The 56158-nt window shown below is 58.7% G+C and carries 56 protein-coding genes (1 of these 56 cut by a window edge); 32 read left to right on the top strand and 24 right to left on the bottom strand.

Going from position 1 to position 56158, the window contains the following annotated elements; genetic code table 11:
- Positions 1-1121, top strand: the 3' portion of a protein-coding gene (locus tag GOX45_RS12455; protein ID WP_171101363.1) for a TIGR03862 family flavoprotein. Its footprint begins 67 nt before the window's first position; the window shows 1121 of its 1188 coding nt (coding positions 68-1188); the start codon falls outside the window, past its left edge; the stop codon is at positions 1119-1121.
- Here GOX45_RS12455 and GOX45_RS12450 read toward each other — a convergent pair.
- The 5 genes from GOX45_RS12450 to GOX45_RS12430 all read right to left on the bottom strand — a co-directional run bounded on the left by GOX45_RS12450 (position 1118) and on the right by GOX45_RS12430 (position 6394).
- On the bottom strand, positions 1118-1714 hold the full coding sequence (locus tag GOX45_RS12450) for a glutathione S-transferase family protein (RefSeq protein WP_171101361.1): 597 nt from the start codon (positions 1712-1714) through the stop codon (positions 1118-1120). The two genes, GOX45_RS12455 and GOX45_RS12450, sit on opposite strands and share 4 nt — an antisense overlap.
- Positions 1715-1783: 69 nt before the next feature.
- The gene (gene holA / locus GOX45_RS12445) at positions 1784-2812 is read right to left on the bottom strand and encodes a DNA polymerase III subunit delta (protein ID WP_171101358.1); all 1029 of its coding nucleotides are present in this window, start codon (positions 2810-2812) and stop codon (positions 1784-1786) included.
- Positions 2809-3300, bottom strand: a complete 492-nt coding sequence (lptE, locus tag GOX45_RS12440; RefSeq protein ID WP_171101357.1) for an LPS assembly lipoprotein LptE — start codon at positions 3298-3300, stop codon at positions 2809-2811. Before lptE ends, holA begins: the two co-directional genes overlap by 4 nt.
- Positions 3287-5839: a leucine--tRNA ligase gene (gene leuS / locus GOX45_RS12435; protein WP_171101355.1), complete on the bottom strand. Its 2553-nt coding sequence runs from the start codon at positions 5837-5839 to the stop codon at positions 3287-3289. Before leuS ends, lptE begins: the two co-directional genes overlap by 14 nt.
- A 72-nt stretch (positions 5840-5911) precedes the next feature.
- A complete protein-coding gene (locus tag GOX45_RS12430; protein WP_171101699.1) occupies positions 5912-6394 on the bottom strand; it encodes a DUF3576 domain-containing protein in 483 nt (160 codons plus the stop codon).
- 172 nt (positions 6395-6566) lie between these two features.
- On the opposite strand from GOX45_RS12430, the gene GOX45_RS12425 reads away from it, so the two are divergent.
- The gene (locus GOX45_RS12425; protein WP_371808976.1) at positions 6567-7682 is read left to right on the top strand and encodes a porin; all 1116 of its coding nucleotides are present in this window, start codon (positions 6567-6569) and stop codon (positions 7680-7682) included.
- Between the two features lie 100 nt (positions 7683-7782).
- A complete protein-coding gene (locus GOX45_RS12420) occupies positions 7783-8445 on the top strand; it encodes a YggS family pyridoxal phosphate-dependent enzyme (protein ID WP_171101353.1) in 663 nt (220 codons plus the stop codon).
- Here GOX45_RS12420 and GOX45_RS12415 read toward each other — a convergent pair.
- Positions 8426-8926, bottom strand: coding sequence for a L,D-transpeptidase family protein (locus GOX45_RS12415; RefSeq protein WP_171101351.1), 501 nt, complete (start codon positions 8924-8926; stop codon positions 8426-8428). The two genes, GOX45_RS12420 and GOX45_RS12415, sit on opposite strands and share 20 nt — an antisense overlap.
- Complete coding sequence (gene ribA, locus GOX45_RS12410; protein ID WP_171101349.1) at positions 8923-10017, bottom strand: GTP cyclohydrolase II; 1095 nt, start codon at positions 10015-10017, stop codon at positions 8923-8925. The genes GOX45_RS12415 and ribA overlap by 4 nt, the downstream gene beginning before the upstream one ends.
- Before the next feature lie 161 nt (positions 10018-10178).
- On the opposite strand from ribA, the gene GOX45_RS12405 reads away from it, so the two are divergent.
- Together GOX45_RS12405 and GOX45_RS12400 are read left to right on the top strand one after the other, a co-directional pair.
- Complete coding sequence (locus GOX45_RS12405) at positions 10179-10865, top strand: response regulator transcription factor (RefSeq protein ID WP_171101346.1); 687 nt, start codon at positions 10179-10181, stop codon at positions 10863-10865.
- A 251-nt stretch (positions 10866-11116) separates the two neighbouring features.
- On the top strand, positions 11117-11428 hold the full coding sequence (locus GOX45_RS12400) for a hypothetical protein (RefSeq protein ID WP_171101344.1): 312 nt from the start codon (positions 11117-11119) through the stop codon (positions 11426-11428).
- Between the two features lie 49 nt (positions 11429-11477).
- Here the strand turns inward: GOX45_RS12400 and GOX45_RS12395 are convergent, their stop codons facing one another.
- Positions 11478-12290 carry a DUF2189 domain-containing protein gene (locus GOX45_RS12395; protein ID WP_171101343.1) on the bottom strand — a complete coding sequence of 271 codons (813 nt, stop codon included), beginning with the start codon at positions 12288-12290 and terminating at the stop codon, positions 11478-11480.
- A gap of 213 nt (positions 12291-12503) precedes the next feature.
- Between GOX45_RS12395 and GOX45_RS12390 the strand changes: the two genes are divergently transcribed.
- The 4 genes from GOX45_RS12390 (at position 12504) to GOX45_RS12375 (ending at position 15147) form a co-directional block, all read left to right on the top strand.
- Positions 12504-13292, top strand: a complete 789-nt coding sequence (locus GOX45_RS12390) for an exodeoxyribonuclease III (protein WP_171101340.1) — start codon at positions 12504-12506, stop codon at positions 13290-13292.
- A gap of 86 nt (positions 13293-13378) precedes the next feature.
- The gene (gene trxA / locus GOX45_RS12385; RefSeq protein ID WP_171101338.1) at positions 13379-14296 is read left to right on the top strand and encodes a thioredoxin; all 918 of its coding nucleotides are present in this window, start codon (positions 13379-13381) and stop codon (positions 14294-14296) included.
- Positions 14297-14323: 27 nt separating this feature from the next.
- Positions 14324-14965: an LON peptidase substrate-binding domain-containing protein gene (locus GOX45_RS12380; protein WP_171101336.1), complete on the top strand. Its 642-nt coding sequence runs from the start codon at positions 14324-14326 to the stop codon at positions 14963-14965.
- Positions 14962-15147: a Trm112 family protein gene (locus GOX45_RS12375; protein ID WP_171101333.1), complete on the top strand. Its 186-nt coding sequence runs from the start codon at positions 14962-14964 to the stop codon at positions 15145-15147. Before GOX45_RS12380 ends, GOX45_RS12375 begins: the two co-directional genes overlap by 4 nt.
- Here GOX45_RS12375 and GOX45_RS12370 read toward each other — a convergent pair.
- Positions 15144-16406, bottom strand: coding sequence for an FAD-dependent monooxygenase (locus GOX45_RS12370; protein WP_254446011.1), 1263 nt, complete (start codon positions 16404-16406; stop codon positions 15144-15146). The genes GOX45_RS12375 and GOX45_RS12370 overlap by 4 nt on opposite strands.
- Before the next feature lie 52 nt (positions 16407-16458).
- Here GOX45_RS12370 and GOX45_RS12365 point away from each other — a divergent pair, with 52 nt between their 5' ends.
- The 4 genes from GOX45_RS12365 to GOX45_RS12350 all read left to right on the top strand — a co-directional run bounded on the left by GOX45_RS12365 (position 16459) and on the right by GOX45_RS12350 (position 22623).
- Complete coding sequence (locus GOX45_RS12365) at positions 16459-17787, top strand: amidase (protein WP_171101332.1); 1329 nt, start codon at positions 16459-16461, stop codon at positions 17785-17787.
- Between the two features lie 108 nt (positions 17788-17895).
- Entirely contained in the window at positions 17896-19077 is a 1182-nt protein-coding gene (locus GOX45_RS12360; RefSeq protein WP_171101330.1) for an aminotransferase class I/II-fold pyridoxal phosphate-dependent enzyme, read from the top strand.
- A gap of 15 nt (positions 19078-19092) precedes the next feature.
- Positions 19093-21987 carry a DNA translocase FtsK gene (locus GOX45_RS12355; RefSeq protein WP_171101328.1) on the top strand — a complete coding sequence of 965 codons (2895 nt, stop codon included), beginning with the start codon at positions 19093-19095 and terminating at the stop codon, positions 21985-21987.
- Between the two features lie 39 nt (positions 21988-22026).
- Positions 22027-22623 carry an outer-membrane lipoprotein carrier protein LolA gene (locus GOX45_RS12350; RefSeq protein WP_171101326.1) on the top strand — a complete coding sequence of 199 codons (597 nt, stop codon included), beginning with the start codon at positions 22027-22029 and terminating at the stop codon, positions 22621-22623.
- A gap of 10 nt (positions 22624-22633) precedes the next feature.
- Here the strand turns inward: GOX45_RS12350 and GOX45_RS12345 are convergent, their stop codons facing one another.
- On the bottom strand, positions 22634-23215 hold the full coding sequence (locus tag GOX45_RS12345) for a lytic transglycosylase (RefSeq protein WP_171101319.1): 582 nt from the start codon (positions 23213-23215) through the stop codon (positions 22634-22636).
- A 60-nt stretch (positions 23216-23275) separates the two neighbouring features.
- Positions 23276-24157 (bottom strand): AEC family transporter, encoded by an 882-nt coding sequence (locus GOX45_RS12340; RefSeq protein WP_171101317.1) that lies wholly within the window; start codon positions 24155-24157, stop codon positions 23276-23278.
- Between the two features lie 80 nt (positions 24158-24237).
- On the opposite strand from GOX45_RS12340, the gene hspQ reads away from it, so the two are divergent.
- A complete protein-coding gene (gene hspQ, locus GOX45_RS12335; RefSeq protein WP_171101696.1) occupies positions 24238-24564 on the top strand; it encodes a heat shock protein HspQ in 327 nt (108 codons plus the stop codon).
- A 35-nt stretch (positions 24565-24599) separates the two neighbouring features.
- Here hspQ and ggt read toward each other — a convergent pair whose 3' ends face one another.
- The 3 genes from ggt to GOX45_RS12320 all read right to left on the bottom strand — a co-directional run bounded on the left by ggt (position 24600) and on the right by GOX45_RS12320 (position 27195).
- A complete protein-coding gene (ggt, locus tag GOX45_RS12330) occupies positions 24600-26177 on the bottom strand; it encodes a gamma-glutamyltransferase (RefSeq protein ID WP_171101315.1) in 1578 nt (525 codons plus the stop codon).
- Positions 26178-26389: 212 nt separating this feature from the next.
- The gene (locus GOX45_RS12325) at positions 26390-26812 is read right to left on the bottom strand and encodes an ATP-binding protein (RefSeq protein ID WP_171101313.1); all 423 of its coding nucleotides are present in this window, start codon (positions 26810-26812) and stop codon (positions 26390-26392) included.
- A 50-nt stretch (positions 26813-26862) separates the two neighbouring features.
- The gene (locus GOX45_RS12320) at positions 26863-27195 is read right to left on the bottom strand and encodes an STAS domain-containing protein (RefSeq protein WP_171101312.1); all 333 of its coding nucleotides are present in this window, start codon (positions 27193-27195) and stop codon (positions 26863-26865) included.
- Between the two features lie 100 nt (positions 27196-27295).
- Here GOX45_RS12320 and GOX45_RS12315 point away from each other — a divergent pair, with 100 nt between their 5' ends.
- Both GOX45_RS12315 and GOX45_RS12310 read left to right on the top strand, forming a co-directional pair.
- Positions 27296-28468, top strand: coding sequence for an acetyl-CoA C-acyltransferase (locus GOX45_RS12315; protein WP_171101310.1), 1173 nt, complete (start codon positions 27296-27298; stop codon positions 28466-28468).
- 71 nt (positions 28469-28539) lie between these two features.
- Entirely contained in the window at positions 28540-28992 is a 453-nt protein-coding gene (locus GOX45_RS12310; RefSeq protein WP_171101695.1) for a GAF domain-containing protein, read from the top strand.
- A 1-nt stretch (position 28993) separates the two neighbouring features.
- On the opposite strand, the gene GOX45_RS12305 is transcribed toward GOX45_RS12310, so the two are convergent.
- Positions 28994-29263, bottom strand: a complete 270-nt coding sequence (locus GOX45_RS12305) for a DUF1294 domain-containing protein (protein ID WP_217350415.1) — start codon at positions 29261-29263, stop codon at positions 28994-28996.
- 131 nt (positions 29264-29394) lie between these two features.
- Here GOX45_RS12305 and GOX45_RS12300 point away from each other — a divergent pair, with 131 nt between their 5' ends.
- The 8 genes from GOX45_RS12300 to rarD all read left to right on the top strand — a co-directional run bounded on the left by GOX45_RS12300 (position 29395) and on the right by rarD (position 39596).
- Positions 29395-29964, top strand: coding sequence for a helix-turn-helix domain-containing protein (locus tag GOX45_RS12300; protein WP_171101308.1), 570 nt, complete (start codon positions 29395-29397; stop codon positions 29962-29964).
- Positions 29965-30105: 141 nt separating this feature from the next.
- A complete protein-coding gene (locus GOX45_RS12295) occupies positions 30106-30486 on the top strand; it encodes a GFA family protein (protein ID WP_171101306.1) in 381 nt (126 codons plus the stop codon).
- A gap of 15 nt (positions 30487-30501) precedes the next feature.
- Positions 30502-32949 (top strand): FAD-dependent oxidoreductase, encoded by a 2448-nt coding sequence (locus GOX45_RS12290; protein WP_171101304.1) that lies wholly within the window; start codon positions 30502-30504, stop codon positions 32947-32949.
- A gap of 8 nt (positions 32950-32957) precedes the next feature.
- Positions 32958-34004, top strand: a complete 1047-nt coding sequence (locus GOX45_RS12285) for a zinc-binding dehydrogenase (RefSeq protein WP_171101693.1) — start codon at positions 32958-32960, stop codon at positions 34002-34004.
- Positions 34005-34016: 12 nt separating this feature from the next.
- Positions 34017-34910: a homocysteine S-methyltransferase family protein gene (locus GOX45_RS12280; RefSeq protein WP_171101302.1), complete on the top strand. Its 894-nt coding sequence runs from the start codon at positions 34017-34019 to the stop codon at positions 34908-34910.
- A gap of 15 nt (positions 34911-34925) precedes the next feature.
- Positions 34926-35888, top strand: a complete 963-nt coding sequence (locus GOX45_RS12275) for a helix-turn-helix domain-containing protein (protein ID WP_171101300.1) — start codon at positions 34926-34928, stop codon at positions 35886-35888.
- 89 nt (positions 35889-35977) lie between these two features.
- On the top strand, positions 35978-38431 hold the full coding sequence (locus GOX45_RS12270) for an FAD-dependent oxidoreductase (RefSeq protein ID WP_171101298.1): 2454 nt from the start codon (positions 35978-35980) through the stop codon (positions 38429-38431).
- Positions 38432-38690: 259 nt separating this feature from the next.
- Positions 38691-39596 carry an EamA family transporter RarD gene (gene rarD / locus GOX45_RS12265; protein ID WP_171101297.1) on the top strand — a complete coding sequence of 302 codons (906 nt, stop codon included), beginning with the start codon at positions 38691-38693 and terminating at the stop codon, positions 39594-39596.
- Here rarD and GOX45_RS12260 read toward each other — a convergent pair.
- Both GOX45_RS12260 and GOX45_RS12255 read right to left on the bottom strand, forming a co-directional pair.
- Positions 39587-40294, bottom strand: a complete 708-nt coding sequence (locus tag GOX45_RS12260; RefSeq protein WP_171101294.1) for an SGNH/GDSL hydrolase family protein — start codon at positions 40292-40294, stop codon at positions 39587-39589. The two genes, rarD and GOX45_RS12260, sit on opposite strands and share 10 nt — an antisense overlap.
- 2 nt (positions 40295-40296) lie before the next feature.
- Entirely contained in the window at positions 40297-40707 is a 411-nt protein-coding gene (locus tag GOX45_RS12255) for a nuclear transport factor 2 family protein (protein WP_171101292.1), read from the bottom strand.
- Positions 40708-40804: 97 nt separating this feature from the next.
- On the opposite strand from GOX45_RS12255, the gene GOX45_RS12250 reads away from it, so the two are divergent.
- Positions 40805-41452 carry an RluA family pseudouridine synthase gene (locus tag GOX45_RS12250; protein WP_171101290.1) on the top strand — a complete coding sequence of 216 codons (648 nt, stop codon included), beginning with the start codon at positions 40805-40807 and terminating at the stop codon, positions 41450-41452.
- Between the two features lie 2 nt (positions 41453-41454).
- Here GOX45_RS12250 and GOX45_RS12245 read toward each other — a convergent pair whose 3' ends face one another.
- The gene (locus GOX45_RS12245; RefSeq protein ID WP_171101288.1) at positions 41455-41640 is read right to left on the bottom strand and encodes a hypothetical protein; all 186 of its coding nucleotides are present in this window, start codon (positions 41638-41640) and stop codon (positions 41455-41457) included.
- A 104-nt stretch (positions 41641-41744) separates the two neighbouring features.
- Here GOX45_RS12245 and GOX45_RS12240 point away from each other — a divergent pair, with 104 nt between their 5' ends.
- The 4 genes from GOX45_RS12240 to GOX45_RS12225 all read left to right on the top strand — a co-directional run bounded on the left by GOX45_RS12240 (position 41745) and on the right by GOX45_RS12225 (position 44744).
- Positions 41745-42437 (top strand): YafY family protein, encoded by a 693-nt coding sequence (locus GOX45_RS12240; protein ID WP_171101286.1) that lies wholly within the window; start codon positions 41745-41747, stop codon positions 42435-42437.
- A gap of 118 nt (positions 42438-42555) precedes the next feature.
- Entirely contained in the window at positions 42556-43221 is a 666-nt protein-coding gene (locus tag GOX45_RS12235) for an OmpA family protein (protein WP_171101284.1), read from the top strand.
- Between the two features lie 137 nt (positions 43222-43358).
- On the top strand, positions 43359-43901 hold the full coding sequence (locus GOX45_RS12230; protein WP_171101282.1) for an NADPH-dependent FMN reductase: 543 nt from the start codon (positions 43359-43361) through the stop codon (positions 43899-43901).
- Between the two features lie 42 nt (positions 43902-43943).
- On the top strand, positions 43944-44744 hold the full coding sequence (locus tag GOX45_RS12225) for an acyl dehydratase (RefSeq protein ID WP_171101280.1): 801 nt from the start codon (positions 43944-43946) through the stop codon (positions 44742-44744).
- Here GOX45_RS12225 and GOX45_RS12220 read toward each other — a convergent pair.
- Positions 44736-45770, bottom strand: a complete 1035-nt coding sequence (locus tag GOX45_RS12220; protein ID WP_171101278.1) for an FAD-binding oxidoreductase — start codon at positions 45768-45770, stop codon at positions 44736-44738. The genes GOX45_RS12225 and GOX45_RS12220 overlap by 9 nt on opposite strands.
- Before the next feature lie 55 nt (positions 45771-45825).
- Here GOX45_RS12220 and mnmD point away from each other — a divergent pair, with 55 nt between their 5' ends.
- A complete protein-coding gene (gene mnmD / locus GOX45_RS12215) occupies positions 45826-46491 on the top strand; it encodes a tRNA (5-methylaminomethyl-2-thiouridine)(34)-methyltransferase MnmD (RefSeq protein WP_171101277.1) in 666 nt (221 codons plus the stop codon).
- Positions 46488-47357, top strand: coding sequence for a DMT family transporter (locus GOX45_RS12210; RefSeq protein ID WP_171101275.1), 870 nt, complete (start codon positions 46488-46490; stop codon positions 47355-47357). Before mnmD ends, GOX45_RS12210 begins: the two co-directional genes overlap by 4 nt.
- Here GOX45_RS12210 and GOX45_RS12205 read toward each other — a convergent pair.
- Entirely contained in the window at positions 47331-49304 is a 1974-nt protein-coding gene (locus GOX45_RS12205) for a lytic transglycosylase domain-containing protein (RefSeq protein WP_171101273.1), read from the bottom strand. The two genes, GOX45_RS12210 and GOX45_RS12205, sit on opposite strands and share 27 nt — an antisense overlap.
- Positions 49305-49438: 134 nt before the next feature.
- Here GOX45_RS12205 and dapA point away from each other — a divergent pair, with 134 nt between their 5' ends.
- Complete coding sequence (gene dapA / locus GOX45_RS12200) at positions 49439-50311, top strand: 4-hydroxy-tetrahydrodipicolinate synthase (RefSeq protein WP_171101271.1); 873 nt, start codon at positions 49439-49441, stop codon at positions 50309-50311.
- Positions 50312-50445: 134 nt separating this feature from the next.
- Here dapA and GOX45_RS12195 read toward each other — a convergent pair whose 3' ends face one another.
- From GOX45_RS12195 to pta, 4 genes are all read right to left on the bottom strand, one after another.
- Positions 50446-51333 (bottom strand): DmsC/YnfH family molybdoenzyme membrane anchor subunit, encoded by an 888-nt coding sequence (locus GOX45_RS12195; protein WP_171101269.1) that lies wholly within the window; start codon positions 51331-51333, stop codon positions 50446-50448.
- Positions 51333-52082, bottom strand: a complete 750-nt coding sequence (locus GOX45_RS12190; protein ID WP_171101267.1) for a 4Fe-4S dicluster domain-containing protein — start codon at positions 52080-52082, stop codon at positions 51333-51335. The genes GOX45_RS12195 and GOX45_RS12190 overlap by 1 nt, the downstream gene beginning before the upstream one ends.
- Positions 52083-52178: 96 nt before the next feature.
- Positions 52179-54992, bottom strand: coding sequence for a molybdopterin oxidoreductase family protein (locus GOX45_RS12185; protein ID WP_171101264.1), 2814 nt, complete (start codon positions 54990-54992; stop codon positions 52179-52181).
- 86 nt (positions 54993-55078) lie between these two features.
- The coding region (gene pta, locus GOX45_RS12180) for a phosphate acetyltransferase (RefSeq protein ID WP_371808975.1) at positions 55079-56158 on the bottom strand (1080 nt) is incomplete at its 5' end.

The raw sequence follows: 56158 nt of genomic DNA, 5'->3' as shown, positions 1-56158 counted from the left end.
CCGGGCACAGCGTTTTGGTGGCCGAAGCCAAGCCTTCGGTTGCTCGCAAATTCCTGATGGCGGGAAAATCGGGCCTGAACCTGACCAAAGACGAGCCCTTTGACAAACTGATCAACGCCTACGGGCCAGCCGCGGAATGGCTGCGACCGATTATAGGCGAAATGGATGCCAAAGGCGTTCAAGATTGGGCCCGTGATTTGGGGCAAGAGCTGTTCAGCGGATCAACAGGCCGGGTGTTTCCGACGGTGATGAAAGCCTCGCCGCTTTTGCGAGCGTGGCTGGCTGAATTGACCAACGCAGGCGTGCAGATCCAAACGCGTTGGCGCTGGGCTGGATGGGACGGCAAAGACCTTCTGTTTGAAACACCTGAGGGCGTGCAGCACATTCAGCCGAATGCCACTGTTCTTGCGATGGGCGGGGCCAGCTGGGCGCGGTTGGGTTCGGACGGTGCTTGGGCCGAGCTTTTGGCGCAGCGCGGGGTTTCCTTACAGCCGTTTGCCCCAGCAAACGCGGCCCTGTCGATGGATTGGAGCCCCCATATGCACCCCCATTTTGGGTCTGCGCTGAAATCAGTGCGCTGGAGCGCGGGGTATCAAACCAGTCGCGGAGAGGCCACGATTTCCGCCAAAGGGCTGGAGGGTGGGGGGCTCTACCCGCTGACGCCAGAGTTACGCAGTGGTGCGCCCTTAGTCGCCGATCTTCTTCCCGACGTGACGCTGGACGTCCTGCGTGATCGTTGGCGGGCAAAGAAACCCAAGGCGACGCTGACCCATTGGTTTAAGAACACGCTGCGGCTGACGCCTCAGAAAATCGCTTTGTTTCACGAGATGTCCAAAACCCAAGGAACGGCACAGGACGTGCCCGAGCTTCTGAAACACCTGCCAATCCACCACGCCGGTCTGCGCCCAATGGATGAGGCGATCTCGACCGCTGGGGGGGTGACGCGCGACGCGGTGGACGACACTTTGATGCTGAAAGCTTTGCCGGGCGTGTTCTGCGCCGGGGAGATGCTGGACTGGGAAGCGCCCACAGGGGGCTATCTGCTGACGGCCTGTTTGGCCACCGGGCGTTGGGCGGGGCGCGCCGCCGCAGATTGGCTTGATCAGCGCTTGCCGGGTTAGGCTTTTGCCGGCATCTCGGCCATTCTCATATGGGCCGGTCGCGCGCGCATTTCTTTGCCATAGGCGCTCAGAACATCCGAGTTCAGGGGGAAGCCAGAGTTTCGGGCCCAGCTCATGCAGTGGATCAGCAAGATATCGGCGATGGTCATCTTGTCGCCCATCAGGAACGGCCCCTTAAAGCGCTTTTCCAGCCGTTGGAAATTACGATCAAACTCCCATTCGACTGACGCGCGAATGGCCGGGACCCGCTTGTCTTCCGGCAGTATGAAACTGTGGCGCGCAGCCACCCACAAAACGGCGTCGATCTCATCCAGAATGGTGTGGAACAGCGCATCTTGCTCGGCCCGCTCAAGAGTGCCAGCCGGATAGGTCAAGGCCCCATGTTTGTCCGCCAGATACGTCATAATGGCTGAACTGTCGGAAATGGCGCGGTCACCGTCGATCAGTACCGGAACCTTTCCCGAGGGGTTCAGGGCCCAGATTTCGGGTGTCCGAGGCGCAGCGGGCTCTAACTCATATGGCGCGCCGATCTCTTCCAACATCCAGATCACCCGCGATGTGCGGGTCATGACGGGGCCGTAAAGCTTGTACATGAGTCTATCCTGCTGATTGCCTTTGCGCAATGTGCTGACGCTAGGGGCCGGGTCAAGCGAAACCCTTTCTCAGCGCGACCGCGCAAGCATCGCCAGGCGGATCATGGCACGCTCGACCAAGGCCATGGCCGGAGCGGTTTGCCCGGCCGAGCGCAGCGCCAGGTCGGTATCTGTCAGAACGCTAAGCGCGGTCTGCAGTTTTGGTGCCCCCCACCCCTGCGCCTGTCGCAAGATCCGGTCCCGCCGCTTGCCATAAACCGGCGGGCGCAGTTTGCCGATTCCCTGGGCCGCACCGCCCGGGTCCGACGCACAAGCGTAAAGCGTGCGAAAATGCCGGGTCGCCCCGATACACAACGTGACCCCATTGGTCCCTTGCGCCTGCAACCGGCGGATCAGCGGCCCGATCTGACCGGGTTGCCCTTCGGCCACCACGTTCAGAACATCGTCCAGGGCTGCCTCGTTGGATTGCGGTGCGCAGGCTTCGATGTCATCAATGCTCAACGCGCTGGGGTCATCCCGCTTGTAGAGCGAAAGCTTTTCGACAGTCTGCGCAAAATCACCGGGGCTGAGGCTCACGGCCAGCTCACTTAGAGCTGCCATCATGTCGCGCGGTACATTTTGCAACCCGGCGGTGCTGACAATACGCTCAACTTCGGCGCGCGACGGGGGATCATCATAGATACCAACGGCATAGGCGTTCGCGTGGCTCTCGAATGCCTTGCGAATCTTCGAGCTGGGTTTGAGTTGACCAGCTGTCACGATGATCTGCGCGTCGCCGGGGGCCCAATCCTCCAGCGCGGATATCAGTGCCGGGGCTACTGCGTCGGTCGTGTCTTCGACAAAGACCGCACGCGGGCCGGGAAAGAACCCTACCGCTTTGATCGCATCAAGCACCAAAGTTGGGTCGCCGCGCAGATCTGATCCGGGCATCCGTGTCAGACGCATCTCTTCTTCAGCCCCGGGGCCGAGCAACGCGGCCAGCACCTGTTGACGTTTCAGAGCCAGGCGCATGCCATCTGCGCCGTAGATCAGCAGACCTGTTTTGCCTGCGTCCGGCTTGGCGAAATACCCTTCGGCCTCACGCGGGCTCAACTTCATGAGGCAAGACCGGGCGTAGCATAGAGGCGATTCACGATTTGATCTGACAGAATCACCATCAGCCGCTCCCGCGCCGCGCGTTCATCGGCCAGTGCAGATACGGTCGAACCCGCTGCTGAATAAGACACAAAATCCGACACTTGGCCCGATGCCAGAACCTGACCGGTATCGGATGAGGTCAGGGTGAAATTGGCACGGCCATCGATATTGAGCCGATCTGTCTCGTTTGATGTTGTGATCGAAGCTGCCCGCGTGTTGGTCGTAACGTTCACTGCAAGGGCAAAGTCACTGGTCGATGTCGCGCTGCGACCCAGACGACGCTCAAGGCTCTGCACCAGCAGGAAGCTTTCGACAGAGTTTGGTGCAGATACTTTCACCCGTCCGTTCAGCGTATCACCCGCGCCGCCCGGCGCATAAACCGGCTCGAACCCGCAGGCGGCCAGCGCCAGCGGCATAAGCAACAGGGATCTGCGGTTAAACGACGACATTCACGATCCGGCCCGGAACAACGATCACTTTCTTGGGTGTGGCACCATCCAGCGCCCTTTGCACAGCTTCGGTGCTGAGCGCCAGTTTTTCAACCTCGTCCTTTGGCAAATCCTTGGCCACGCTGATTTCCGCGCGGCGCTTGCCGTTGACCTGAATTGGCAAGGTCACCGTGTCATCGACCAGCATCGCCTCATCTGCGACAGGCCAGGGGGCCGTGGCAACGAGCCCTTCGCTGCCCAGCATCTGCCAAAGCTCTTCGGACAGGTGAGGTGTCATCGGCGACATCAGTTGCGCCAGGGTTTTGGCGGCCTGGCGTTTCGCATCGGTCCCGGCCTTGGACTTCGCCAATGTGTTGGTGAAGGCATAGAGCTTGGCGATCGAGGCATTGAAGCCAAAGGATTCGACGCCGCCCGACACGTCGTGGATGGCCTTGTGCATCTCGCGCAGCAGGGTTTCGTCCTCTGCATTGGCGGGAATGTCTGAGTCGACGATCTCGGAGGCTATGCGGTGCACACGGCTGAGGTGCTTGAAAGCGGCTTCAGCGCCCGACGCGGTCCATTCCACGTCGCGCTCGGGTGGCGAATCGGACAGCACGAACCAGCGCGCTGTGTCGGCACCAAAGGCGGAGATGATGCTGACGGGGTCGACCACATTCTTTTTGGATTTCGACATTTTGGCCGAAGGGATGATCTCGACCTCGGTGCCATCTGCCAGCTTACCATCCGTTACCTCTTCGGGCAGGTGATAGACGGGGCGGTCGTTTTTGTCCCTAGTCTGGTAGATCTCATGCGTCACCATTCCCTGCGTAAACAGGGCATCAAAGGGCTCGATGGCTTTTTTCGGCAGATGTCCGGTTATGTTCATGGCCCGCGCAAAGAACCGCGAATAGAGCAGGTGCAAAATCGCGTGCTCAATACCGCCAATATACTGATCGACATTCATCCAGTATTCGGCCTCGGCCAAATCGGTCGGGGTTTCGGAGCGGGGCGCGGTGAAACGGGCGAAATACCAAGACGAATCCACAAACGTGTCCATCGTGTCTGTTTCGCGCTTGGCAGGCGCTCCGCAGGACGGGCAGGCACAATCGCGCCAGTTCGGGTGGCGGTCCAACGGGTTGCCTGGGATCGAAAAGTCGATCGGATTGCCATCGCCATTGTCGTAGGGCAGCTGGATCGGCAGGTTTTCTTTCTTCTCGGGCACCGTGCCGCACGTATCGCAATGAACCACGGGAATCGGGCAGCCCCAGTAACGCTGACGGCTGAGGCCCCAATCGCGCAGGCGGTATTTGGTTACACCTTCGCCCCAACCGGCCTTTTCGGCGAAATCCACTGTTGCGTTGATCGCTTCATCTCCGGTGGCTTCGGTCAAACCAGCGAAATGGTTCACCCAGCGGACCTTTTCGGTCTTGGGTGGCACAAAAGCGATTTTGTCGACGGGTGTGTCGTCCTCGAGCGCAAAGAATGTATCTATCACCGGCAGGTCGTATTTCCGGCAGAAATCCAGGTCGCGCTGATCATGGGCCGGGCAGGCAAAGATCGCGCCAGTGCCATAGTCCATCAGGATGAAATTGGCGATCCAGACCGGCAGTTCCCAATTCGGATCCAGCGGGTGCTTGACCTTGATGCCGGTATAGTAGCCCAGCTTCTCGGCCGTCTCAATTGCCTCTTCTGTCGTTCCGCCTTTGCGGCATTCGGCAACAAATTCAGCGACTTCGGGGTTTTCGGCCTCAAGCTGCTTGGCAATCGGGTGATCCGGTGAAATCCCGACGAAAGACGCGCCCATCAGAGTGTCGGGCCGAGTGGTGTAGACGGTGATCGGTTCCTCGCCATCGGTGCGTTCGAACCCAAATTGCAGACCACGCGATTTACCGATCCAGTTCTCCTGCATCAGCCGCACCTTGGCAGGCCAGTTCTCCAGCGTGTCGAGTGCGCTCAGCAATTCCTCGGAGTAGTCCGAGATCTTGAAGAACCATTGTGTCAGCTCGCGACGCTCCACCAAAGCGCCCGAGCGCCAGCCACGGCCGTTTTCCACCTGCTCATTGGCCAGAACGGTCATATCGACCGGGTCCCAGTTTACCACCGCGTTCTTGCGATAGACCAACCCGGCCTCGAGCATGTCCAGAAACAACGCCTGCTGCTGGCCGTAATATTCCGGGTCGCAGGTGGCAAATTCGCGCGACCAATCGATCGACAGACCCAGCGGCTTCATCTGCCCACGCATGTCGGCGATGTTGCTGTAGGTCCAGTCTTTCGGGTGGCCGCCGCTGGCCATTGCCGCGTTTTCGGCAGGCATGCCAAACGCGTCCCATCCCATTGGGTGCAGCACGTTGTGGCCGGTTGCCAGCTTGTGGCGGGCGATGACGTCGCCCATCGTATAGTTGCGCACATGCCCCATATGGATTCGGCCAGACGGGTAGGGGAACATCTCAAGCACATAGTATTTCGGCTTGTCCGCCTTGTGGTTGGCGACAAAGATTCCGGCCTTCTCCCAGGCCTCTTGCCATTTTGCTTCGATTTCGTTGGCCGAATAGCGCGACATTGTGCGGTCCTTGGTGAATGAAAACGCCGGGTGAGAACCCGGCGTGGTAATAGTGTGATTTTCGGCGGGTTGCTAGAACTTACTGTCTGCGATGCGTAGCTGGCGGGCACGTGACAGAATCGCGTCTTCAACCGCACGCGTGGTTGCGGCACTCACAGGTGCGCCACCGCTGGTTTGCAATGCAACCGAAAGCGAGCGCGCCGCAAGCGCAGGATCGCTGATATGTACCGTGGCCCGATATGAGCGCCCGCCACCGGGCGGTGTGCCGTAGCCGGTAACAATCACGCCGGTGAACGGATCAACCTCTTGAATCGGCAGGAAGTTGAGAATATCCAACGATGCCGTCCATAGATACCGGTTCACGTTGGTGATCTGCTCATTATTGTTCGGTCCAAAGACATCCCATATCGACGTACGATTCGGATCATTCAGCTCACGCTCTTCGGTAGAACTGCCGTCGGCTGTTAAAACACTGGCATCCCCGGGGGGCGGGGCTCCGCAGGCTGAGACCGTGACGCTTGCAATCACCAAACCCATAATCGTCATCAGGCGCATCGTCAGAAAGTCCTGTATCGCTTGTTTTAACTTGTTCGCCATACTCCTAGAGAAGGACCTGACCTGCAACAAGTGTATTCTTTAAATGCTTGCGCGCCCGAAGGCGTGAATGCGGTCAAAACCGACTGTGACATCCTTGCACCAATTTAGGCCGAAAGACGGCAGTCCTAATATGCCAAGCTTGCGTAAAGGGGGGGAAAAGAGCGAAACGGTTCCCGTGCTGAGACGTGTGCTGTGCGCTCGTCGAGTAGAAAAACTTTTAACCGAGGGAAACAAGATGAAAAAAGTTCTCTTCGCAACGACTGCGCTGATTGCCACCGCCGGCGTTGCATCCGCCGAAATCAACTTCAGCGGCCTGGGCCGTTTTGGTATTGGCTACCAAGAAGACCGCATTGGTTCGGTTCCGAACATTCCGACAACCACCGGTCAAGGTACAACAGCTGTTGTTGACACCGACGACACAATCCTGATCTCGCGCTTCCGTCTGAACATCGACGGGAATGCTGAAACTGATGGCGGCGTTGAATTCTCGGCTCGTGTTCGTCTGCAAGCTGACGAAAACGCCGGCAACGGTGAAGCCAACACCGCTAGCCTGAGCGGCGCGCGCTTCTCGGTCATCTACGGCGGTTTGCGTGTTGACGCTGGCAACGTATCGGGTGCCTTCGACAACTTGGCAAACTACTACGGTAACGAGCCTGGTCTGGAAAGCTTCATCGGTCAGTATTCGGGTGTTAACTACAGCTTCCTGGCCTTCTCGTCGACTGGCGCCGGTTCAAACGCCGTGTTCTTCCAGTACGCAGTTGGTGACTTTGCATTCGGTGCTTCTTACGACCAGGCAACATTTGCCGTTGGTGGTGTTCCTCAGGACGCAGACCGTTGGGACGTGAGCGCGACCTACACCTTCAGCAACGTCACTGCCGCTCTGGCTTATGGTGAAACTGATGCCGGTTTCGGCGGTTCCAACCCGAGCTTGCTGGTTCTGACCCTGGGTGCCGAATTCGGCGATTTCTCGGGTACAGTGTTCGTAGCTGACGACCAAACTCAAATTGCTGCCACAGATGGCACTGCATGGGGTGTGTCGGCAGCCTTCAACGTTGGTTCGGCTCTGACCCTGACCGCTGCTTACGGCGACGGTAACGCAGACGCAGACACCCAGCAGTACGGCATCGGCGCCATCTACGACCTGGGTGGCGGTGTATCGCTGCGCGGTGGTGTAGGTGTAAGCGATTGCGACATCTGCGCGGACTCTTCGACACGTGCGGACTTCGGTGTTCAGTTCAACTTCTAAGTTGATCTAGACACAAAGTTCTGGGGCAGGTCTTCGGACCTGCCCTTTTCTTTTGCCCCAGCATCGTGTTTCTCTGCAGCAAACACAGGACGAGGGGCAAATGTCGCTGCAGGAAATCACCAAACGAATCTCGAATGCCGAAGCCGCCGCCGGGCGCGCATCGGGCTCTGTTGATCTGATCGCAGTGTCCAAGGTGCAGCCAATTGAGCGTGTCGAAGCCGTGTTGCAACAAGGCCACCGGTGTTTTGGTGAAAACCGAGTTCAGGAAGCCGCGACTAAGTGGCCCGATTTCAAAGAGCGCTTTGACGGTATCGATCTACACTTGATTGGCCCTTTGCAGACAAACAAAGCGCGCCAAGCAATGCAGCTTTGCAACGCCATCCATTCGGTCGACCGGCCAAAATTGGCCAAAACTCTGGCGCGCTTGGCGCAAGAGATCGGGTCCTGCCCTAACCTTTTTGTTCAGGTAAACACGGGCGAGGAAGAGCAGAAGGCGGGAATACTGCCTGCAGAGGCTGACGCTTTCATCACTGAATGCCAAAACCTGGACCTGCCGATCCGAGGTTTGATGTGTATTCCGCCAGTCGATGAAGAACCTGCGCTACATTTTGCCTTGCTGGCCAAGATAGCAGAGCGCAACGGTTTGACCGGACTTTCGATGGGCATGAGCAGCGATTTTGAATCGGCTATTGCGCTTGGCGCGACCCATGTGCGCATCGGCTCGGCCATTTTTGGTGCGCGGGTCAGGCCCGAGTCACAATAACCCGCGTGCCGGGTGACACATGTCGCGCGATCCAACGCAAATGGTCACGTCGAAAGGCCAGGCACCCTTCGGTCGGATAACCGCGCCGCCGCCATTGATGCAGAAAAATCGCTGATCCGCACCCTGGAACCGCATTGGGCCAGTTCCAATCCGTCAGCAACACCAGATCATATAGAGGGTCCGCACGGCGCAGTTTCTCATGGCTGTGCGGATAGGGTGCCCGGACCCAATGGTTATAGGCCACATCCCTAGAATCATCCGACCAAAGGTCACCGGGGCCAATCGGTTTGGCCCAAGATGTTGGCTGCGCCAACCGGTCGGGACGATAGAGCATTCCGACGATGCGCAATACGCCAGTGGGCGTTGCCCCGTCACCTTCACGCTTTTCGTTGCTTAGACCACCTTTGCCGATCGAGCAGGGGAACATCCGTCCAAGAAAACGCACGCCTTTCGGCGTCAGAACCAGATCCGCAGGACTCACAACAGATGCCCGGATTTCGCTGCTTTGGTCGCCAGATACGCACGATTATGCGCTGTTTCGCCAACTTTCAGCGGGACGCGTTCGGTTACAGCAATCCCTGTGCGTTCCATCATCGCAATCTTCGCCGGGTTGTTGGTCAGCAACCGTACGGCCCCAAAACCCAGCGACTTCAGAATATCCGAACCAAGGCGAAAATCGCGCTCATCATCCTCAAACCCAAGTCGATGGTTGGCCTCAACCGTGTCGAAGCCCTGATCCTGCAGAAAATAGGCCCGCATCTTGTTTGCAAGCCCGATGCCACGCCCTTCCTGGTTCAGATAGAGCAGAACCCCTTCGCCCTCGGACCCCATCTGAGCCAGCGCGCCGCGCAGTTGCGGGCCGCAATCGCATTTCAGGCTGCCCATCAGGTCACCTGTAAAACAGGCCGAGTGCAATCGGGCCAAAACCGGTTTGCTGCGGTCGGGGCGGCCTATTTCAATGGCGTAATGTTCCTCACCACCGTCTTCTGGACGATAAACATGCAATCGTCCGGCCTCGGACACCTCCATCGGCAGCCGCGCGGCGACCACTTCGCGAAGGGGGCTGCGATCTGCCAGATGCGGGGCCGCGCGCGTATGATCAATGCAAGTCAGGCCGTGGGCGGCTGCAAAACTGCGGCCATCCTCGATGGGCGCGATGACCGCCGCTGGCAGGATTCGCGCTGATTTGGACAAAGCAATTGCGATGCGGTGCAGGTTGGCATTGCCCAGCCGCTCGGTCATCAACGGACCCTTCATCGGGGTATTCAGGTCATCAGACGGATCAGCCACGGCCTGAACCCATGCATGATCAGCATCAGCCGGAATCATGACGCGCGCCAGATCGCCATCATACGCGCGTGCTTTGAGGGTTTCGGCCCGCCTTCCTGTGATCGCCACCACCAGGCTATCCCCGAGGGCGCGCAGGTCTGCAAGACGCTGCGGGCTGAGTGTCTCGCACGCCACGGCCAGAACGCTGTTTCCAGTATCATCCACCAGCACGACTGGAACGCCCATACGCAGATCAGCCCGCGCGCGCGCCAGCAATTCGGTGATGTCCGGAATAAGACTCATGCCTGTTACCCTGTAACGTTTCGCTCATTTCCTAGCGGGATTGATCAGAAATGTGAAACATTTCCTATACATCAGACACGAGGGCGTGAGACCGTTGCAGTAAACCTTGTTGATTGACGCGAGCGCACGCAATTGATTGACAGGACGAAGGAGGACCGGACATGGCTCAGCTCAAGAAAATCCTGCTGGTGGATGACGATGAAGATCTGCGCGAGGCGCTTAGCGAGCAACTTGTGATGACCGAAGATTTCGACGTTTTCGAAGCATCGGACGGAGCATCCGCAATGGAACGCGCACGCGAAGCGATCTATGACCTGGTCATCCTTGATGTTGGTCTTCCCGACACAGACGGTCGTGAGCTGTGCCGCCTGATGCGCAAGCAAGGCGTCAAAAGCCCGGTCCTGATGCTGACAGGTCATGACAGCGATGCGGATACGATCTTGGGTCTGGATGCGGGTGCCAATGACTATGTCACCAAACCGTTCAAATTCCCGGTTCTTTTGGCCCGTATTCGCGCGCAACTGCGCCAGCATGAGCAATCCGAAGACGCCGTCTTTGTTCTGGGCCCCTATACGTTCAAGCCAGCCATGAAAATGCTGATCACCGAAGATGACCGCAAGATTCGTCTGACCGAGAAAGAGACGAACATTCTGAAATTCCTCTATCGCTCGACCGATGGCGTGGTGGCCCGCGATGTGCTGCTGCACGAGGTCTGGGGCTATAATGCGGGGGTTACAACCCACACATTAGAGACACATATCTATCGCTTGCGGCAGAAAATCGAGCCTGATCCGTCGAATGCGCGCCTTTTGGTCACAGAATCCGGCGGATATCGTCTGGTGTCTTGATCCAAGCTAGAATGATGTGGATCAAAGTGATACCGTATAGGTGAGATAACATACCCCATCCCGCGCATGTCCGGGTTATGACATGTACCTCCCTGTTGGACTGCCGGGCCTGATGGCCCGGCTTTTTTTGTGCAAACGGCTTCGTAGCATCGTGTATTGGCGCTAAGTATGGGTATAAACAATGGGCGAATACTCAAGTTTTGGCCTGACTCAAAGATTTTGAAAAGATCGCCTATTGCGCGTATATCTATATGATTTTCATGAGAAAAAATTGCCCGTTTCACTGCGGCGGAACATTTTCACTACGAGAAAAAATTCAAATTGCAGATGGCGGTGACAAAAAATGCAACCATTGTGGTCAAAGCGTTGAAATTCCGTTTTGGGCGGACTTCATTCTCGGAATGTACACAGGTTTAGTGCCCTTCTTCTTTTTCGGGCCTCTGATCATTTTAGTGCTCATAGGAATGTATGCAGCTGCATTTGGCCTTGTCGGGTTTGTATTATTGATTTGGCTGTCTATCGTCTGTGCAGCACCAATTCGAAAACACGAGAAAGTTGTTTGAATTCATTACTGTAGATACAGTTTGTATCCATGCAGGTATCACAGGCAGTCTAACCTTCATCAGACGGAATGGCGCGTTGATACAGGTGCCATGTAGTGTGACCCAAGATCGGAAGGGTGAAGATCAGGCCCAGAAAGGCCGGTACCAGTGAGAGCAGTACGGCGACCGAGATAATCGCAGCCCAGCTGAGCATCACTACCGGATTTTCGGTGACCACACGGACCGAGGTCAGCATGGCGGACACGAAATTGGTATCTCGGTCCAGCAACATGGGCATGGCAACTACGGTGACCGAGAACAGTACCGCAGACAAAGCCGCGCCGACGCAGGTTCCTATGGCAAGGAAGGTCCAGCCTTGCGGTGTAAGGAATACAGTGTTCAAAAACCCGCCAAAGTCCGAAAAGGACGCATCCTGCAGAATAATCGCCAGCCATAGCCGGATCTGGTAGGTCCACACCCAGAAAATGAACAGGGTAACAAAGGCCATCCAGCCCATCTCGCGCTTGCGCTGTTTGGCCATCACGGTCAGGATCTCTGCCCAGCCAAACGGCTCTCCGGTCTGCAATCGTCGTGACATTTCATAAAGCCCGGCAGCCGCGAAGGGTGCGACCAGTGGAAAACCGACCGCAGCGGGAATGATCATCCAGATCTTGCCAAGCCAGACCAGGCACCACACAAACAGAATCCCGAAAACCGCATAGAACAGGCCGAAAAAGCCGCTCATAAAAGGGCGCGCCAGAAAGTCGGCAAACCCAGCCTTGAGCGAGGCAGTGATATCAGCGGCGGTCAAACTGTTGACCTTGTATTCACCCGGTCGCGGTGCACCCGTGTCCTCGGGTGGGGTTGCGGTCTTCGATGTCATGACACGCTCCTCCATATGGCGCTGAACGATGTGTCTGTTGGCCGGGTGGATAGACCGACCCGTCTAGTAGTGTGCCTTAGGGGTTCATTTTGAGCAAGTGAAGCGGCTTTGCGCAGACCTGCCGGGTGCAGTGTCACCGACGGTCTTTTCTCATGGCAACCTCTGCTACACCGCGTTAACCTCCGGCCAATTGCGACAAAGGAATCCTCCGCTATGCCCTTTACCCTTGCCACTTGGAACATCAACTCGGTCCGATTGCGAGAGCCTATCGTGCTGAAATTGCTGGAAGAAGAGGCCCCGGATATTCTGTGCCTGCAAGAGTGCAAGTCGCCGGTCGAAAAGATACCGACCGAAGGATTTGCCGCGCTGGGCTATACGCACATGATTGCGCGCGGACAGAAGGGCTATAACGGTGTCGCCATCCTGTCGCGCCTGCCGATTGAGGAAGTAGGCGATAAGGATTTCGCCGGCCTTGGCCATGCGCGCCATATTGCCGGACGGTTGGATAACGGAGTGACCATTCACAATTTCTATGTTCCGGCAGGGGGCGATGTGCCGGATCGTGAGGTGAATGAGAAGTTTGGTCAGAAACTCGACTACCTCACCGATATGCGCGACTGGTTCCACAGCGAGAAGCCTGCAAAATCCATTCTTGTGGGCGATCTGAACATCGCCCCGCGCGAAGATGATGTATGGTCGCATAAACAATTGCTGAAAGTCGTCTCGCACACGCCGATTGAGGTCGAGCATCTGGCCGAGACGCAAGATGCTGGCGGTTGGGTCGACATAACGCGGCAGGACATCCCCGAAGGTCAGCTTTTTAGCTGGTGGTCGTACCGCGCGCGTGATTGGGATGCGGCGGATAAGGGGCGCCGCTTGGATCACGTCTGGGCCACGCCCGATATTTCGAACGCAGGCCATTCCAGCCGCATCCTGCGGGACGCACGCGGATGGGAAAAACCCAGCGATCATGCACCTGTTTTCGCGACATTCGACGTCTGAGACCTAGAAAAACACCTATTTGCGCCTTGGTTTCCGCGACAGGCGGTTGCATATAAGGCGCAAAGACGAACCTGAAAGTGAAAGCCATGGACCTTCTGAACGGCGCAGACAGCACCCCAGCCAGTGATTTGATCAAGGACGGAACCGAAGCCACTTTCATGGCCGACGTGGTCGAAGCCTCGCAAGAGGTGCCGGTGATCGTGGACTTCTGGGCGCCGTGGTGCGGCCCCTGCAAGACGTTGGGCCCCATGTTGGAAGAGGCCGTAACCGCCGCCAAAGGTGCGGTGAAGATGGTCAAGATCAACGTGGACGAGGCGCAGATGATCGCCTCGCAAATGCGTATTCAGTCGATCCCGACCGTTTATGCATTCTCGAAAGGTCAGCCGGTGGATGGTTTTCAGGGTGCCGTACCGGGGTCCGAGATCAAGGCGTTTGTTGATCGTATGATCGAAGCCGCCGGTGGTGAGAGCACAGGCGGTCAGCTTGAGGATGCGGTGCAAGCTGCCGAGGAAATGCTGGCCGAAGGCGCTGCGGTGGATGCTGCGCAGACATTTGCGGCCATTTTGGGCGAAGATCCCAACCATGCAGGTGCTTATGGCGGCCTGGTCCGCTCGCATATCGCCTTGGGCGATCTGGAACAGGCCGAGGCCATCCTGAACGGAGCACCCGCAGAGATCTCGGCAGCCCCCGAAATCGAAGCCGCCCATGCGCAACTGGAGCTTGCCAAACAGGCTGCGGACGCGGGCCCTGTGGGCGAGCTGACCGCCGCGGTCGAGGCCGAGCCGGACAATCATCAAGCGCGGTTTGATCTGGCGCAGGCGCTACACGCCAATGGCGATGTAGAAGAGGCGGTTGCGCAATTGCTTGAGCTGTTCCGGCGTGACCGCGAATGGAACGATGGTGCGGCCAAGGCGCAGCTGTTCACGATCTTTGATGCGCTCAAGCCCAATGATCCGGTGGTGCTGAACGGGCGTCGAAAACTCAGCTCGATGATATTTGCCTAAATCGTGATCAGGGCTAAGTTCGATGCTATGATGCATCCCGCCGATCTGCCGGACACAGTTTCCGTATTTCCGCTGCCCGGGGCCGTACTCTTGCCCCGCGCGCGCCTGCCGCTGAACCTGTTTGAACCGCGCTACCTGCAAATGTTCGACGACGCGTTGAAGACGCCGGAGCGCATGATTGCGATGGTGCAGCCAAGCCCAAGTGCAAGCGATGAAAAGCGATTGCACAAGATCGGATGCGCCGGGCGGGTCACGCAGTTTTCTGAAACCGAAGATGGGCGGTATCTGATTACGCTCACCGGGATTTCGCGGTTTCGCATTCAATCCGAGTTGGACACATTTACCCCCTATCGGCGCTGCGCCGTGACCTGGGAGGGGTTCGATCGGGATTTGGGCAAACCCGAATCTGACACTGGCTTTGACCGCGTTTCTTTCATGAGTTTGCTCGAGCGGTTTTTTACGTCTCGCCAGCTGGCCACCGACTGGGATACCATGAAACACGCGGATGACGAGCTGCTGGTCAACTCGTTGTCAATGCTTCTGGATTTCGCCCCCGAAGACAAACAGGCGCTGTTGGAAGCGCCTTGTTTGCGGACGCGGCGCGAAACGCTTGTCACCTTGATCGAATTTGCTATGCGGGGCGGCACCAACGAGGAAAAATTGCAATGACCGACGCCGAACACGCTTTTGACCGCCACATGCTTGAGGCGCTGATCTGCCCGCAGACCCATACGACCCTGCATTACGATGCTGAAAAACAAGAGCTGGTGTCAAAAGCCGCCGGGCTGGCCTTTCCGATCCGCAATGGCATCCCGGTGATGCTTGTGGATGAGGCGCGCACGCTGGACTAAATCGCACGCCCTTGCAGCAACTTGGGCAGGTCGCCGGTCAAACCTGCGGCCTCGCGCACAAACCCCCGGCGCAGGCCCGGCAGGGATCCGACGATCCCCATGCCGATGTCGCGCCCAAGGCGCAGCAATGGGTTGTCGTTGGAAAACAGCTTGTTGAACACATCCGTCGCCATCGCCAGTGACGCCGTGTCAAACCGTCGCCATTCCTGATAGCGCTCCAGCACCAACACCGATCCGATATCTTCTCCGCGTCGCCCGGCGAGGGTCAGGACCTCGGCCAAAGCGCCCACATCCCGCAAGCCGGCGTTCAGGCCCTGACCCGCGATCGGGTGCATCCCATGGGCGGCATCGCCAACCAGGGCCAGCCGGTCGGCAATGAACGCATTGGCAATGGTCAGGTTCAGCGGATAGGTAAAGCGGTCGCCTGCCAGCCGGATATCGCCCAGGAAATCCCCGAAACGCGGGCGCAGAACTTCAAGATATGCGTCGTCAGACAGCGCGTTGATCTGTTGCGCGGCCTCTCGGGTCTCGCTCCAGACAATCGAGCTGCGGTTGCCCGTCAGGGGCAGAATGGCCAGCGGCCCCGGGGGCATAAAGAACTGATGCGCGATACCATGATGCGGTAAATCGTGCTCGATGGCGCAGACCAGCGCGGTCTGGCCATAATCCCAGCCTGTTCGTTTGATCCCCGCCCGCACAGCAGTCCCGCTATTGCGCCCATCGCATCCCACCAGCACACGGCCCGTTAGTGTCTGCCCATCCTTCAGCGTCACACTTGCGCCATTGGTGTCGATCTGCTGCGCGGTTACGGATGTGCCGTTCACCAGAGTAATCCGCGGCTCGACTGCCATCGCGTCCAGAAAGGCGCGGCGCACGTGGCGGTCTTCAACCATATAGCCCATCGGGCCCTCTTCGATCTCGGCATGGTCGAAATGCATAAAAAAGGGCGAAGGGCCCGCGCCTGCATGACCATCGGTGACCTTGATCTCAAGCATGGGCTGCGCATGATCCTCGACACGCTCCCAGATGCCGATTGCGTCTAGCAAACGCTGAGAGGCGAGCGCCAAGGCATAAGCACGCCCGTCAAAGGCAGCGTTCTTGCGCACCTTCTCGGACAATGCATCGATCACCGTGACCGAATGCCCGGTTTGCGCCAAAGCCAGGGCCAGAGCAGGACCGTTCAACCCACCGCCTACGATCAGAATATCAGAACCAAATGTCATGCCCTGCAATATGCGCGCCCTTTCGGGATTGTCCATGTGCAGTCCTGTCGCTACCGTCGCGAAAAGTCAAAAAGCAGGAGGCGTTGGGATGCAGGACTGGTTGACCATGACAGCGTGTGATTTGGGTCGTGGGATTGGCATGGGTCAGATTGATCCGGTCGAGCTGACCGAAACCTACCTGTCGGCCATTGATGACCATCCGCATCGCGACCGCATCTATGCCCGCGTGACCCACGACCGGGCCCGGGCCGAGGCCGCAGCCGCCGCGGAACGCGCCAAGACAGGGTTGCGCCGGTCATTGCTGGACGGCGTGCCGATCAGCTGGAAAGACCTGTTCGACACCGCAGGCATCGGAACCGAAGCGGGCTCGGCCTTGCTCAAAGGTCGTATTCCGGATGCCGACGCTTTGGTTTTGCGCAACGCGACGCAGATGGGCACGGTCTGTCTGGGCAAAACCCATATGAGCGAGCTGGCCTTTTCTGGCCTTGGCCTTAACCCGATCACGGAAACACCTCCCTGCGTGAATGACGAGGCGGCTGTTCCGGGCGGATCCTCATCGGGGGCCGGGGCCTCGGTTGCTTGGGGGTTGGCGGCCTGTGGCATCGGTTCGGACACGGGCGGGTCAGTTCGGATCCCGTCTGCGTGGAACGATCTGGTGGGGCTGAAGACCACCGCAGGGCGGTTGAGCCTTGAGGGCATTGTGCCCTTGTGCCTGCGCTTTGACACCGTTGGCCCGTTGGCGCGTTCAGTCGAGGACGCGACTCATATGCTGGCCGCATTGGAAGGCGGAACACCAGCGGACTTGCGTAGCGCCACGCTGAAAGGCCGCCGCTTTGCCGATCTGCAAAACGTCGCCAAGGACGACCTGCGCACCGCACCGGGTCAAGCTTATGAAAACGCACTGGCGAAACTGTCCGAAGCGGGTGCCGAGATCGTACCACTGGAAGTGCCCGAGCTGAACGACGCCATGGGTCTGACCAGCGTGATCTATACCGCCGAAGCCTATGGGCTATGGCGTGATGTGATCGAAGCCAACCCTGAGGCGATGTACCCCGAAATTCTGGAACGGTTCCGCATCGGGTTGGGCTATTCCGGCCCCGACTATGTGGCGGCCTGGGCCAAGCTGAAGGCGTGCCGCAACGCCTGGGACGCTGCCACCGCCGGGTTTGACGCGGTCCTCGCGCCTACGGCCCCAATTCTGCCGCCCAATCTGGAGCGGTTGATGAATGATCACGACTATTACGTTACCGAAAACCTCTTGGCTCTGCGCAATACCCGGATCGGGAACCTGATGGGGTTGGCGTCCCTGACTTTGCCGACCGGAACACCAAGTTGTGGGCTTATGGTGCTCAGCTATCCCAACTCGGAAGAGGCGCTTTTGCGCATTGGCGCAGCCATGGAATCGGCTTTGGCCTGAATGCCACAATCCCCTGATTCGGAACCTCTTTGTCTGGACGAGAAGGCGCGTGGGCTGTAACCTGCCTTTCAAACGGGGCGTAAATGATCCCGATATTGAGGCAGTACTATGAATTTCCCCGAGCGGTTTTCGAACCTTCCGGCATATGCATTTCCGCGCCTGCGCGCCCTGTTGGATCACCATCAGCCCGGCGGCGAAGTAGTGCACATGACAATCGGCGCGCCGACGCATGATTTCCCGGCTTGGGTGACAGATGTCATCATTGAAAACGCGGCCGGGTTTCAGGGATATCCTCCGAATGAAGGCTCGGCTGAGCTGCGAGAGGCAATCACCGACTGGATTCAGCGCCGCTATGGTGTCGAGATGGACCCCGATGCCAATGTGATGGCGCTGAACGGCACGCGCGAGGGGCTCTATAACGCCGCGATGGCACTTTGCCCCGAGCAAAAGAATGGTCAGCAACCCGTAATTTTGTGTCCGAACCCGTTCTATCAGGTCTATATGGTCGCCTCGCTTTCGGTTGCAGCGCAGCCCTATTTTGTGCCCGCCACCGCCGCGAACGGGCATCTACCGGATTATGCGGGCCTGCCCGAAGACATTCTGAACCGCACAGCGATTGCCTATATCTGTTCACCGGCCAATCCGCAGGGCGCAGTGGCGTCGCGCGATTATTGGGCCGAGCTGATCCGCTTGGCCGAGACCTATGATTTCCGGATCTTCGCAGATGAATGCTACTCCGAGATCTACCGGGATGAGGCACCAGTTGGCATACTGACTGTGGCGCAAGAATTGGGGGCTGATCCTGAACGCATTACCCTGTTCAACTCGCTGTCAAAACGGTCGAACCTGGCCGGTTTGCGGTCAGGTTTGATTGCAGGTGGGCCAAAGACAATCGACCACGTCAAAACCCTGCGCACCTATGCGGGTTCACCCCTGCCGCTGCCACTGCAGGCCGCTGCGGCCAAGGTGTGGGCGGATGAGGTGCATGTGCGGGAAAACCGCGCGCTCTATCAAGAGAAATACGCCATCGCCGATGAAGTCTTTGGTGGCGTGCAGGGATATATGTCCCCGCAGGCTGGCTTTTTTCTGTGGCTACCGGTCGAAAACGGCGAGGAGACCGCATTGAAAGTCTGGAAAGAAACCGGAGTTCGGGTTCTGCCAGGCGCATATCTGTCTCAAGGGGATCCGGGGCAAAACCCGGGCGAAGGCTTTATCCGGGCTGCTTTGGTGGCCCCAAAAACAGAGTTGCAGCGCGGGCTGATTACGCTGCGCGACTGCATCTATTCGTGAGGTACGAGGGCGAACATGGCATCTTATAACGCGCGTAATCGCGATCCATTGCTGGACAGCACCACTCAGGCCGCGCTGGAACGGCGCAGCAAGGAGCTGGTTGGTATTGCATTGATTTTGCTTGGTCTGGCCGCAGCTGCAATGATCTGGTCCTATTCTCCCGAAGATCCCAATTGGATGGTCTCGACGGACGCACCAGTTCAGAACTGGATGGGCCGGATCGGAGCGTCGATTGCAGCCCCCCTGTTCATGATTGTGGGCTGGGGCAGTTGGGGGATCGCTTTGGTCCTGATCGCATGGGGCGTGCGTTTTGCCGGGCATTTCAACGAAGACCGCGCCATCGCCCGCCTGATCTTTGCGCCGATCTGGATCGCTGTAGCCTCGGTCTATGCCGCCACGCTTGTTCCGGGTGCGGAATGGCGCGCCACTCACAGCTATGGTCTGGGAGGTTTGTTTGGTGACACCGTCATGGGTGCCTTGCTGACATTGCTGCCGATTTCTTCGCACTTCCTGGTCAAACTGATGTCGCTGGCGATGGCGCTGGGCATGTTGGCGATGGGTGCCTTTGTACTGGGCTTTTCAAAGGATGACGTTCGCCGGGGGTTCCGGGCGTTCCTTTTGGGGCTTGTCATGTCCTATGACATCCTGATGAACCTGTTGGGTCGCGGGGCTGCGGCCACCGCGCAGGCGGCGCGTGATCGCCGTGCCAAATGGGACGAGCGCAAAGCGTTGCAGGCCGAAGCCGCAGAGTTTGACGATGAGTTCGCGTATGCCGATCCGATCTTTGATGAACCGGACTTGACTGACGCACCCAAACAGGGGCTGTTGGCCCGGATGCCTGGCCTGATCCGCCGCCCCGATCCGATGCCCGAGCCCGAACTGATCGATCCCGAACCTATCGCTGATTTCGACGACATGCCCGGCGAGGATCGCATCCGTTCGAAAATCTCGGCCGCCGTACGCAATCGCAAAGTGGCTACGGGTGAGATGACGCCCGAGCCGGATCCGAACCTGCCGCTGACCAAAGGGCGCGGTCGTCGTCCCGATCCTTTGATCCTGAACGCGGGCCAAGGTGATGAATTGCCGCCCGAACCGCCCATGACAGCTGCCGGGTTGCCGCCCGAACCACCGGTTACTTCGGCCGCGACGCAGTGGCAGGACCCGTCAAGCTTTGCACCCGAACCCGACTTGGACGCCTACACAGCCGATCTGGATGATGATCCGGTCTTTGAGGACGATATCGAACCCGCGTTGCAACAGCGCCCGGCGATGAAGATCCCGGCAGCAGAGCCGCGCAAACCGGTTGTGGCGCAACCGGTGCGCCGTACGCCCCCGCCCTCGCGACGGGCACAGGCCGAAGCGCAACCAACGCTGTCTTTCGAAGAACGGCATTCCGATTTCGAGCTGCCGCCTTTGGGTCTGTTGTCAAACCCGGCCAATATCCAACGCCACCATCTGAGCGACGAAGCGTTGGAAGAAAACGCGCGGATGCTGGAAAACGTGCTGGATGACTACGGCGTCAAAGGCGAGATCGTCAGCGTCCGCCCCGGCCCCGTTGTGACCATGTATGAGCTGGAACCGGCGCCTGGCCTGAAAGCCAGCCGCGTCATCGGGCTGGCCGACGATATCGCGCGCTCGATGTCGGCCCTGTCGGCGCGGGTCTCGACCCTGCCAGGCCGTTCGGTGATCGGTATCGAACTGCCCAATGAGAACCGCGAAATGGTGGTATTGCGCGAAATCCTTGCCAGCCGTGATTTCGGCGATGGCAACCAGGCGCTGCCTTTGGCTTTGGGTAAGGATATCGGCGGTGAATCCGTTGTGGCGAACCTGGCCAAGATGCCTCACCTGCTGATCGCGGGAACCACTGGGTCGGGTAAATCGGTGGCGATCAACACGATGATCCTGTCGCTGCTGTACAAGCTGACACCGGATGAATGCCGCTTGATCATGATCGACCCCAAGATGCTGGAACTGTCTGTCTATGACGGTATCCCCCATCTGCTCTCACCGGTTGTTACCGACCCGAAAAAGGCGGTGGTCGCTCTGAAATGGGTCGTGGGCGAGATGGAGGATCGCTATCGCAAGATGTCCAAAATGGGCGTCCGAAACATCGCGGGCTATAACGGACGGGTCAAAGACGCGCTGTCCAAAGGCGAAATGTTCAGCCGCACGGTGCAGACCGGATTTGATGATGAAACCGGCGAACCCGTGTTCGAGACGGAAGAATTCGCGCCCGAGTCGATGCCTTATATCGTGGTCATCGTGGACGAGATGGCCGATCTGATGATGGTCGCGGGCAAAGAGATCGAAGCCTGCATTCAGCGTCTGGCGCAGATGGCGCGGGCCTCGGGCATTCATCTGATCATGGCCACCCAGCGTCCTTCGGTGGATGTGATCACCGGGACAATTAAGGCCAACTTCCCCACCCGGATTTCGTTCCAGGTGACCTCGAAAGTCGATAGCCGGACCATTCTGGGCGAGATGGGTGCCGAACAATTGCTGGGGCAGGGCGACATGCTTTATATGGCGGGCGGGGCCAAGATTACCCGTTGCCATGGGCCCTTCGTTTCGGATGAAGAGGTTGAAGAGATCGTCAACCACCTGAAACAGTTTGGCCCGCCGGATTACATGAGCGGCGTGGTGGACGGCCCGGCTGAGGAAAAGGCCGACAATATCGACGCGGTTCTGGGCCTGAACACAGGTGGCAACACCAACGGAGAAGACGCGCTTTATGATCAGGCGGTGGCGATTGTGATCAAGGATCGCAAATGCTCGACCTCATATATTCAGCGGAAACTTGCCATTGGTTACAACAAAGCCGCACGGCTGGTTGAGCAAATGGAAGACGAAGGTGTTGTTTCCGGGGCAAATCACGTGGGCAAACGCGAAATCCTGGTGCCCGAGCAGTAGGATATTTAATAACAAGGTTAAAACGCTTATCTGGGTTCTATGAAACAGATCGCTTTTGCCCTTGCCGTTGCGCTGATCGCCCCTGCCTCTTGGGCGGCTGAGAAGCTGCAACTGTCACAGATATCGAACTACCTCAACGACCTGACGACGGTTCAAACCACGTTTACGCAAGTAAACGATGATGGGTCGCTCAGCACCGGGCAGCTCTGGCTGGACCGGCCCGGCAAGATGCGGTTCGAATATGATCCGCCCAACAGCGCCGTTGTGCTGGCGCGTGCCGGTACGGTTCAGATTTTTGATCCCAAATCCAATCAGCCGCCCGAGCAATATCCGCTGCGCCGCACGCCCCTGTCATTGGTGCTGGCCCGCAACGTGAATTTGGGGCAGGCCAATATGGTGGTTGGTCATGACTTTGACGGCACGGCGACGATCGTCACCGCGCAGGACCCAAAGAATCCGGAAAACGGGCGGATCGAGTTGATGTTTACCAGCGATCCGGTCGAACTGCGCAAATGGGTGATCTATGACAGCGCGGGAACCCAGACCACGGTACTGCTTGGGGCGCTGACCGAAGGCGAAAGCTTTGATTCCAAACTGTTTTCCAGCGGTAAACGGGTCGGGTCAGCCAATCGCTGACCCAAGCCGATTAGATACGGCAGCTTGCAAGCTGGGCTTGATACAGTTGCGCGCGGGCATCCACATCATCAGCCACATTCAGAAGCCATGACTTCCGGTTATAGCTGCCTCGGGCAAAGCCAGCATGACCTTCGTGATAGGCCAGATACTGGTTGCGCGTGTCGCTGGGATGAATGCCGTTTTTCTCAAAGCTTTTATTCATATACCAGCCGATAAAGTCGGATGCGTCGCGGATACGATCCCGCTTGGCGCGCCGCTTGCCGGTTTCGCGCTGATATTGCTCCCACGTTCCATCCAGCGCCTGACCATAGCCATAGGCGCTGCTTTGACGTCCCATGGGGATCACGCCCAGAACATATTGGTGCGGCGTGCGCGCGTCATGGCGATACCGGCTTTCCTGATAGATCGTTGCCATCTGAACGTGAACAGGGACACCCCATTTCCGCTCGGTGTTTTTGAAGGCCTTGATATATTCAGGCTTTTCGCGCGCAATACTGCACGCGTCATTCAATCTGCTTGGTGGTTGCTTAGAGCCACCACCACAGGATGCCAAAAGCAGCACCCCGAAGAGTACGAAAAGAATTCTGCTCATGTGCCTCGTGCCTTTTTTCTTTATTCTAGCGCAGATTGAGCCTTTAGGAAATCACAATCGCTACAGAATAATTGCTAGAATTATCGGCAATGCCGCTACTGATAGCAGCGTCGACACCATGACCATGCCCGCAACGGCGTCAGAGTCGGCGTTGAACCGCTCGGCCAGCAGGTAAGACGTCACCGCAACGGGTGTACACATCTGCAACACCATCACGCCAAAGGCGATGCGGTCCAGCTGGAATGCTTCGGCCAATACCCAGCCCAGAACAAAGCAAACCAGGAGTTTCAAAAGCGACAACCAAACAGCCTGCCGCAGCTTTTGTGTTGTCAGGCGGGCGATCGCCACACCGACTGTAATCAACATCAGGGGCACCGCCATCTGGCCTAACAGATCCAGCGAGTTGGTCAGGAAGACCGGCGTTTCCCAACCTTGCCACAGAAACAACGCTCCCAAAAGCGTGGCCCAGACCATGGGTTCTTGCAAAGCTTTCCCAAACGCGCCGCGCCCCGCCACCAGATAGATTCCGTAGGTAAACGAGAACAAAGCCGTTACCGCAAGAAAGATAACCGCATAGCCAAGCCCCGCTTGACCAAATGCAAAGATACACAAGGGCAGCCCAAGATTGCCCGTATTGCCAAAGATCAGCGGTGCCAGATAACTGCGTTGATCCAACCCGGTTATCCGGACAAACACCCCAAATGCCACCGCCAGCGCCAAATGGCCTGCGATGGCTGCCAGTGTAAAAAGCGTCAATTGCCCTGCGGGAATACCGGTTTGCATCAACGCGACAAAGATCAGACTGGGAACGGCCAACGTCACCCCAAGCCGGGTCACAAATTGCAAACGGTACTCAAAACCCAGCTTGACCCAGATAAACCCAATCGCTGACAGCAAAAAAACAGGTGCCACAATTTCGAACACTGTCAGAATTAGGTTCACAGACTGTTTCCTTTGATTTTCGATGAATGATTGGCTTTTCGACCCGGAAAGATGTAGTAAAGCCTTCGGGGGCTGAAGCAATGCTAAAGACACATGCCAAATATCGCCTGGGACAGGTGGTCCGTCACAAAAAACATCCCTTCCGAGGGGTGATTTTTGATGTTGATCCAGAGTTTGCGAACTCGGAAGAATGGTATGAAGCCATTCCTGAAGACAGCCGCCCTATCAAGGATCAGCCCTTCTATCACTTGCTGGCCGAAAACGATCAATCCTTCTATGTTGCTTATGTTTCAGAACAAAATTTGATCGAAGACCAATCAGGCGAGCCGGTTGAACATCCTGATATTCCAAACATGTTCGGGCCATTCCAGGATGGGTCCTATCCTTTGCACTTTCAGTTGAATTGAATTTGCGGGTCAGGTCTTTTGCCCGACCCGCAGCGCTAGTAGCCCAAGGCGCAACCATCTTTTCTCGGGTCACTTGCCCCTTCCAATACACCGCTTTCATGGATACGGATGGCTTGGGCTCCGCCTAGTGGTGTTTCCGGAGTCTCGATAATGTGGCCCATTCCTGACAATTGTTCGCGAACACTGTCCGAATAGCCGCGTTCCATTTTCAACACTCCGTCAGTCGCAAACGCCCTCGGACCCGTCAGGTTGTCCTGCAAACCCATGTTGAAATCCACCATGTTCGACAGAAACCGTGCATGGCCCGTCGGTTGATAGGCCCCGCCCATCACGCCAAACGGCATCAGGACGCGTCCGTTTTCGCGCAACAGACCCGGAATAATCGTGTGCATAGGTCGTTTGCCACCGCCCAATTCGTTTGGGTGCCCGGCCTCAAGGGTAAAGCCCGCTCCGCGATTTTGCAGAAGAATTCCAAACTTGGGCGAGGCGATGCCCGACCCAAACCCGTGATAGATAGAATAGATCAACGACACCGCCATTCGGTCACGATCCACCACAGTGATATAAATCGTGTCTTTATGTACGGCCTCGGTCAGCTCAGCCGCCGCTGGCATCGCACGTTTGGGATCAATCAGCACCGCAAGCTTTGCCGCCGTCTCGGGTGCAAGAAAGTGCTCCATCCGACTGCTGTAATCCGGATCAGCTATGAAGCGGTTGCGGGCATCATAGGCCAGTTTCGTTGCCTCAGCTTCAATATGAACACGCTCTGCGCCCCAAGGGTCCATTCCGGCCAGGTCGAAATGCTTCAAAATGTTCAGCAGCAAGATCGCAGTGGCCCCTTGCCCGTTAGGCGGATGCTCCAACAACTCGAGCCCACCATAGTCGCCCGAGACGGGTTCGGTCTTAGTACACTGCGTGATTGCGAAATCCTGCTCGGTATGCAGGCCGCCAAACTCAGACAAGGCCGCCAGCATGTCTTCGGCAACCTCACCAGTGTAGAACGCGTCGCGCCCGTCGCGCGCGATGCGGCGCAACACCTCTGCCAGTCCGGGGCTGCGAAAGATGTCTCCGGTTTTCAGGGGCTTGCCTTGGTGCAGATAGTGATCCCGCGCCGCGCTTTGCAGCGTTTTCGCGCCATTTATCCAATCAAACGCCACCCGCTGAGCCACAGGAACTCCGGTCTCGGCATAATGTATCGCGGGGTTTAGAATGGCCTCTAACCCCAGCTTTCCTTCGGTTTCGGACAAATGGCAGAACGCGTCAATCGCACCGGGAACGGTGACAGCATCCGGGGTATTTAACGGCATGGCCGTCAGGCCCTTGTCTCGTAGCAAAGCGGCGTTCGCCGCTTGCGGAGCGCGACCCGAGCCATTGAGCGCACGAATCGTGTTCTCCCCGGGCCGGTTGAAAAGAACGAAACAGTCACCCCCGATCCCGGTCATCTGAGGTTCGCATATGCCGAGCAAAACCGCTCCGGCAATGGCCGCGTCCATCGCGTTGCCGCCTTGTTCAAGTATGTCGAGAGCCGCCTTTGCCGCCAACGGATGCGACGTGGCGCACATTCCTTCGGTCGCCAGAACCTCGGACCGGCCCGGCATATGTAAATCGCGCATCAGGATCCCTTTGCATTGATCAGGGCGAGCCTAAGATGCTGATCGAGAATGTCCAACAGATTTGGGGGGGGAAGTCCTCGACGCCGGTCACTGGGTGGGGGCTGTGACGTCCGGCGCCGAGGGAAGCTATCTGAGCTACCCTCTCTGTATGATTAGCATTTGCGGCGCCTCAATGGTCCGATCTGGGCGTTATTGTGGCCATTTCACGTATGTCATGACATTTCCGCGAAATCAAAGCTCAGAACCAGCCGATTCACACCCGCCTCGCGCTCATACACGACGTCGCTGGTCAATTGTCGGATCAGGAACCACCCGAATCCCCCTTCGGGCAGATCCTGCCGCGCGGTTTCGACCGAGGCTGCTTTGGCCTCTGGGATCTTTATGTCGGGCATCGGTTGGCCCGTATCGATGATTTCGATGTCCAGTGTATTTTTGCGCAGGCGACAATTGACCTGAATGTCAGCAGCATCAACGCCGGAATATGCATGTTCGACAATATTGTTGACGGCTTCGGCCAACGCGAATCTGACATCACCGACGCGATCCGCCTGCAAACCTTGTTCTGCAAGACATGCACTCAGATATGCGATTCCCGAGCTGGCCTGAACCTCAGTTGCCGAAAACGTCAGGTCCATGCAATCTGCTTTCTGGGTTGGCGTCAAAATGTTTCACTCCGGCCCGTGTGTCAGTCAGCCGCGACCGCATCCTCAAGAGAAGCAAAAAGCTTGAACACCGTATCCATCCGGGTCAGCCGAAACACCTTTTCGACCACCGGATGAAGCCCGGCCAGATCTAGCCGGCAACCGTCGTCCAGCTGTTTCATTGACGCAACGATGGCACCCAGCCCGCTGGAGTCGATGAATTCGACGACGGACAGATCCAGAATCACGCGTTTTGCCTTGGCTTCGGTGACACGGCGCATGTCTTCCTTGAATTGAATTGCCATAGCCGCGTCAATCCGGTCACAATTGACGGCGATAACCTGCGTGTCACCTGTTGTCGTACTGCTGAGTCCCATACCCGCGACCCCCGGATTTTGAAATCTATCGTAGAAATACGCTAGACGGGAATTCTTACCATTCGGTATCCAGAGTTCGGAAAGGCATGGGAGGCTTCTGATGAAAGACGTTGTGATCGCAGGTGCGGCACGCACACCGATGGGTGGCTTTCAAGGCATGTTCGACGGGGTGCCCGCAGCCCAGCTTGGTGGCACAGCCATTCGGGCCGCTCTGGATGGTGCAGGGGCTGCTACGGTAGATGAGGTTTTGATGGGCTGCGTCCTGCCCGCAGGTCAAGGCCAGGCCCCAGCACGTCAGGCCGGGTTTGCCGCGGGTCTGGGCGAAGACGTGCCTGCAACCACGCTCAACAAGATGTGCGGCTCGGGCATGAAGGCAGCCATGATGGCCTTTGATCAGATCGCGCTGGGCCATGCCGAAACCATGGTGGCCGGTGGCATGGAAAGCATGACTAGCGCCCCATATCTGCTGCCGAAAATGCGCGGTGGGGCGCGGATTGGTCATGGTCAGGTGGTCGACCACATGTTCCTTGACGGGCTGGAAGATGCCTACGACAAGGGTCGTCTGATGGGCACATTTGCTGAAGATTGCGCCGAAGCGTTCCAATTCACCCGCGAAGCGCAGGATGAATATGCGCTACAGTCCTTGTCGAACGCGCTGAAGGCACAAGACAGCGACGCGTTCAGCCATGAGATCACCCCCGTCACGATTGAGACCCGCAAGGGTGCCGTGGTCCTTGAGGCTGACGAACAACCAAAATCCGCTCGACCCGAGAAAATCCCCACCCTGAAACCGGCGTTCCGCAAGGACGGAACCGTAACAGCGGCCAATTCCTCGTCGATTTCGGACGGTGCAGCAGCGCTCGTTCTGGCGTCAACCCAAGCGGCCGAGGCGCAGGGCCTGACAGTCCGGGCCCGCATTTTGGGCCACGCAAGCCATGCACAAGCCCCCGGCCTTTTCACAACTGCCCCGGTTCCAGCGGCGCAAAAACTGCTTGAGAGTTTGGGTTGGAGCAAAAACGATGTGGACCTGTGGGAGGTCAACGAAGCCTTTGCAGTCGTCCCCATGGCGTTCATGCATGAAATGGGCCTGTCGCGTGATATCGTGAACATCAATGGCGGCGCCTGTGCCCTGGGCCACCCGATCGGAGCCTCGGGCGCGCGCATCATGGTCACGCTGCTGAACGCACTTGAAAACCGCGACCTCAAACGCGGCATCGCTGCAATCTGCATCGGAGGCGGAGAAGGCACAGCCATTGCAATAGAACGCGTTTGACCCTTCCTGTTGTTTTGAATACGGCAGGTGTTGGGGCCGCGGGCGCCCCGGAAACGTCAAAAAGCCATACCATGAATGTCGACTACGCAACGCTGTCCAAAACCATCGCCGCCCTGACCGAAGGCGAAACCGATCAGATCGCGCTGATGGCCACGATCGCATGCGAGGTGCATCACGCTGATGATCGGTTCGACTGGACCGGGTTCTATCGCGTGACCGAACCTGAGCTGCTGAAAATCGGCCCCTATCAGGGTGGCCATGGGTGCCTGGTGATCCCGTTTCATCGGGGTGTTTGTGGCGCCGCCGCGCGCACCGGTGAAACCCAGCTGGTCCCGGATGTCGAGGCCTTTCCCGGCCATATCGCCTGTGCTTCCTCCACGCGGTCGGAACTGGTTCTGCCGGTGCGAGATGCCAAGGGTGAGGTCATTGCGGTCTTTGACATCGACAGCGATCAGCCGGATGCTTTCCGGCAATCCGATGCAACTGCGTTGCAAGCCATTTTGGACGGCGTATTCGCGCGCTAAGCTACCAAAACGTGCTCGGAACGTTGCCAGACAAGACGAAATAGACCAAACCCGCCTGCACGCATAGAATCGCGTAAAGCCCAAAGCCAAAACGGGATTTGCGGGTTTTGTGCTTGAAAATCCAGCGACCCAGAACCGCACCGGGGCTGCCACCAAGCGCTGCAAGCCACAAAAGCCGACGCTCGGGGATCCGACGTTTCCGGCGACCCGCGCGCAGCTTGTCCCAGCCAAAGGCCAGCAAAGCCAAGGCGTTAACTGCCCACAGATACATCACGACGATCCATATGGTGACTGATTATCCAAGGTCACCCAAACACCCAAGTGAAAAAACGCTTGGAAATTTCATTGATTCGAGTCATCGTGAAAATCGACGGTAAAATTTCACGAAAGCCGGAGCCAGCTTTGAACACTCAAGCCCCCCATGGCGCCACGCTCGGAGCGGATATCCGCGCCCTACGCAAAGCGCGTGGGCTGACACTGACCGAAATCGCCGTGCGTCTGGACCGCTCGGTCGGGTGGCTCAGCCAGGTTGAACGGGACATGTCCGAGCCATCGATCTCGGACCTGCGCCAGATTGCTGAATGTCTGGGCGTGCCGATGTCGATGCTGTTTGCCCATTCCGCTGTTCCGGTCGAAGAGCAGGGCTATGTCGTGCGCGCCGGGTCACGGCGGCCGATGGGGTCGGGTGAGGAAGGGTTGATCGAGGAATTGCTTTCGCCCGATCTGACCGACGATTTCGAGATGGTGCATTCAACTTTCGAGCCCCACTCGAAGATGCAGACACCCGCCAACAGGCCAACTCAAGAGGTGGGCTATATGATCTCGGGCCAGCTGGATCTGACCATCGGTTCGCGGCAATTCACGGTCGGACCAGGCGACAGTTTTCGGATCAAACATGAACCCTATCACTGGGCAAACCCCTACAACGCGCCCGCCGTGGCGATCTGGGTCATTGCCCCTCCGGTGTATTAATGAACTTTGAAGCCTGTGCCATATCTGCCCGTTCTGGGCTGAAGTCCGACATCTGGGCCCCCCGTTTTATGGCGACCTGTTTCATCATCCATGGCGTGGCGCTGGGGATCAGCTCCACGCCCACAGCACGGGGGTAACGATATGTATACCGGTTCCTGCCTTTGCGGTGCGGTGGCCTTTACCATCGACGGCGCGCTTCAACGCCCTTCGGCCTGCCATTGCGGGCAATGCCGCAAACAATCGGGCCATCTCTGGGCCTCGGCCGTGGCCGATCAGGACGCGCTCAGTTTTACCGCCAGCGACACGCTTGCCTGGTATCGCGCCTCGGACATTGCGCGGCGCGGGTTCTGCAGCGCCTGCGGCTCGTTCCTGTTCTGGCAGCATAATGACGAGGACACGATTGCCGTCTCAATGGGATCGCTGGACGAGCCCACCGGCCTGAAACTCGCCCGGCACATCTTTGTCGCTGACAAAGGCGATTACTACGACATCAAAGACGACTTGCCCCAAGAGGCACAGTAATAGGGATCATGAAACATGAGTGACTTTCCGACAAAAGCCCGCGTGGTGATCATCGGCGGCGGCGTGGTGGGGACCTCGTCCCTGTATCATCTGGCCAAGAAGGGCTGGACCGACTGCGTGCTGCTGGAAAAGAACGAGCTGACGGCAGGTTCGACCTGGCACGCAGCAGGCAATGTGCCGACCTTTTCGACCTCTTGGGCGATCATGAACATGCAGCGCTATTCGACCGAGCTTTATTCGCGGCTGGCGGATGAGGTTGATTATCCGATGAACTACCATGTCTCGGGCTCGATCCGCTTGGCGCATAGCAAGGAACGCATGCAAGAGTTCGAACGCGCCATGTCCATGGGCCGTTATCAGGGTATACCGATGGAGATGTGGACCCCGGAAGAGGCCAAGGAACGCTATCCGTTCCTCGAGATCCATGACCTTGAATGCGTGCTCTATGACCCGACCGATGGCGATATCGACCCGGCACAGCTGACACAGGCGCTGGCCAAGGGCGCGCGCGATATGGGGCAAAAGATCATTCGTTTCTGTCCGGCCACTGGGGTGACTCAGCATAAAGATGGAACCTGGACCGTGCACACCGACAAGGGCGATATCGCTTGTGACTATGTTGTGAACGCCGCCGGTTACTATGCGCAGCGTGTCGGCGAATGGTTCAAACCCTTCGGCGGACGCACAGTGCCAGCGATGGTCATGAGCCACCAGTATCTGCTGACCGACGAAATCCCTGAGGTCGAGGCCTGGTCCAAGGAACATGGTGGCAAGCTGCCGCTGCTGCGCGACGTGGATGTCTCTTATTACCTGCGGCAGGAGAAGAACGGGTTCAACCTCGGCCCCTATGAGCCCAACTGCAAAGGCCACTGGATGACCGAAGACGATCCGATGCCCGAGGATTTCTCGTTCCAGCTGTGGAATGACGATCTGGACCGGATCGAGGATATCGTCACCGACGCGATGGAGCGGGTGCCGCTGATGGCGACCTCGGGCGTGGGTCGCGTGATCAATGGGCCGATCCCGTATGCGCCGGACGGTTTGCCGCTGATCGGGCCGATGCCGGGCGTCCAGAATGCGTTTGAGGCGCATAGCTTCACCTTTGGCATCGCTCAGGGTGGTGGCGCAGGCAAGGTGCTGGCGGAATGGATCGTCGATGGCGCAACCGAATGGGATATGTGGGCTGTCGATCCGCGCCGCTATACCGATTACACCGATCAGGACTATTGCAACCAAAAGGGTATGGAGGTCTATGGCAACGAATATGCCATGCATTTCCCCCATCACGAATGGCCCGCTGCGCGGGACAAGAAACTGTCGCCAGTGCATGACAAGGTCAAGGAACTGGGCGGTGTGATGGGCGTCTATAACGGGTGGGAACGCGCCAATTGGTTCGCCAAACCGGGCGACGATACCTCGCTGGAGGCAACCCACACCTGGGGCCGCTCGGGCCCGTGGGAGCAGCGGATCAAAGAAGAATGCGAGGCCGTGCGCGATCACTGCGGCGTGTTGGACTTGCCGGGTTTCTCGCGCTTTATGGTCAGGGGCGACGGCGCAGCTGAGGCGCTGCGGGGTCTGGTCACGGGCGGTCTGCCCAAAGTGGGTCGGATTAACCTCGTCTATATCGCGGACGACCGTGGCCGCATCCTGACCGAGATGTCTTGCATGCGTTTGGGCGAGGATGAGTTTGTAATGATCACCGCCGCCACCGCCCAATGGCACGACCGGGATATCCTTGTTGCCGCCATGCCCGCAGGCGTCAGCGTTGAGGATGTCACCACGACCCGCGATACGCTGATCGTGACCGGCCCGAAATCGCGCGACATCCTGTCGGGGCTGACCGATGCCGACCTGTCCTTGGGCTGGCTGACCCATCAGGCCGCGACGGTGGCGGGGCAGCCCGCCTATCTGATCCGCGTTTCCTTTGCCGGAGAGCTGGGATGGGAAGTGCACGCGCTGAACGCCGATATGCCTGCGATCTATGATGCGATCCACAATGCTGGGGCCACGCCTTTCGGCATGTACGCGCTGAACTCGCTGCGCATCGAAAAGGGCTACCGCGCGTGGAAGGGTGATCTGTCGACCGACTATTCGCTGTTGGAAGGTGGTTTGGAACGGTTCGTCAAGCTGGACAAGCCGCAGGATTTCCCGGGCAAGGCCGCGATCCTGAACGAAAAACAGCAGGGTGTGAAGAAAGCCTTTGTTACTCTGACGGTCGAGGCTGGCGATTGCGACGCGCCTTATATGTCGTGCATCTGGCAAGGTGATCAGATCGTGGGTGAGACGACCTCGGGCGCGTGGGGATATCGTGTCGGCAAGTCCATTGCGCTGGGCATGGTCAAGGCCGAGCTTGCCAATCCCGGCACCGCGTTGGAAGTCGAGATCTACGGCCAGAAATTCCCCGCCGTGGTCCAGAAGGACGAACCGCTGTGGGATCCTGCAAACGAACGTCTGCGGGCCTGACAATGGCTGTGCCAAGCACCATGCAGGGTGTGTATCTGACCCGCCACGGCGGGCCAGAAGCCTTGGAATGGCGCGAGGATATTCCAGTGCCAGAACCGGGGCATGGTCAGGTGCTGGTCCGGGTTGCGGCTGCGGGAGTGAACAACACGGATATCAACACGCGGGTCGGTTGGTATTCGTCGGATGTGACTGGCGCGACCGATGCGGTGGATCAGGAAGTCGAGGCCGGTGGCTGGGGCGGGGCCTTGCAATTCCCGCGCATTCAGGGTGGCGATCTGTGTGGCATCGTCGAGGTTGCGGGGCTCGAGACCGGGTTTCAACCCGGCCAGCGCGTGACCTGTCCGATCAACCTACCGCGCCCGCGTCCCGGCAACCCGACGGGGTTTGTTGCGCTAGGGTCCGAGATCGACGGCGCCTTTGCCCAGTATTGTCTGGTCGAGGCCTCGGATCTCTATGATGTTTCGGCCTCTCCCCTCTCGGACGTGGAAATCGCCGCCATTCCGTGCGCGTTTGGCACTGCCGAGAATCTGCTGACCCGGGCCGGTGTAACCGCGGGCCAAAAAGTCTTGGTCACCGGCGCGTCGGGTGGCGTTGGCCTGGCGGCGGTGCAATTGGCAACGCTTCGGGGGGCGTCGGTCTGGGGCGTAACAAGCGCATCCAAAGCTGAAGTGGTACAAAGCCAAGGCGCGGTTGAAACCTTTGGGCGCGACGCCGCGTTACCAGCGGATATGTTTGACGTCGTGATCGACGTTGTCGGTGGTACGGCATGGCCCGGCTTGATCCTGGCATTGAAGCCCGGCGGTCACTATGCGGTCTCGGGCGCGATTGCAGGACCGATTGTGCAGGCTGATCTGCGCGACATATACCTGCGTGACATCACCATCCACGGCTGCACACATCAGGCGTTTGACGTCTTTGGCCGACTGGTCGAGATGATGAATGCCGGGCGGATCAGGCCCTTGATCTCGAAAACCTATGACTTGAAACAGATTGCCCGCGCGCAGGAAGACTTCCAATCCAAGGCGTTGCCGGGAAAACTGGTATTGATCCCCTAAGGAACGTGGAACATGGCAGATATCACTCTCTTGGATGGCTCAATCGGACAGGAGCTGGTTAAACGCAGCGGCAAGACGCCTACGCCGCTTTGGTCGACGCAAGTGATGATGGAAATGCCCCATCTGGTGGGCGACGTGCATGCGGAATACTTCAAGCGTGGGGCCACTGTCGCGACCACAAACACTTATGCCGTTCACAGATCGCGCCTTGAGCGGGTCGGAATGGAAGACCAGTTGCCCGATCTGATCAATGCCGCGTTGTCGCAGGCGGAACATGCGCGGGATCGAACGGGTGGGCGTATCGCCGGATCGTTGGGGCCACTTCTGGCGACCTACCGGCCCGACCTCAACCCCGACCCGGACGACGCCGCAGTGAAGTTTGGTGAGCTGGCGGTGCTTATGGCCGACCGGGTAGACCTGTTCCTGATTGAAACCGTGTCATCCGTGCAAGAGGCCGAAGGAGCCATGCGCGGCACGGCCAACCACGGCAAACCCGTTTGGCTGGCCCTGTCGGTTCAGGATTATGACGGCACCCGGCTGCGTTCCGGCGAGCCCCTGGTTCAGATCGCACCGGTATTGGACCGCTTTGCGCCCGAGGTGGTGTTGATCAACTGTTCCCGCCCCGAAGCGATTCCTGCGGCGCTGGATATCCTTGCAGGTTTGGGTCGCCCTTTTGGCGCCTACGCCAATGGCTTTACGGAAATCTCACAAGGCTTTCTGGAAGACGCGCCAACGGTTGACGCGTTAGAGCAGCGTCACGATCTTGGCCCCGAGGCTTATGCCGATCACGCAATGGCCTGGGTTGCGCAAGGGGCGACGATTGTGGGCGGATGCTGCGAAGTTGGTCCCGATCACATCGAAACACTGGCCAAGCGTCTTCGCGCGGCTGGCCATCGTATTGTCTGACAGGAAAGGCGTGGTGTGACGCACTCCCAAGACGATAGGCAGGCACATTTCGACATTCTTGTCACCTCGGGCTTTGTTCTGAGTGAATTGGCCGGAATTGTCGATGTTCTGCGCATCGCCAACCGGGTCTGCGCGCAACCGCCTTTTTCCTTCCGTTACGTCTCGACCAAAGGTGGTCCGGTTGCCAGCAGCGCCGAGGCTTGGGTTGACACGGTTTCTGTCAGCGCATCGCCCAAAGCCGATTACTTGTTTGTCATTGGCAACACCGACCCGGACCATCCCGATCTGTCCCTGACCCGGGTGATATCTGACTATACCCATCGCAATGCGCGGGTGTTCCTGTTGGCCGAGGCGGCCAGCAGGTATATCAAGGACAAAGGCGCAGAAAACCACGCAACCCATTGGGAAAATGCCTCATTCCTGCGTGAGCGGAACGCCGGGTTTGACGCCAATTTTACCATTGCCACCCAGCATGGCCCGGTGGTGACCTGCGCGGGAATGGGGGCCACTGTTGACGTTGCACTTGAGGTTATCGGCTGGCACATCTCAGGCGCGTCCAAACTGACCGTTGCGGATATCATGCTGCACGAAAACATCCGGGACTTCGGGTCGATGCAGCCATTTTCCGGTGTGAAATCCACCGCGACGGGGGATGCGGCGCTGGATCAATGCATTCGGATCATGCAGACCAATATTGAAGATCCGATCCCGATAAACGAGATCGTCTCGGCCCTTGGCCTGTCCAACCGGTCGTTGGAACGCAAGTTTAAATCCTATCTTGGCACCACTCCCAATGGGTTTTACCGCGAAATGCGGCTGGCGCAGGCCAATAACCTGTTGGTGAACACAACACTCAGCGTGCGCGAGATCGGTATGGCCTGTGGCTTTCCCAACGGGTTTTCAAGCGTCTACAAAGCTGTTTACGGCACAACGCCTTTCGCGCACCGACGCAAACGTCGCAGCGCCGCAGATCGGTGATTATTGCGGACGCCCTGACGTTTTTGATGGATTTTATGACGCCTATCCGTGGCAGATTGGCAAAAACCAAATGATGTGGAGTGTTCAGGATGGTCGATCTTCCCGCAAAGGCCCGCGTGGTCATCATCGGTGGTGGCGTCATCGGATGTTCGGTCGCCTATCACCTGACCAAGAAGGGCTGGACGGACGTCGTTCTTCTTGAACGCAAGCAACTGACCAGCGGTACAACATGGCATGCAGCAGGGCTGATTGCGCAACTGCGCGCGACGGCGAACATGACCAAACTGGCGAAATACAGCCAGGAACTTTACGGCTCGCTCGAGGAAGAAACCGGTGTTGCGACCGGTTTCAAACGTGTGGGTTCGATCACCGTGGCCCTGACCGAAGAGCGCAAGGAAGAGATTTATCGTCAGGCCGCCATGGCCCGCGCCTTTGGTGTCGAGGTCGAGGAGATATCGAACGAACGCGTGCAAGAGCTTTATCCGCACCTCAATCTCGATGGGGTCAAGGGCGCGGTTTATCTGCCACTGGACGGGCAGGGGGATCCGGCAAATATCGCCCTGGCGCTGGCCAAAGGTACACGGCAGCGGGGCGCAGTGGTGAAGGAACGCGTCAAGGTCACAGAGGTCGTCAAACAAGGGCGCAGGGTAACAGGCGTAGATTGGATCGCCGATGACGGCAGCGTCTCGGGCCATATCGAATGCGATATGGTGGTCAATTGCGCGGGCATGTGGGGGCATGAAGTTGGCCGCATGGCGGGTGTCAACGTGCCGCTGCACGCCTGTGAGCATTTCTACATCGTCACTGAAAATATCGATGGCCTGACCCAATTGCCGGTCCTGCGCGTGCCGGACGAATGCGCCTATTACAAAGAAGATGCCGGTAAAATCCTGCTGGGCGCGTTTGAGCCCGATGCCAAACCCTGGGCCGCGAACGGGATCCCGGATAGTTTCGAGTTCGACCAACTGCCCGAAGATTTCGACCATTTCGAACCGATCCTCGAAGCCGCTTGCGAACGGATGCCGATATTGACCGAAGCTGGGATCCACACCTTCTTCAACGGCCCCGAGAGCTTTACCCCCGATGATGCGTATCATCTGGGTCTGGCTCCCGAGATGGACAATGTCTGGGTTGCCGCCGGGTTCAACTCGATCGGAATCCAATCCGCAGGCGGCGCCGGTATGGCGCTGGCGGAATGGATGGACACGGGCGAAAAGCCGTTTGATCTGGGCGATGTTGATATCAGCCGGATGCAACCGTTTCAGGGCAACAAAAAGTATCTGTACGAGCGGTCCAAAGAGACGCTGGGCCTGCTCTATGCCGATCACTTCCCCTATCGCCAGAAAGCAACGGCGCGGGGTGTGCGGCGCACACCCTTCCATCAACATTTGCTGGACCATGGCGCGGTCATGGGTGAGCTGGCGGGTTGGGAACGGGCCAACTGGTTTGCTGATGAGGGGCAGGAGCGCGCCTATAGCTACAGCTGGAAACGCCAGAACTGGTTTGAGAACTCGGCAGCCGAGCACAGGGCCGTGCGCGAGAATGTGGGCATGTACGACATGTCGTCCTTTGGTAAAATCCGTGTTGAAGGACCGGACGCTGAAAAGTTCATGAACTATATCGGCGGTGGCGACTACTCGGTGCCCATCGGCAAGATCGTCTATACCCAGTTCCTCAATCGCTCCGGTGGGATTGAGGCGGATGTTACGGTCACGCGCTTGTCCGAGATCGCTTATCTGGTGGTCACCCCCGCAGCGACCCGGCTGGCGGATCAAACCTGGATGCGGCGCCATTCCGATGGCTTCAACGTTGTCATCACGGATGTCACGGCGGGTGAAGGTGTACTGGCGGTCATGGGGCCAAACGCCCGGGCGCTGCTTGAGAAAGTGTCGCCCAACGATTTCACGAACGCATCCAACCCGTTTGGCACCGCGCAGGAAATAGAGATTGGCCTGGGTCTGGCCCGCGCCCATCGCGTGACCTATGTTGGCGAGCTTGGTTGGGAAATCTATGTCTCATCCGATATGGCGGGACATGTCTTTGAAACCTTGCATGAGGCAGGGCAGGACATGGGGCTGAAGCTGTGCGGAATGCACATGATGGACAGCTGCCGGATCGAGAAAGGCTTTCGCCATTTTGGCCATGACATCACATGTGAAGATCACGTTGTGGATGCCGGGCTGGGCTTTGCGGTCAAGGTGGATAAAGGTTGTGATTTTATTGGTCGGGACGCGGTGATTGCACGCAAGGAACGCGGGCCCAAGAGCCGTCTTGTTCAGTTCAAACTGACCGATGCAGAACCACTCTTGTTCCACAACGAACCGATTCTGCGCGACGGGGAGTATGTCGGCTACCTGAGTTCGGGAAATTACGGTCACACACTGGGCGCCGCTGTGGGGCTGGGCTATGTCCCTTGCGAAGGAGAGTCAGCGGCGGATGTCCTCGCCTCAGGTTATGAGATCGATGTTTGTGGTGTGAAGGTGCAGGCCGAAGTGTCGTTGCGGCCGATGTATGACCCAAAATCAGAACGTGTGAAACTTTGACCCGGTGGCGGGGGCTCTGCCCCCGTCGCGGTAGTCCGCGACTCCCCCGAGGTATTTATAAACAGAAGAAGCAGGGGATCCATATTTCTTCTGTTTCCAAATACCTCGGAGCGCGAGGCAGAGCCTCGCAAAAGATTGAGCTTCTTTCCTGCCCTTCCTGGAATTGATCAGGATTTGTGAAGGGTGTCTTCACGGTTTCCGCAGTTTTCAAACATGCGTCGATTGCCTAAAGACAGGTTATATCAATCGGAGATCTGCAATGGTCGACGCTGCGACGCAGCCACAAAATACCGATACACCAAAAGGCTTGGCACTTGCGGTGACGGCGTATGTGCTTTGGGGCTTTTTACCGCTGTATATGAAAGCATTGTCTCATGTCGGACCCTATGAGGTTGTGGCGCATCGGATCATCTGGTCGGTGCCGGTGGCAGGTATGTTGCTTATCCTTTTGGGACGCACCAAAGATCTGAAAGCGGCGCTGGGTGATCCGAGGATGTTGGCGATGGCGTGCCTGACGGCGGCGCTTATCTCGGTGAACTGGGCAATCTATGTCTGGGCTGTCACCAGCGGGCATGCATTGGACGCAGCGCTTGGATATTACATCAACCCCTTGTTCAGCATAGCACTCGGCGCGGTTCTTTTGGGTGAAACTCTGAACCGGACGCAGGTGATTGCTGTGGGCCTTGCGGCGCTGGGCGTTCTGGTTCTGATCGTCGAGGCCGGAACGCTGCCCTGGGCCGCCTTGGGAATGATGTTGAGCTGGGGTTTTTATGCCTTTTTCAAACGTTCCTTGCCGATCGGCCCAAATCAGAGCTTTTTGCTGGAGGTTCTGATCCTTCTAATCCCGGCATTGGCCTATGTGAGTTGGTTGACCCTGCAAGGCGAGGGTCATTTCGGAGCAAGTGCAAATGACACGCTGTTGCTGGCCGCGGCCGGTATCGTGACGGCAGTGCCTTTGCTTGTTTACGCAAACGGAGCCAAGCTGGTGCGGTTGTCCACCATTGGTATTCTTCAGTACATCGCGCCGACGATGATTTTCATGACTGCGATTACCCTGTTTGGCGAGAAGATCGATCTGGGGCGGATGATTGCCTTTCCGCTGATCTGGGCGGGCTTGCTGGTCTATTCCATCCCGATGATCCGGCAAATGCGGGCTCAAACCTGAATGAGATGCGCGACCTGTTGTGCCCACAAGTGGTAGGCTCTGGGGCTAGGGTGGTAACCATCAGGTGCTGCGAGTGATGGATCCTCGGGTAGATCCAGCTGCAGGTGGCAGGCTTGGGGAAATTTGGCGATGGCAGTTTTCAAGCCGCGATCCAGCCGCGCAGCCTGTTGTCCCAGCACCCAAGCCAAAGGCTGCGGCAGGGCGGGAAAGCGCTGCATCTCTGGGACGCCAGTGACAATAATGCGTCGTACGGCCATCTTCTTGGTCAAATGCGCCAGCAGTCGCGTCTGATTGCGCTCGAATTCTCGGCGTGAGACAGCGCGGGTCACATCGTTCACACCCAGGGCCGTAACGGCCACGTCGAATGCGTGATCAAGGGTTTGTAACCGCGCCAGCGTGTCCTGGGTTGTGTGGCCCGTGGTCGCCTCGACCCTCCATTCAACCGTATAGCGGGGCGCAAGCGCCGCAACCAACTGCCCAGAGAGTGCCTGCGCCTGAGTACCGGCTCCGACGCCTGCAGCGGAACTGTCCCCTGCGACAAGCAGGCGCAATCGTGGACCGCGGCCCGAGCGGCCAGATCGCATTCCAGTTGGTTCGGGCAGTAAGGAGGCATTCCGGCGCACAAAGAAAGCCTGAGCCAGCAGAACGGGCAGCAGCGGAAGGCGCAGGATCTGATCGGCGGCTATTGGGCCCGGCATGATCAGCTTAGAGCATCTTTGAACTTGAGAAAGCGCGCGTCTTTCATGACCCGCGCCATCATAGCCTCGCGCAGGGCGCCGATCGTTTTGTAGGGACGCATGACCACTTCAAACTCTTGGATCAAACCGTCGTCGTTCAGGGTGATCAGGTCGACGCCAACGGCATCCAATGCACCAACCTTGCACTGAAATTCCAGCGCCCAATCCAGCCCGTCCCCCATGATCCGGCGATAGCGGAAGTCGGAAAACACCTGACCCACATGGCCCAAGACGGCGGCCACCGGTGCGCGACCCGTCCATGTGCTGTAATAGGTGGGCGGTGAAAACCTGACATCCTCGGCCAAAAGCGCATGGATCAGGGCTTCGTCGCCTTTGGCGACGACCTCTTGCATACGGACGATGGTCGGGTGCATGTGTCTCTCCCTTTGATTGGTGTCAGAGTTGCTGAACCCGCGCCTGCAGACAAGGACGACGTTGCGGGAGGAAGCTGCCTGGGTTAGGCAGGCGCGCATGAACGAGCCCTATGATCCTCCTCAGACACCTCTGGACGTGTTGCATGAAGATGCCCAGCTGATCGTTATCAACAAGCCCTCTGGCTTGCTGTCGGTGCCGGGGCGTGGCGCACATCTGGCGGATTGTTTGCTGACGCGTGTGCAAGCGGCATTTCCGCAGGCCTTGTTGGTACATCGTCTGGATCGCGACACGTCGGGCGTGATGGTCTTTGCTCAGACCCCGCATGCGCAGCGGCATCTGGGACTGCAGTTTGAGAACCGGCAGACCCGCAAGACCTATGTGGCGCGGGTCTGGGGGCGTTTAGAACCAAAGGCAGGCACGGTCGATCTGCCGTTGATCGTGGACTGGCCAAACCGGCCACGCCAGATGGTGTGCCAAGAGACAGGCAAAACAGCTGTGACCGATTGGCGTGTGGCGAAATATGAGCCTGAGTCAACGCGCGTGCGCTTGTTTCCCAAGACCGGGCGGTCGCATCAGCTGCGCGTCCATATGCTGGCGCTCGGGCATCCCATTTTGGGCGATCCGTTCTATGCGGAAGGCCCCGCCAGAGCGTTCCCACGCTTGATGCTGCATTCCGAGGAACTGCGTCTGAAGAACCCGGAAGGCGGGGTTGCGATGAAATTCCGCGCTTCTGCGCCGTTCTGATTTTAGTGACCCCATAGCATCTTGAGGTTCCCCAGCGACAGGCGCCATCGGCGCTGTTGCGGTCGGTGCGAAAGGCGTTGGCGGGCGGCGGCCAATTCCCGCTCTACCTCGTATGCGCGCAGGGTGTGATCCTGCGCCCAGCGGTCCAGTTTCAATGTCATCATCACATGATTGTCGCGGCTCGGCATTAGCGGTCTCCTCTATGTATTGGAACAAAGATTGTCGCATCACTGCTGACACCCCCCTGTCAGGGGGGTGTGCTAGACTGTCAGCAGTCTGTAAGGAGATCGATATGCGCCGTTCGACACGACTATTTGAAATCATTCAGATTTTGCGCGCCGCAGACCGGCCTGTCACCGCCGAGGCATTGGCAGAAAAGCTCGAAGTGTCAGTGCGGACTGTCTATCGTGACATCGCAGCGCTTCAGGCGCAGCGGACGCCAATCGAAGGCGAGGCCGGTGTGGGATATCTGATGCGGCGGGGATACGATCTGCCGCCGCTGAATTTTGATGCTGAAGAGGTTGAGGCGCTGTGGGTCGGTCTGTCGATGCTGGCGCGCACGGGTGACAGTACATTGCAACAGGCGGCGGATCGCGTTTGCCGCAAGATCGAGGCTTTGCGGGACCCTGCGGACTGGCTTCAGGTTGCGACCTGGGGCGCTCCGCTGGATGATCCGGCAAAGGGGTGCGTGACGATTGCGACCTATCGTGAGGCTATCCGCGCTGAGCAAAAGTTGCAGCTGACCTATGTCAACGCAGAGGGTGAACGCACGCAGCGGGTCGTGCGCCCGGTGGCGCTGATCTATCACATTGAATGCACCTTGCTGGCCGGATGGTGCGAATTACGCAATGGATTTCGGCATTTTCGGACGGATCGGGTTTGGGGCTGTACACTGATCGACGCGTATTTCTGTGGTCAGGGCCAGGCTTTGCGCAATATCTGGCAGGAACAGGATCGGGAGGATCAGATCACTGGTGCGGCCTGACGGGCAATGTTTCGCCGATCTCAAGCAATTGTTGCTTGAGCCGTGTTACATCAGGCGTGTTATACGTTCTGCAACGAAGCAAACCCGAAAAAACGGGTTCAGGAGCAGAAGGTGCACCATGGCGATTTCCAAGAGTATTTTGACAGCAGGTCTGTGTTCGACCCTTTTTCTGGCAGCCTGTACCGACCCGGGCACGTTGACGGCCCCGGGTGATCCGAACCAGAACGCCAAGCAAGGGGCAGTTTTAGGTGGGTTGATCGGGGCGGGAGTTGGCGCAATCGCCAATGACTCTGATCCGTTGTTGGGCGCTTTGGCCGGTGGGGCCATCGGCGCTGCGGGCGGCGGTCTGATCGGCAACCAACTGGACCGACAGGCAGCTGAGCTGCGTCAGCAGCTGGCCAATGATGGGATCACCATCGTCAACGCTGGCGACCGGCTGATCGTGACTGTGCCCAATGACATCACCTTTGATACTGACAGTGCCACGGTACGCCCGGCTTTGCGCGCGGATCTGGTGAAGGTGGGGCAGAATCTGGTCAACTATCCCAACTCGAACGTTCAGATCATCGGCCATACCGACAGTGACGGCGACGCGTCTTACAACTTTGGTCTGTCCGAGCGCCGTGCCAACGCCGTGGCTGATATTTTGCAGGCCAATGGCGTCAGCTTTTCGCGGATAACCACCGTGGGTCAGGGTGAAAACAACCCGATTGCGTCCAACCTGACCCCGGAAGGCAAGGCGCAGAACCGTCGCGTCGAAATTGTGGTCGTGCCGAACGCCTAAACAGCAGCCGAAAACGCGTTTCCGGGGCCGCAATCTGCGGCCCTTTGCTTTTGCACATTGACTGCGCGCTGGCAGCACTATGGTTCTGTGGCAAGACGGATAAATTGGGTCTGACCCAAAGGATGGAGATTTTCTGAATGTCTGAACCGACCTTGCTGTCCCTGTCGGGCTCGTTGCGCCAGAACGCAACAAATCGCAAACTGCTGCGCGAGGCGGCGCGGCTGTTCGATCCTGGCACCTATATCGAGGCTGATCTGAATTTGCCGCTCTATGATGGTGACCTAGAAGAAGGCCAGGGTGTGCCCGAGAAGGTTCAAGTGCTTGCAGACCAGATTGCGCAGGCGGATGCGGTGATTATCTCGACCCCGGAATACAACAAGGGCCCGTCGGGCGTGCTGAAGAATGCGTTGGATTGGGTCAGCCGCACCAAAGGGCGGCCCTGGGCAGACAAGCCGGTTGCGGTCATGTCCGCTGCGGCTGGGCGCGCAGGAGGGGAACGGGCGCAAATGGTTCTGCGGTCCTATATGGTACCGTTCCAGCCCCGTATCCTTCAGGGCCCCGAGATTCATCTGGCCGACAGTTCCAACGAATTTGATGACCAGGGGCGTTTGTCCAGCGAGCGATATGAAAACGCGTTGCAGACATTGATGCAAAAACTGCGCACCGAGGCTGGTTTCTGATCCACGCTTGCCGCGTCGCCTCACGGGGCCTAGGCTGCGGTCATGACGCAGTCTGAACCCAGTGAAATTCAGCATGACGTGATGGACCCGGCCCGCGCCGCTGCATTGCAGGCCGCGCTTGGGCTGGAGGTTACGGTTGCCGAGGGCTCGCCGTTGCCACCCTTTTTCCACCAGCTGTATTTCTGGTCTCCACAGCCACCGCATCGGTTGGGTCGGGATGGGCATCCCCGCGTGGGCGAGGGGATGATCCCCGACATGGGCTTACCACGGCGGATGTGGGCGGGCGGTCGATTGCAGTTTCACGCCCCCCTTTTGGCGGGCGTTCCGGCCGAGCGGCGTTCGTTCGTCGACAGCACCGAAACCAAGATGGGTCGCTCGGGCCCCCTGGGGTTCGTGATCCTGCGCCATGCCATCTGGCAGGCGGGCGCGGTACGTGTCACCGAATGGCAGGATCTGGTCTACCGCGAAGATGCCTTGGGCACCGCGCCCGAACCGCCTGTTGCGCGAACGGACGAGACAGACAGTCGGCAGGTCGAGTTCAGTACAACGCTGCTCTTTCGCTATTCGGCGCTGACATTCAACGGTCACCGCATTCACTATGACGCCGATTATGCAAAGGATGTTGAAGGCTATGAGGGTCTGGTCGTGCATGGCCCGCTATTGGCGCAGCATCTGATGCTGTTTGCGACCGAGTTGATGGGGCCGCTGACGCAGTTTCTGTTTCGCGCCTCGTCACCGCTTATGCATTTTCAGTCCGCGACCTTGTGTCGAAACGGGGATGAATTCTGGGTGCGTGGCCCGGATGGGCGGCAGTGCATGTTGGCCATCGCGCAATCAGAGTGAGGCTTCGGGCCTGAAATCTTCGGGGATCGCATCTTTGCCGTCCAGAACCAGATGCGCCATCACCTCGGCCACCTTGGGGGCCATGCCAAACCCGATCTTGAAACCGCCATTTGCGATGAACTGACCGGGATACAAAGGGTGTGCACCCAGCATCGGGGCGCGGCTTTTGCTGCGCGGGCGTACTCCCGCCCAACGCTCGATGACCTCGGCCCCGTGCAGCAACGGAACCGCCTGCATGGCGCGTTCGATGACCGTGTCCAACGCGTCATCGGTGCTTTGCGGGTCGTCATAGTCACGCTCTGAGGTCGATCCGATAGCCAAACTGCCGTCCGCATGAGGCACAAAATGGATCGCGTCGGCAAAGATCTGCGGCACGCACCCGGCGTCAAAGCGCAAAAGCGCCGCCTGACCTTTGACCCCGTTGCCGACCGTCTTGCCAAAATGCTGGCTCAGCTCTTGCAACCCGGCAAGGCCAGTGGCGTGGATGATGTGCCCGGCATCAGGGGCCTCGGCCACCACCTCAACCCCCATCACGGTCAACGCCGCAACCAGCGCAGCGCAGGCACGGCGCGGGTGCATGCGGGCCGACAACGTATCGAGAATGATATATCCCGTCGGGCTGGGCGGCGACCACGCGCCCAAATCCTCTGCCGCAACCACGCGCCAATCGGCCTTGCCCTGCCACAGGGTTGCGGCGGTTTCGGCTCGTGCCCGCGCCAGCCCAAGCGCGCGCGCATCCGCAATCGGTTGAAGCCGCCCAAGACGCCCGTAGCCGGCCGAGACACCGCCTGTCTCTTCGACCTGCTGCCAGAAGGATTCGGCCATGATAAGGCTTTCGAACTGAAAGGCTTTCTTGGCGTTCCAGTTCTCGGGCACATGCGGGGTCAAAGCGCCGACCAAACCGCCACTGGAGCCCGCGCCCGGGCCAAAGGGGTCGACCACTCGAACCCGGGCCCCGCGCCGGGCACAGGTCCAGGCGATGGACAGGCCAAAGATACCCGCGCCCCGCACCGTCACATCGACCATTGCCAAACCCCTTTTCCTTGTTCAGTGTCGCGCCGCTTAGCTACAGGATTACCCGATGGCAGACCAGCATGCCGAATTGTCGTGGAAAGAGGATCGGATCCCCGTATCGGATCGGTTCGACGACCCCTATTTCTCGTTGCAGAACGGATTAGAGGAAACGCGGCACGTCTTTCTGGCGGGCAATGATCTGCCAGCGCGTTTTGAACCCGGCTTCCATATTGCCGAGCTGGGCTTTGGCACCGGATTGAACATGCTGACCGCCTGGTCAGCGTGGGAGAGCTCGGGCCAGACCGGTGCCTTGCACTTCACCAGTTTCGAGGCCCTCCCGATGGCCCCGGTCGACATGGCCCGCGCTTTGCAGGCCTTTCCCGAATTACAGCCTTGGAGCGCAAGGTTTCTGGGCGCATGGAAAAGTGGGACCTGCGATCTGGGAACGCTCAGGCTCACGGTCATTGAAGGCGACGCGCGGCAGCAATTGCCAGCTTGGTCAGGTCAAGCCGATGCGTGGTTTCTGGATGGATTTTCCCCGGCCAAGAACCCCGAGCTTTGGGGCGAGGACCTGATGCAGCAGGTCTATGGTCACACGCGGGCCAAAGGGACGGCGGCCACATATACAGCGGCGGGGTTTGTGCGCCGGGGGTTGCAGGATGCAGGCTTTGCCGTCACCCGCAGCCCGGGTTATGGGCGTAAACGGCACATGACCCAAGCGGTCAAGCCATGACGCAGCAAAACAACGTCAGCGCCGGTATCGCCCTGATGATCGGGGCGACGGTCGTCTTTGCGCTGCAAGACGGTATCTCGCGCCATCTGGCGGGGACGTATAACACCTACATGGTGGTGATGATCCGCTATTGGTTCTTTGCGGCTTTTGTCATTGCGTTGGCGATGCGCCGACAAGGTGGGCTGCGTGCCACCGCCAGCACCAGACAGCTGGGTTTGCAAATCACGCGGGGTGTGTTGCTGGCGGGTGAGGTCTGTGTGGCGGTCTATGCCTTTACCATATTGGGGCTGATCGAAAGCCAGGCGGTGTTCATCTGCTATCCGCTTTTGGTCGCCGCGCTGAGCGGGCCCATTTTGGGCGAAAAGGTGGGCTGGCGGCGCTGGGCCGCGATTGGTGTCGGTTGCGTTGGCGTTCTGATCATCCTTCAACCCGGCATGGGTGTCTTTAACCCCTGGGCGGTGATCCCCCTGATCTCGGCCTTGATGTTTGCCGTCTATGGCCTTCTGACCCGCTATGCAGCGCGCCGGGACAGCACCACCACCAGCCTGTTCTGGACCGGCATCGCCGGAGCCATCGCCATGACCACAATAGGCCTATGGTTTTGGGAGCCGATGGTTCCCGCAGATTGGCTGTGGATGGGTCTGTTAAGCGTGTTGGGCGTTCTGGGGCATTGGCTGCTGATCAAATGCTATGACATGGCCGAAGCCAGCGCCGTTCAACCTTTTGCCTATTTTCACCTGCTCTGGAGCGCAATTCTGGGGATCACTATCTTCCACGAAGTGCTGCGACCGGCAGTGATCGCAGGCGCAGCTTTGGTCATCGCCGCTGGTCTTTTCACCCTATGGCGCGAACGCCGCCAAGGTTGAGCCGGTCAGTTCCTGCGAAAAGGGAACGGGCAAGGCAGGTTTACCCAGACGCGCGCGGTAGACCGGCAGGCTTTCGGCCACTCGCATGACATAGTTTCGGGTTTCCGAGAACGGAATGAACTCGATCCAGTCGACGATATCCACCGCACCCGCACGCGGGTCACCAAAGCGCTGCATCCACGAGATCGGACGTCGCGGGCCGGCGTTGTAACCGGCGGCCATCATGACAACGTTCCCGTTGAAATCTGCAGCAAGGCTGGCCAGATAATTCGCCCCAAGCTTGGCATTGTATTCCCAATCCGAGGTCAATCGCCCGGTTTTGTGACGGCTGAGGATGCCCAACTCACCCGCGACCAGCTTGGCTGTGGCTGGCATGACTTGCATCAACCCCCGCGCGCCCGCACCGCTGATCACAACAGGATCAAACTCGCTTTCGCGTCGCGCAATGGCCAGCGTCATTTCCTCGGCCATCGGCAGGCTCAGATCGGCCACCGGGTGAACCGGATAATAAGCTGCGGGCAGAACAATGCCCGTCCGTGCCGCGCGCTTGGCAATCATCACCGCCAAATGTGGTTCTTTGAGTTCCAAAGCCACGTCGCCAAGCTGCTCGGCTGAGATCTGATCAAGCTCTTCAACCAGATGGGTCAGAAACCGCTCTGCCAGATTGTCCTCTCCGGCCCGTTGCAGCAACAGACCGGCCTCCAACACGCTTGAATCGGCGAACTTGGCCTGTTTCCAGTGCGGTGCACGGCGTGGATTGGCCAGCGCCGGATCAAAGGGGCGTCCGATCTCTTCAGCCGCCAAAAGGCCATAGAACGACGTCTGATAATCCGCGCCCATCGCATAGGCGTCGTAGGCCTTTTCCGCATCGCCCTGCGCGGCATAGGCACGGCCCAGCCAATACCCACCCCGACCCTTCGAGATCGGCGAGGCTACCGCATCCGAAAAATTCTGGAAATGTCGCACTGCTGTCGCCGGGTCATTCAACCGTCGCAGTGCCAGGAACCCGGCCAGCCATTCCAGATCCGCATAGGCATAACCCATTTCCGGGGTCATGTGGTGATTGGCGGCGACCTCATAGGCACGACTGTACTTGCCACTCCGCATCTCCAGGCGGGCCAAACGACGCCGACCCTCGGCCCATTTGTCCGGCTCGCCCAGTGCTTGCGGCCCTGTGGAGCGCGCCAGCATCAGATCAATGGCGCTGTCATCCAGCTCTTTCCGATCGCGCCAGACAAAACGGTCAAACGCCAGGCCCGGAGAGGATTTCAGAGCTTTCGGAACCGCCGCGACCTTGCCATCAACACCGGGCTGCCGTTTCTGCAAGGCAATCCGGGCCTCGGCCAGTTTGCGCTGATCGGAACTGACCAAGGGCAACATCTGCCCCGCGCTGACCAAGTGGTTATCCCACAACATCCGGTCCAGGCGCGCCTCGTGATGCGGTTTCAAGAGCGTGCTGAAATTCTCGATATAGTTCTTTTGCAAACCGGCCCCCATGGGCATGGTCCGCCACGCGGTAACGATGTCGGCTTCGGCATCGCCGCGTCGGCCCTTGGCCAGCAACGCCACAGCATAGTTCAGCGCGCCTTCTGCCGTTTGCGGTGGGGTGTCTGCATAGAATGCGATTACGCGGTCAGGATCGCCATTGGTGAAGGCCGGTTCGCTCTTCCGGCGCAGCCAGGCCAGCCCGGGCCAATCCGGGCGGCGCTCCAGAAAGACCAACACATCGCCCGAGCTGCCAAACCCTTCGCGCAGCCAATGCCAGACAATAATGTCACGCGAAACCGATCCGCGTTTGCCTGAAACGCGCAGGGCTGCGTTCCAGTCCCCCTTGCGCATCTCGGACAGCCCGGCCCGCAAATCCCCCACCGCATCCGCGCGCGCGGGCTGGGACAGCGTGGTTGCCAACATAATCACTGCCGTCAAAACGGCCAGAAAGCGTGTCATCCCTTGCATTTCCTAACCAACCAAGGATAGAGCCATTCAGGATAGACCTTGCGCCGCCGGGATCAACTCACAATGGCAAGACCAGCGGCGGCACAGACGTAATTTTGCAACCCGCACCTCAAGGAGCGCGACCCATGTTCAAAGGCTCGATGCCAGCCCTCGTCACCCCGTTCAGCAACGGCGAGTTGGACCTGGACACGCTCAAACACTTGGTGGAATGGCAGATTCAAGAAGGCTCGACCGGGCTGGTTCCTGTTGGCACCACCGGAGAGAGCCCAACGCTCAGCCATGATGAGCATGAGACCGTGATCGCCGAGGTCGTGAAGGCCGCAGCAGGCCGGGTTCCGGTGATCGCCGGGGCAGGGTCGAACAACACTGTTGAAGCGATCCGATTCGTTCAGTTCGCGCAAAAGGCGGGTGCTGCTGCGGCCCTCGTCGTGACGCCCTATTACAATAAGCCGACGCAGAAAGGCCTGATCGCGCATTTTCAGGCGCTGCATGACTGCGCGGATATTCCGATCATCATTTACAACATCCCCGGACGCTCGGTTATCGACATGACGCCGGCGACGATGGGTGAATTGGCAAAGCTGCCGCGCATCGTCGGCGTCAAGGATGCCACTGGCGATCTGGCCCGCGTCAGCCAGCAGCGCGCCACGTGCGGTCCTGATTTCTGCCAGTTGTCGGGTGAAGACGCCACGGCGTTGGGCTTCAACGCCCATGGCGGCGTCGGCTGTATCTCGGTCACGGCCAACGTGGCCCCGAAACTCTGCGCCGAATTCCAGCAGGCCACGCTCGATGACGATTATGCCAAAGCGCTGGCCTATCAGGACAAACTGATGCCTCTGCACGAAGCGATCTTTATCGAACCCGGCTTGGTCGGCGCCAAATACGCGCTCAGCAAACTGGGTCTGTGCAGCACCGAAGTCCGTTCCCCTCTGACCGAGCTGGAAGACAGCACCACAGCGGCTATTGATGCCGCGATGTCGCATGCTGGGTTGATCTGAATCCATCTGATCCAACAGGTTAGGGCGGCCTCGATCCCGAGCGCCGCCCTTTTTTATTGGCAGGATCCAAACTTCATCTGGCCCAAAATATCCCGGGGGAGGCGCGGCTTGCCGCGGCTGGGGCAGAGCCCCCTTCAGCGTTTTCCGTAGTAGAGGCCAACAACATGCTCGGCCTGCGCGAAGAACAGCCATCGCGAGACCATGGCCCCGGCCAGATGTGATGCCACCGCAAGAAGCACAAGGAAATGCTTAATCACAACCCCCGAAGCGGGGATCAGGATCAGCAGCAGGGGCAGGACAAAGGCCAGCGCAAAAGCGATCATGCGCAGCTTTTGGGCGTGCTTGCGTCCGACGACGTGCACGAACTCGCGCAGCAGATAGTTGGTTCCGGTATGAGGCGGCTCAAAGGCACGCACGTCGCCACGCAGGCCCAAGCCGGTGGCAGTGCCCAGAGTGGTGCCGGACCGTGCGAAAGCGCCGTCGCCCTTGGCCCAATAGGCCAGTTGAATGGCACCGGCGATGGCGAGCAGCCAAGGCGCCAAGGCCTCGGCACCAGACAGCAGCGCACCACCTGCAAGGCTGAAAGACAGGAACATCGCGGGCGTCAGCTCCATGTTCCAACGCGGAATGGTCTTGAGCTGGGTGTAGATCATCGAGGTGGTGAACACGGTGGCTAGGCTAAAAAGCGCACCGATCCAGCCCAGCAGGTTCCAGTGGCTGCCCAGGAACACGGCGCCCAGCGCATAGAGCCCCATGACCACCAATGCCACCACGGCACAGACGCCTTCGCGGCTGAGCCAGCTGGATTTCCATTGGGTGAATGCTTTCCAGGCCCGTTCGGGATGGCCGAGGTGAAAGGTCGAGGCCAAAAGGCCGCCGACAGCCAGCGCATAGGCGATGACGTAGAAGATAAAGGCTACAAAACCGGTCACGGCGGGCTGTCCGAGGCCCAGAAAGAACAGCAGGCCAAAGCCCAGACCAGACAGGGTGGTGAAGATGATAACGGAAGGTGCGGGATGCATCAGATTTTCTCCAGCGTCTTGTCGAGCCAGCCCAAAAAGCCTTTCGGCTCTTCTGCGACGGGCGCCAGCAACGGGGCCAGGATATCGATCTGGTCTTCGACCGTGTCCTTGGGGCGCGGCGGCAGGTATTTGTTGACGGGTTTGGTGCCCATCTCGGGCATCAGGTCCATACCGTCCCGTTCAGCCACCAGCTTGCTGACATCGCTGTCGGGATCGCCCAGATCACCAAAGTGGCGCGCGCCCGCGGGGCAGGTGCGCACGCAAGAGGGTACCCGGTCGACCTCGGGCAGGTTTTCGTTGTAGATTCGGTCGACACAGAGGGTGCATTTCTTCATCACCCCTTCGGCCATGTCCAGTTCGCGGGCACCATACGGGCAGGACCAGGCACAAAGCCCGCAGCCGATACAGTCGCTTTCATTGACCAGAACGATCCCGTCCTCGACCCGCTTGTAACTGGCCCCGGTGGGGCAGACGGTGACGCAGGGCGCGTCCTCGCAATGCAGGCAGGATTTGGGGAAGTGGATCAGTTGGGCATGACCGTCGGCGGGCTGCACTTCGTAGGAATGCACACGGTTGAGGAAGGTGCCTGACGGGTTCCCGCCATAGGCATCCTGATCCGAGAGAGGCGCGCCGTAGTTTTCAGTGTTCCAGCCTTTGCAGGAAATCACGCAAGCATGGCAGCCGACGCAGGTGTCCAGGTCGATGACCAGACCCATCTTGCGCTCGGTGGATTGGGGAAGTTGGGTCATGTCAGGAAGTCTCCGCTATGGTGAGCGGGGCCGGAGCGAGGGGCCAGGCCCTCGCGCTCCCCGAGGTTTTTTGAACAGGAGAAAGGCAGATCAGGGTCATTTGCCCACCTTCCAAGCCAGATCCTTGGGCCCAGTACCTACCGGAGACTTGATCGGGCCAAATTCGGGTTGGCTTTCCACATCCGCCGGAGCAGCAGCCTTTTCGATTTTGACCTTGAGGTCGAACCAGGCGGCCTGGCCGGTGATCGGGTCGGAGTTGGCCCAGCGCATACCATCGCCCTTGGACGGCAGAAGCTCGTGGATCAGGTGGTTCAGTAGGAAGCCTTTGGTGGCCTCGGGCGCGTCTTCTTGCAGAGCCCAGGCGCCTTTGCGTTTGCCGATAGCGTTCCAGGTCCAGACGGTGTTGTCGTTCAGCGCCGCCATCTCCATGACCGGGACGGTGATTTCACCATGCGGTGAGGTCACTTTGGCCCAGTCGCCATCTTTCAACCCGTGTTCGCGCATCAGTTTGGTCGGCACATAAAGCGGGTTGCGTCCGTGCAGTTGCCGCAGCCAGGCGTTCTGGGTGCCCCAGCTGTGATACATCGCCATCGGGCGTTGGGTCAGCGCGTTGACCGTGAAGCCTTCGTTGCCCTGCTGGTCGGTTTCATACCAGATCGGCAGCGGGTCCATCTTGTCCTTGATCCGCTGGCGCAGATGTTCGGGGGGCTGGCGGTCGCCATGACCCTCGGCGGCCAGCTGGAATTTGCGCATCGGTTCGGAGTAAAGCTGGAACAAATAGGGCTGTGGGCTGTCATAGATGCCCATACCCACAGCCCAATCCTGATAAGCTGTGTTCCAGGGTTTGTAGTAATCCGCACCTTCAGGGATATGGGCCACGTAGAAGCCGCCATTTTCGATATAGCGGTCGAGTTGGTCGGGATTGACCTCGCCTCGGCCTTCCTTGTCGCCGTTTTCACCCCGGAACCCTGCCAGCGGGCCGATGCCCGGGCGGCGTTCATGGTTGACGATATAGTCGGCATAGTCTTTCCATTTCGGGTTGCCGTCTTCGTCGACAAAGCCGGGCAGGCTCATCCGGTTGGCCAGTTCGATCAGCACCGATTGGAACCCGCGCACGTCGCGGTCGGGTTCTATCACCGGCCAACGGATGGCGTCAGCAGCCGCGTCGGCTTCGCAGATCGGACGATCGAGCAGCGAGATGCAGTCATGCCGTTCGAGATAGGTGGTGTCAGGCAGGATCAGGTCGGCATAGGCAACCATTTCCGACGAATAGGCATCCGAGTAGATGATGTTCGGGATTATATAATTGCCATCATCATCCTTGGCGGTCAGCATCTCCATCACGCCCTTCGTATTCATGGACGAGTTCCACGACATGTTCGCCATGTACATGAACAGCGTGTCGATCTTGTAGGGATCACCAGCCGCCGCGTTCGAGATCACCATATGCATCAGCCCGTGGGCAGACATCGGGTTTTCCCAGGTGAAGGCCTTGTCGATGCGAATGGGGTTGTTGTCGTCGTCCAGCAACAGATCATCGGGACCGCGCGGGAAGCCCAGATGCGGCCCGTTCAGCGGGCGGCCGGGACGGCGGTCCCCATGCGGGGTGGGGTGCGCTTCGACCGGTTTGGGGTAGGGCGGTTTGAAGCGGAAGCCGCCGGGCACTTCGACCGAGCCCAACAGGATTTGCAACACATGCAGAGCGCGGCAGGTCTGGAATCCGTTGGCATGGGCCGACACGCCGCGCATCGAGTGGAAGCTGACCGGACGCCCGATCATCTTGCTGTGTTTTTCACCACGGAAATCTGTCCATTCATGGTCCAGTTCGATGGCTTCGTCAAAGGCGACGCGGGCGATTTCGGCGGCGATGGCGCGGATCCGCTCGGCAGAGATGCCACAGCGCTCGGCCACAGCTTCGGGTGCGTGCTCGTCGCTGAGGTATTTCTCGGCCATCAGATGGAAAACTGGGCGGTGGGTGACACCGTCTTTGTCGTAGGTTGCCGACAGGTCGGGGCGCACACCGGGTTTGTCGAACGCGGTCGGTTCGCCGGTGGCGCGGTCGATCACCAGCGGTTTGCCGTCTGCATCGCGCAGGAACAGACCCTTTTCCGGCCCTTCTCCGGCATTCACCAGAACCGGAGCGTTGGTGTAGCGGCTGAGATAGTCGAGGTCGATCTTGCCCGCCTTCATCAGCACATGGATCAGAGACAGGATGAACAACCCGTCCGTGCCGGGCGTGATACCGACCCAGTCATCAGCCACAGCGTTATAGCCCGAGCGGATAGGGTTCACGCCAATCACCCGCGCACCACGCGCCTTGATTTTGCCGATGCCCATCTTGATCGGGTTGCTGTCATGGTCTTCGGCCACACCGAACAGCATGAACAGTTTGGTGTGGTCCCAATCGGGCTGACCAAACTCCCAAAACGCGCCGCCCATCGTATAGATGCCACCCGCGGCCATGTTGACCGAGCAGAAGCCGCCATGGGCTGCATAGTTCGGGGTGCCGAAATTCTGCGCCCAGAAGCTGGTGAAGCTTTGGCTTTGGTCGCGACCGGTGAAAAAGGCCAGCTTTTGCGGTGCGGTTTCGTGCAGTTCGTGCATCCAGCCAACAGCGGTGCTGATGGCTTCGTCCCACTCGATCTCGCGGAACTCGCCCGATCCGCGAGGGCCGACCCGGCGCAGCGGTTTACGCAGGCGGGACGGGGCGTTGACCTGCATGATCCCGGCGCTGCCTTTGGCGCACAGCACACCTTTGTTGACCGGATGGTCCCGGTTGCCTTCGATATAGGCAACCTTTCCGTCTTTCATGTGGACGTTGATGCCACAGCGGCATGCGCACATGTAGCAGGTCGTCTTGCGAACCTCGTCGGAAACTTTGGGAGAGGTGTCAATTACTGGCTGGTTCATATGTGCCCCTGTCGCTTGTGACCCAATTATTCCCATAAATTGCGGAAAACCGGAATGCTTGTTGTCTGTTATTCTAAGGCTCTAGGCTAATTTCCTGAATTCAATTGCTGCGCCTGAACGATGGTCACCGCAATCATGTGCAGGACATCCTCGGCAGAGCAGCCTCGCGACAGATCGTTTGCAGGCTTGGCAAGCCCTTGCAGGACGGGCCCAATGGCCTCGGCCCCACCGATCCGTTGCGCGATCTTGTAGCCGAGGTTGCCGGCATTCAGATTTGGGAAGACGAACACATTCGCCTGGCCGCTGACCGGTGAATCCGGTGCCTTTTTCGCGGCAACTTCAGGTACAAAGGCCGCGTCGAACTGCATTTCACCGTCAATCAGCAGCGATGGGTCCGCCGTGCGGGCGATTTTTGTCGCTTCGACGACCTTTTCCACCTCGGGATGTTTCGCGCTGCCCATGGTCGAGAAAGACAGCATCGCAACCCGGGCGGTATCGCCGGTCAATGCCGTGTAGGAATGGGCCGAGGCGCGCGCGATTTCGGCCATTTCATTCGCGTTGGGATCCACGACCAGGCCACAATCAGCAAAGACATAGGCGCCTTTGACCGGGTGATGATCCTGGCAGAACAGCATCAGAAAGAATGACGACACCATTTTTGCACCCGGCGCGGTGCCGATGATCTGCAACGCCGTGCGCACTGTGTCAGATGTGGTTTCCACCGCACCACCAACGGTGCCATCCGCAACTCCATGCCGCACCAGAAGCGCGGCATAGACCAATCGGTTGGTGACCTGCTCCTGCGCCACCTCAAGGGTCATGCCCTTGTGTTTGCGCAGCTCAACCAGAAGCTCTGCAAGCTCGGACCGCAGCGGCGATGTAACCGGGTCGTGGATGGTGATCCGGTCTGAATCATATCCTTCATGGGTATCCAGCAGGGCCTTAACCTTGGCCTGATCGCCCACCAGAATGGTTTTGCCCAGCCCTTCTTTGGCGGCAAGAACGGCACCTTTGACAACGCGTGGATCATCGCCCTCGGAAAGAGCGATGATCTTGTCAGAAGTCGCAGCCGACCCCAGAATGGCGCGCAGAGCTTCCACGGAGTTACGCCCCGACCTGTGTGCGCATGTCGTCTTTGCTGATGCCTGCGACGGCGACGGGTTTTT

Source organism: Ruegeria sp. HKCCD7255 (genome assembly GCF_013031565.1).
GTDB lineage: Bacteria > Pseudomonadota > Alphaproteobacteria > Rhodobacterales > Rhodobacteraceae > Ruegeria.
This window is presented reverse-complemented; position numbering and strand designations above follow the sequence as displayed.

Excerpts from the sequence above, each read along its gene's own strand:
- GOX45_RS12320 (WP_171101312.1), bottom strand. The coding sequence starts at position 27,195 with ATGGGACTCAGCAGTACGACAACAGGTGACACGCAGGTTATCGCCGTC.
- GOX45_RS12185 (WP_171101264.1), bottom strand. The coding sequence starts at position 54,992 with ATGAACCAGCCAGTAATTGACACCTCTCCCAAAGTTTCCGACGAGGTT.
- GOX45_RS12225 (WP_171101280.1), top strand. The coding sequence starts at position 43,944 with ATGACGCAGTCTGAACCCAGTGAAATTCAGCATGACGTGATGGACCCG.
- GOX45_RS12365 (WP_171101332.1), top strand. The coding sequence starts at position 16,459 with ATGCAGGACTGGTTGACCATGACAGCGTGTGATTTGGGTCGTGGGATT.
- GOX45_RS12350 (WP_171101326.1), top strand. The coding sequence starts at position 22,027 with ATGAAACAGATCGCTTTTGCCCTTGCCGTTGCGCTGATCGCCCCTGCC.
- GOX45_RS12380 (WP_171101336.1), top strand. The coding sequence starts at position 14,324 with ATGATGCATCCCGCCGATCTGCCGGACACAGTTTCCGTATTTCCGCTG.
- holA (WP_171101358.1), bottom strand. The coding sequence starts at position 2,812 with ATGAAGTTGAGCCCGCGTGAGGCCGAAGGGTATTTCGCCAAGCCGGAC.
- rarD (WP_171101297.1), top strand. The coding sequence starts at position 38,691 with ATGGTCGACGCTGCGACGCAGCCACAAAATACCGATACACCAAAAGGC.
- GOX45_RS12230 (WP_171101282.1), top strand. The coding sequence starts at position 43,359 with ATGTCTGAACCGACCTTGCTGTCCCTGTCGGGCTCGTTGCGCCAGAAC.
- GOX45_RS12280 (WP_171101302.1), top strand. The coding sequence starts at position 34,017 with ATGGCAGATATCACTCTCTTGGATGGCTCAATCGGACAGGAGCTGGTT.
- GOX45_RS12420 (WP_171101353.1), top strand. The coding sequence starts at position 7,783 with ATGTCGCTGCAGGAAATCACCAAACGAATCTCGAATGCCGAAGCCGCC.
- GOX45_RS12310 (WP_171101695.1), top strand. The coding sequence starts at position 28,540 with ATGAATGTCGACTACGCAACGCTGTCCAAAACCATCGCCGCCCTGACC.
- GOX45_RS12425 (WP_371808976.1), top strand. The coding sequence starts at position 6,567 with ATGCCAAGCTTGCGTAAAGGGGGGGAAAAGAGCGAAACGGTTCCCGTG.
- ribA (WP_171101349.1), bottom strand. The coding sequence starts at position 10,017 with ATGAGTCTTATTCCGGACATCACCGAATTGCTGGCGCGCGCGCGGGCT.
- ggt (WP_171101315.1), bottom strand. The coding sequence starts at position 26,177 with ATGCGCGATTTACATATGCCGGGCCGGTCCGAGGTTCTGGCGACCGAA.
- GOX45_RS12295 (WP_171101306.1), top strand. The coding sequence starts at position 30,106 with ATGTATACCGGTTCCTGCCTTTGCGGTGCGGTGGCCTTTACCATCGAC.
- GOX45_RS12255 (WP_171101292.1), bottom strand. The coding sequence starts at position 40,707 with ATGCACCCGACCATCGTCCGTATGCAAGAGGTCGTCGCCAAAGGCGAC.
- GOX45_RS12195 (WP_171101269.1), bottom strand. The coding sequence starts at position 51,333 with ATGCATCCCGCACCTTCCGTTATCATCTTCACCACCCTGTCTGGTCTG.
- GOX45_RS12355 (WP_171101328.1), top strand. The coding sequence starts at position 19,093 with ATGGCATCTTATAACGCGCGTAATCGCGATCCATTGCTGGACAGCACC.
- GOX45_RS12235 (WP_171101284.1), top strand. The coding sequence starts at position 42,556 with ATGGCGATTTCCAAGAGTATTTTGACAGCAGGTCTGTGTTCGACCCTT.
- GOX45_RS12395 (WP_171101343.1), bottom strand. The coding sequence starts at position 12,290 with ATGACATCGAAGACCGCAACCCCACCCGAGGACACGGGTGCACCGCGA.
- GOX45_RS12430 (WP_171101699.1), bottom strand. The coding sequence starts at position 6,394 with ATGCGCCTGATGACGATTATGGGTTTGGTGATTGCAAGCGTCACGGTC.
- lptE (WP_171101357.1), bottom strand. The coding sequence starts at position 3,300 with ATGTCGTCGTTTAACCGCAGATCCCTGTTGCTTATGCCGCTGGCGCTG.
- GOX45_RS12325 (WP_171101313.1), bottom strand. The coding sequence starts at position 26,812 with ATGGACCTGACGTTTTCGGCAACTGAGGTTCAGGCCAGCTCGGGAATC.
- GOX45_RS12390 (WP_171101340.1), top strand. The coding sequence starts at position 12,504 with ATGCCCTTTACCCTTGCCACTTGGAACATCAACTCGGTCCGATTGCGA.
- GOX45_RS12210 (WP_171101275.1), top strand. The coding sequence starts at position 46,488 with ATGACGCAGCAAAACAACGTCAGCGCCGGTATCGCCCTGATGATCGGG.
- GOX45_RS12205 (WP_171101273.1), bottom strand. The coding sequence starts at position 49,304 with ATGACACGCTTTCTGGCCGTTTTGACGGCAGTGATTATGTTGGCAACC.
- trxA (WP_171101338.1), top strand. The coding sequence starts at position 13,379 with ATGGACCTTCTGAACGGCGCAGACAGCACCCCAGCCAGTGATTTGATC.
- GOX45_RS12405 (WP_171101346.1), top strand. The coding sequence starts at position 10,179 with ATGGCTCAGCTCAAGAAAATCCTGCTGGTGGATGACGATGAAGATCTG.
- GOX45_RS12360 (WP_171101330.1), top strand. The coding sequence starts at position 17,896 with ATGAATTTCCCCGAGCGGTTTTCGAACCTTCCGGCATATGCATTTCCG.
- GOX45_RS12250 (WP_171101290.1), top strand. The coding sequence starts at position 40,805 with ATGAACGAGCCCTATGATCCTCCTCAGACACCTCTGGACGTGTTGCAT.
- GOX45_RS12240 (WP_171101286.1), top strand. The coding sequence starts at position 41,745 with ATGCGCCGTTCGACACGACTATTTGAAATCATTCAGATTTTGCGCGCC.
- mnmD (WP_171101277.1), top strand. The coding sequence starts at position 45,826 with ATGGCAGACCAGCATGCCGAATTGTCGTGGAAAGAGGATCGGATCCCC.
- GOX45_RS12375 (WP_171101333.1), top strand. The coding sequence starts at position 14,962 with ATGACCGACGCCGAACACGCTTTTGACCGCCACATGCTTGAGGCGCTG.
- GOX45_RS12290 (WP_171101304.1), top strand. The coding sequence starts at position 30,502 with ATGAGTGACTTTCCGACAAAAGCCCGCGTGGTGATCATCGGCGGCGGC.
- GOX45_RS12345 (WP_171101319.1), bottom strand. The coding sequence starts at position 23,215 with ATGAGCAGAATTCTTTTCGTACTCTTCGGGGTGCTGCTTTTGGCATCC.
- dapA (WP_171101271.1), top strand. The coding sequence starts at position 49,439 with ATGTTCAAAGGCTCGATGCCAGCCCTCGTCACCCCGTTCAGCAACGGC.
- GOX45_RS12190 (WP_171101267.1), bottom strand. The coding sequence starts at position 52,082 with ATGACCCAACTTCCCCAATCCACCGAGCGCAAGATGGGTCTGGTCATC.
- GOX45_RS12400 (WP_171101344.1), top strand. The coding sequence starts at position 11,117 with ATGATTTTCATGAGAAAAAATTGCCCGTTTCACTGCGGCGGAACATTT.
- GOX45_RS12370 (WP_254446011.1), bottom strand. The coding sequence starts at position 16,406 with ATGGACAATCCCGAAAGGGCGCGCATATTGCAGGGCATGACATTTGGT.
- GOX45_RS12315 (WP_171101310.1), top strand. The coding sequence starts at position 27,296 with ATGAAAGACGTTGTGATCGCAGGTGCGGCACGCACACCGATGGGTGGC.
- GOX45_RS12260 (WP_171101294.1), bottom strand. The coding sequence starts at position 40,294 with ATGCCGGGCCCAATAGCCGCCGATCAGATCCTGCGCCTTCCGCTGCTG.
- leuS (WP_171101355.1), bottom strand. The coding sequence starts at position 5,839 with ATGTCGCGCTATTCGGCCAACGAAATCGAAGCAAAATGGCAAGAGGCC.
- GOX45_RS12305 (WP_217350415.1), bottom strand. The coding sequence starts at position 29,263 with ATGTATCTGTGGGCAGTTAACGCCTTGGCTTTGCTGGCCTTTGGCTGG.
- GOX45_RS12245 (WP_171101288.1), bottom strand. The coding sequence starts at position 41,640 with ATGCCGAGCCGCGACAATCATGTGATGATGACATTGAAACTGGACCGC.
- hspQ (WP_171101696.1), top strand. The coding sequence starts at position 24,238 with ATGCTAAAGACACATGCCAAATATCGCCTGGGACAGGTGGTCCGTCAC.
- GOX45_RS12270 (WP_171101298.1), top strand. The coding sequence starts at position 35,978 with ATGGTCGATCTTCCCGCAAAGGCCCGCGTGGTCATCATCGGTGGTGGC.
- GOX45_RS12450 (WP_171101361.1), bottom strand. The coding sequence starts at position 1,714 with ATGTACAAGCTTTACGGCCCCGTCATGACCCGCACATCGCGGGTGATC.
- GOX45_RS12220 (WP_171101278.1), bottom strand. The coding sequence starts at position 45,770 with ATGGTCGATGTGACGGTGCGGGGCGCGGGTATCTTTGGCCTGTCCATC.